The sequence below is a fragment of the Nitrospirillum bahiense genome (assembly GCF_007828025.1).
Classification (GTDB): Bacteria; Pseudomonadota; Alphaproteobacteria; order Azospirillales; family Azospirillaceae; genus Nitrospirillum; species Nitrospirillum amazonense.
This window is the reverse complement of the sequence record NZ_VITO01000024.1, coordinates 1-56709: the sequence shown is the minus strand read 5'-3', so window position 1 is coordinate 56709 and position 56709 is coordinate 1. Positions and strand designations below refer to the sequence as shown.

The 56709-nt window shown below is 68.4% G+C and carries 51 protein-coding genes and 1 tRNA gene (1 of these 52 only partly in view); 26 read left to right on the top strand and 26 right to left on the bottom strand.

The genetic code is table 11. The annotated features are described in order from the left end of the window. The 6 genes from FBZ88_RS25535 to FBZ88_RS25510 form a co-directional block, all read right to left on the bottom strand. A protein-coding gene (locus FBZ88_RS25535) for a HesA/MoeB/ThiF family protein (protein ID WP_145619853.1) crosses the window boundary here: on the bottom strand, window positions 1-104 show its 5' end (the start). It extends 700 nt beyond the left edge of the window; the window shows 104 of its 804 coding nt (coding positions 1-104); it begins with the start codon at window positions 102-104; the stop codon falls past the left edge of the window. Window positions 105-304: 200 nt separating this feature from the next. Further along, window positions 305-1276, bottom strand: a complete 972-nt coding sequence (gene cysK / locus FBZ88_RS25530) for a cysteine synthase A (protein ID WP_145619852.1) — start codon at window positions 1274-1276, stop codon at window positions 305-307. Between the two features lie 15 nt (window positions 1277-1291). Beyond that, window positions 1292-1747, bottom strand: a complete 456-nt coding sequence (locus tag FBZ88_RS25525; protein WP_004273531.1) for an RrF2 family transcriptional regulator — start codon at window positions 1745-1747, stop codon at window positions 1292-1294. A gap of 17 nt (window positions 1748-1764) precedes the next feature. Beyond that, entirely contained in the window at window positions 1765-2244 is a 480-nt protein-coding gene (gene dut, locus FBZ88_RS25520; RefSeq protein ID WP_186464597.1) for a dUTP diphosphatase, read from the bottom strand. Further along, window positions 2244-3554, bottom strand: a complete 1311-nt coding sequence (gene coaBC / locus FBZ88_RS25515) for a bifunctional phosphopantothenoylcysteine decarboxylase/phosphopantothenate--cysteine ligase CoaBC (protein ID WP_145619850.1) — start codon at window positions 3552-3554, stop codon at window positions 2244-2246. The genes dut and coaBC overlap by 1 nt, the downstream gene beginning before the upstream one ends. A gap of 368 nt (window positions 3555-3922) precedes the next feature. Further along, window positions 3923-8782, bottom strand: coding sequence for an NAD-glutamate dehydrogenase (locus FBZ88_RS25510; RefSeq protein WP_145619849.1), 4860 nt, complete (start codon window positions 8780-8782; stop codon window positions 3923-3925). 282 nt (window positions 8783-9064) lie between these two features. Between FBZ88_RS25510 and FBZ88_RS25505 the strand changes: the two genes are divergently transcribed. Then, window positions 9065-10165 carry an NUDIX hydrolase gene (locus FBZ88_RS25505; protein WP_411861202.1) on the top strand — a complete coding sequence of 367 codons (1101 nt, stop codon included), beginning with the start codon at window positions 9065-9067 and terminating at the stop codon, window positions 10163-10165. Between the two features lie 184 nt (window positions 10166-10349). On the opposite strand, the gene FBZ88_RS25500 is transcribed toward FBZ88_RS25505, so the two are convergent. The 3 genes from FBZ88_RS25500 to FBZ88_RS25490 all read right to left on the bottom strand — a co-directional run bounded on the left by FBZ88_RS25500 (window position 10350) and on the right by FBZ88_RS25490 (window position 12548). Beyond that, entirely contained in the window at window positions 10350-10541 is a 192-nt protein-coding gene (locus FBZ88_RS25500; protein ID WP_145619848.1) for a hypothetical protein, read from the bottom strand. A gap of 151 nt (window positions 10542-10692) precedes the next feature. Further along, entirely contained in the window at window positions 10693-12084 is a 1392-nt protein-coding gene (locus FBZ88_RS25495; RefSeq protein WP_145619847.1) for a class I SAM-dependent RNA methyltransferase, read from the bottom strand. Next, a complete protein-coding gene (locus tag FBZ88_RS25490; protein ID WP_246138855.1) occupies window positions 12081-12548 on the bottom strand; it encodes an acyl-CoA thioesterase in 468 nt (155 codons plus the stop codon). The genes FBZ88_RS25495 and FBZ88_RS25490 overlap by 4 nt, the downstream gene beginning before the upstream one ends. A gap of 157 nt (window positions 12549-12705) precedes the next feature. Here FBZ88_RS25490 and FBZ88_RS25485 point away from each other — a divergent pair, with 157 nt between their 5' ends. Both FBZ88_RS25485 and FBZ88_RS25480 read left to right on the top strand, forming a co-directional pair. Then, a complete protein-coding gene (locus FBZ88_RS25485; RefSeq protein ID WP_040843696.1) occupies window positions 12706-12945 on the top strand; it encodes a hypothetical protein in 240 nt (79 codons plus the stop codon). 515 nt (window positions 12946-13460) lie between these two features. After that, the gene (locus FBZ88_RS25480; protein WP_281290159.1) at window positions 13461-14855 is read left to right on the top strand and encodes an ammonium transporter; all 1395 of its coding nucleotides are present in this window, start codon (window positions 13461-13463) and stop codon (window positions 14853-14855) included. Between the two features lie 83 nt (window positions 14856-14938). On the opposite strand, the gene FBZ88_RS25475 is transcribed toward FBZ88_RS25480, so the two are convergent. Then, window positions 14939-16078, bottom strand: a complete 1140-nt coding sequence (locus FBZ88_RS25475) for an asparaginase (RefSeq protein WP_145619846.1) — start codon at window positions 16076-16078, stop codon at window positions 14939-14941. 92 nt (window positions 16079-16170) lie between these two features. On the opposite strand from FBZ88_RS25475, the gene FBZ88_RS25470 reads away from it, so the two are divergent. Further along, the gene (locus tag FBZ88_RS25470) at window positions 16171-16773 is read left to right on the top strand and encodes a TrmH family RNA methyltransferase (protein ID WP_425465800.1); all 603 of its coding nucleotides are present in this window, start codon (window positions 16171-16173) and stop codon (window positions 16771-16773) included. Window positions 16774-16950: 177 nt separating this feature from the next. Beyond that, window positions 16951-17400, top strand: coding sequence for a hypothetical protein (locus FBZ88_RS25465; RefSeq protein ID WP_145619845.1), 450 nt, complete (start codon window positions 16951-16953; stop codon window positions 17398-17400). A gap of 212 nt (window positions 17401-17612) precedes the next feature. Here the strand turns inward: FBZ88_RS25465 and gpt are convergent, their stop codons facing one another. After that, window positions 17613-18101 (bottom strand): xanthine phosphoribosyltransferase, encoded by a 489-nt coding sequence (gpt, locus tag FBZ88_RS25460; RefSeq protein ID WP_040845989.1) that lies wholly within the window; start codon window positions 18099-18101, stop codon window positions 17613-17615. A gap of 235 nt (window positions 18102-18336) precedes the next feature. Here gpt and FBZ88_RS25455 point away from each other — a divergent pair. Together FBZ88_RS25455 and FBZ88_RS25450 are read left to right on the top strand one after the other, a co-directional pair. Continuing rightward, window positions 18337-18413 (top strand) — tRNA-Arg (locus tag FBZ88_RS25455). A gap of 588 nt (window positions 18414-19001) precedes the next feature. Then, window positions 19002-20909, top strand: a complete 1908-nt coding sequence (locus tag FBZ88_RS25450) for a glycosyltransferase family 9 protein (protein WP_145619844.1) — start codon at window positions 19002-19004, stop codon at window positions 20907-20909. Here FBZ88_RS25450 and FBZ88_RS25445 read toward each other — a convergent pair. The 3 genes from FBZ88_RS25445 to FBZ88_RS25435 all read right to left on the bottom strand — a co-directional run bounded on the left by FBZ88_RS25445 (window position 20906) and on the right by FBZ88_RS25435 (window position 23948). After that, the gene (locus FBZ88_RS25445) at window positions 20906-22102 is read right to left on the bottom strand and encodes a sulfotransferase family protein (protein ID WP_145619843.1); all 1197 of its coding nucleotides are present in this window, start codon (window positions 22100-22102) and stop codon (window positions 20906-20908) included. The two genes, FBZ88_RS25450 and FBZ88_RS25445, sit on opposite strands and share 4 nt — an antisense overlap. A 77-nt stretch (window positions 22103-22179) precedes the next feature. Continuing rightward, window positions 22180-22929, bottom strand: coding sequence for an SDR family oxidoreductase (locus tag FBZ88_RS25440; RefSeq protein ID WP_145619842.1), 750 nt, complete (start codon window positions 22927-22929; stop codon window positions 22180-22182). Window positions 22930-23048: 119 nt separating this feature from the next. After that, the gene (locus FBZ88_RS25435; protein WP_186464596.1) at window positions 23049-23948 is read right to left on the bottom strand and encodes a LysR family transcriptional regulator; all 900 of its coding nucleotides are present in this window, start codon (window positions 23946-23948) and stop codon (window positions 23049-23051) included. 107 nt (window positions 23949-24055) lie between these two features. Between FBZ88_RS25435 and FBZ88_RS25430 the strand changes: the two genes are divergently transcribed. Genes FBZ88_RS25430 through FBZ88_RS25420 form a run of 3 tightly spaced genes read left to right on the top strand, consistent with a single transcriptional unit; the run spans window position 24056 to window position 26024 of the window. Continuing rightward, window positions 24056-24595 (top strand): ester cyclase, encoded by a 540-nt coding sequence (locus FBZ88_RS25430; protein WP_211102800.1) that lies wholly within the window; start codon window positions 24056-24058, stop codon window positions 24593-24595. Between the two features lie 15 nt (window positions 24596-24610). Then, window positions 24611-25621 carry a polysaccharide deacetylase family protein gene (locus FBZ88_RS25425; RefSeq protein ID WP_145619841.1) on the top strand — a complete coding sequence of 337 codons (1011 nt, stop codon included), beginning with the start codon at window positions 24611-24613 and terminating at the stop codon, window positions 25619-25621. A gap of 13 nt (window positions 25622-25634) precedes the next feature. Continuing rightward, the gene (locus FBZ88_RS25420; protein ID WP_145619840.1) at window positions 25635-26024 is read left to right on the top strand and encodes a VOC family protein; all 390 of its coding nucleotides are present in this window, start codon (window positions 25635-25637) and stop codon (window positions 26022-26024) included. Window positions 26025-26073: 49 nt separating this feature from the next. Here FBZ88_RS25420 and FBZ88_RS25415 read toward each other — a convergent pair whose 3' ends face one another. Then, the gene (locus FBZ88_RS25415; RefSeq protein WP_145619839.1) at window positions 26074-27873 is read right to left on the bottom strand and encodes a multicopper oxidase domain-containing protein; all 1800 of its coding nucleotides are present in this window, start codon (window positions 27871-27873) and stop codon (window positions 26074-26076) included. A gap of 65 nt (window positions 27874-27938) precedes the next feature. Then, entirely contained in the window at window positions 27939-28697 is a 759-nt protein-coding gene (locus tag FBZ88_RS25410) for a glutathione S-transferase family protein (protein ID WP_145619838.1), read from the bottom strand. Between the two features lie 111 nt (window positions 28698-28808). Between FBZ88_RS25410 and FBZ88_RS25405 the strand changes: the two genes are divergently transcribed. After that, window positions 28809-29543 carry a helix-turn-helix transcriptional regulator gene (locus FBZ88_RS25405; RefSeq protein ID WP_145619837.1) on the top strand — a complete coding sequence of 245 codons (735 nt, stop codon included), beginning with the start codon at window positions 28809-28811 and terminating at the stop codon, window positions 29541-29543. On the opposite strand, the gene FBZ88_RS25400 is transcribed toward FBZ88_RS25405, so the two are convergent. Then, complete coding sequence (locus FBZ88_RS25400) at window positions 29534-30307, bottom strand: class I SAM-dependent methyltransferase (protein ID WP_186464595.1); 774 nt, start codon at window positions 30305-30307, stop codon at window positions 29534-29536. The genes FBZ88_RS25405 and FBZ88_RS25400 overlap by 10 nt on opposite strands. Before the next feature lie 449 nt (window positions 30308-30756). On the opposite strand from FBZ88_RS25400, the gene FBZ88_RS25395 reads away from it, so the two are divergent. Together FBZ88_RS25395 and FBZ88_RS25390 are read left to right on the top strand one after the other, a co-directional pair. Next, window positions 30757-31245: a MarR family winged helix-turn-helix transcriptional regulator gene (locus FBZ88_RS25395; RefSeq protein ID WP_145619835.1), complete on the top strand. Its 489-nt coding sequence runs from the start codon at window positions 30757-30759 to the stop codon at window positions 31243-31245. Next, window positions 31245-32498 carry a serine hydrolase domain-containing protein gene (locus FBZ88_RS25390; protein ID WP_145619834.1) on the top strand — a complete coding sequence of 418 codons (1254 nt, stop codon included), beginning with the start codon at window positions 31245-31247 and terminating at the stop codon, window positions 32496-32498. The genes FBZ88_RS25395 and FBZ88_RS25390 overlap by 1 nt, the downstream gene beginning before the upstream one ends. On the opposite strand, the gene FBZ88_RS25385 is transcribed toward FBZ88_RS25390, so the two are convergent. Together FBZ88_RS25385 and FBZ88_RS25380 are read right to left on the bottom strand one after the other, a co-directional pair. Further along, a complete protein-coding gene (locus FBZ88_RS25385) occupies window positions 32499-34217 on the bottom strand; it encodes a Na/Pi cotransporter family protein (protein ID WP_246138854.1) in 1719 nt (572 codons plus the stop codon). Window positions 34218-34231: 14 nt separating this feature from the next. Continuing rightward, on the bottom strand, window positions 34232-35347 hold the full coding sequence (locus tag FBZ88_RS25380; protein ID WP_211102799.1) for a winged helix DNA-binding domain-containing protein: 1116 nt from the start codon (window positions 35345-35347) through the stop codon (window positions 34232-34234). Between the two features lie 174 nt (window positions 35348-35521). On the opposite strand from FBZ88_RS25380, the gene FBZ88_RS25375 reads away from it, so the two are divergent. From FBZ88_RS25375 to FBZ88_RS25365, 3 genes are all read left to right on the top strand, one after another. Continuing rightward, window positions 35522-36073 (top strand): thioredoxin family protein, encoded by a 552-nt coding sequence (locus tag FBZ88_RS25375; protein WP_004273132.1) that lies wholly within the window; start codon window positions 35522-35524, stop codon window positions 36071-36073. A 150-nt stretch (window positions 36074-36223) separates the two neighbouring features. After that, window positions 36224-38194, top strand: a complete 1971-nt coding sequence (locus FBZ88_RS25370; protein ID WP_145619833.1) for an ATP-binding protein — start codon at window positions 36224-36226, stop codon at window positions 38192-38194. Then, complete coding sequence (locus FBZ88_RS25365; RefSeq protein WP_145619832.1) at window positions 38181-38789, top strand: response regulator transcription factor; 609 nt, start codon at window positions 38181-38183, stop codon at window positions 38787-38789. The genes FBZ88_RS25370 and FBZ88_RS25365 overlap by 14 nt, the downstream gene beginning before the upstream one ends. A 47-nt stretch (window positions 38790-38836) precedes the next feature. On the opposite strand, the gene FBZ88_RS25360 is transcribed toward FBZ88_RS25365, so the two are convergent. Then, window positions 38837-39505, bottom strand: coding sequence for a winged helix-turn-helix domain-containing protein (locus FBZ88_RS25360; protein ID WP_145619831.1), 669 nt, complete (start codon window positions 39503-39505; stop codon window positions 38837-38839). A gap of 71 nt (window positions 39506-39576) precedes the next feature. Further along, the gene (locus tag FBZ88_RS25355; protein ID WP_145619830.1) at window positions 39577-40221 is read right to left on the bottom strand and encodes a winged helix-turn-helix domain-containing protein; all 645 of its coding nucleotides are present in this window, start codon (window positions 40219-40221) and stop codon (window positions 39577-39579) included. Window positions 40222-40419: 198 nt separating this feature from the next. On the opposite strand from FBZ88_RS25355, the gene FBZ88_RS25350 reads away from it, so the two are divergent. Further along, on the top strand, window positions 40420-42672 hold the full coding sequence (locus tag FBZ88_RS25350; protein WP_246138853.1) for a TonB-dependent receptor: 2253 nt from the start codon (window positions 40420-40422) through the stop codon (window positions 42670-42672). A gap of 143 nt (window positions 42673-42815) precedes the next feature. Beyond that, on the top strand, window positions 42816-44108 hold the full coding sequence (locus tag FBZ88_RS25345) for a histidine-type phosphatase (RefSeq protein ID WP_186464594.1): 1293 nt from the start codon (window positions 42816-42818) through the stop codon (window positions 44106-44108). Window positions 44109-44277: 169 nt separating this feature from the next. On the opposite strand, the gene FBZ88_RS25340 is transcribed toward FBZ88_RS25345, so the two are convergent. After that, window positions 44278-45297: an RICIN domain-containing protein gene (locus tag FBZ88_RS25340; RefSeq protein ID WP_145619828.1), complete on the bottom strand. Its 1020-nt coding sequence runs from the start codon at window positions 45295-45297 to the stop codon at window positions 44278-44280. A gap of 994 nt (window positions 45298-46291) precedes the next feature. Between FBZ88_RS25340 and FBZ88_RS25335 the strand changes: the two genes are divergently transcribed. The 6 genes from FBZ88_RS25335 (at window position 46292) to FBZ88_RS25310 (ending at window position 50940) form a co-directional block, all read left to right on the top strand. Beyond that, window positions 46292-47224: a replication protein RepA gene (locus FBZ88_RS25335; RefSeq protein ID WP_145610909.1), complete on the top strand. Its 933-nt coding sequence runs from the start codon at window positions 46292-46294 to the stop codon at window positions 47222-47224. Window positions 47225-47396: 172 nt separating this feature from the next. Continuing rightward, on the top strand, window positions 47397-48218 hold the full coding sequence (locus tag FBZ88_RS25330) for a hypothetical protein (protein ID WP_088872327.1): 822 nt from the start codon (window positions 47397-47399) through the stop codon (window positions 48216-48218). An 80-nt stretch (window positions 48219-48298) separates the two neighbouring features. After that, window positions 48299-49825, top strand: a complete 1527-nt coding sequence (locus FBZ88_RS25325) for a YifB family Mg chelatase-like AAA ATPase (protein WP_145619827.1) — start codon at window positions 48299-48301, stop codon at window positions 49823-49825. 66 nt (window positions 49826-49891) lie between these two features. Then, window positions 49892-50134, top strand: coding sequence for a DUF4160 domain-containing protein (locus FBZ88_RS25320; protein WP_145619826.1), 243 nt, complete (start codon window positions 49892-49894; stop codon window positions 50132-50134). Next, complete coding sequence (locus tag FBZ88_RS25315) at window positions 50118-50372, top strand: DUF2442 domain-containing protein (RefSeq protein ID WP_145619825.1); 255 nt, start codon at window positions 50118-50120, stop codon at window positions 50370-50372. Before FBZ88_RS25320 ends, FBZ88_RS25315 begins: the two co-directional genes overlap by 17 nt. Before the next feature lie 16 nt (window positions 50373-50388). Then, the gene (locus FBZ88_RS25310) at window positions 50389-50940 is read left to right on the top strand and encodes a cysteine hydrolase family protein (RefSeq protein ID WP_246138852.1); all 552 of its coding nucleotides are present in this window, start codon (window positions 50389-50391) and stop codon (window positions 50938-50940) included. 96 nt (window positions 50941-51036) lie between these two features. Here FBZ88_RS25310 and FBZ88_RS25305 read toward each other — a convergent pair whose 3' ends face one another. The 4 genes from FBZ88_RS25305 to rph all read right to left on the bottom strand — a co-directional run bounded on the left by FBZ88_RS25305 (window position 51037) and on the right by rph (window position 54558). Then, window positions 51037-51624 (bottom strand): hypothetical protein, encoded by a 588-nt coding sequence (locus FBZ88_RS25305; protein ID WP_145619823.1) that lies wholly within the window; start codon window positions 51622-51624, stop codon window positions 51037-51039. Window positions 51625-51909: 285 nt separating this feature from the next. Further along, window positions 51910-53079: a radical SAM family heme chaperone HemW gene (gene hemW, locus FBZ88_RS25300; RefSeq protein ID WP_145619822.1), complete on the bottom strand. Its 1170-nt coding sequence runs from the start codon at window positions 53077-53079 to the stop codon at window positions 51910-51912. Further along, window positions 53067-53663: an RdgB/HAM1 family non-canonical purine NTP pyrophosphatase gene (rdgB, locus tag FBZ88_RS25295; RefSeq protein ID WP_145619821.1), complete on the bottom strand. Its 597-nt coding sequence runs from the start codon at window positions 53661-53663 to the stop codon at window positions 53067-53069. The genes hemW and rdgB overlap by 13 nt, the downstream gene beginning before the upstream one ends. Before the next feature lie 175 nt (window positions 53664-53838). After that, the gene (gene rph, locus FBZ88_RS25290) at window positions 53839-54558 is read right to left on the bottom strand and encodes a ribonuclease PH (protein WP_145619820.1); all 720 of its coding nucleotides are present in this window, start codon (window positions 54556-54558) and stop codon (window positions 53839-53841) included. 175 nt (window positions 54559-54733) lie between these two features. Between rph and hrcA the strand changes: the two genes are divergently transcribed. Both hrcA and grpE read left to right on the top strand, forming a co-directional pair. Next, window positions 54734-55768 carry a heat-inducible transcriptional repressor HrcA gene (hrcA, locus tag FBZ88_RS25285; protein ID WP_145610898.1) on the top strand — a complete coding sequence of 345 codons (1035 nt, stop codon included), beginning with the start codon at window positions 54734-54736 and terminating at the stop codon, window positions 55766-55768. A gap of 162 nt (window positions 55769-55930) precedes the next feature. Further along, on the top strand, window positions 55931-56503 hold the full coding sequence (gene grpE / locus FBZ88_RS25280; RefSeq protein WP_145619819.1) for a nucleotide exchange factor GrpE: 573 nt from the start codon (window positions 55931-55933) through the stop codon (window positions 56501-56503). Window positions 56504-56709: the final 206 nt, after the last annotated feature.

Sequence of the window (56709 nt, the reverse complement as noted above, 5' to 3'; positions counted from 1 at the left end):
ACCAGGGCGGAACTGGCCAGCAGCCTGGCCTGCCCCTCCCCGCCCACCTCCTTCAGGATGATGTGGCGGGAGTAGCGCTCGATCTGTGAGTCATTAAAGTCCATGTGCGGAGTCGTGAGTTGCCTCAAACGCCGGCGGGGCATCCGCCCCTTGGCTTGTCCTCGATTTTCAGTCCGCCTTCGGCTCCCCGAAAATCTCCGGCGGCCGCAGTCGCGGCCTAGGTAAAACTAAAGCCGTGGGACAGGATGTGCAGGAAAAAGGGGCCGGCGCTGTGACGGCCCCCCTTAGCGCCGATCCAGGCCTGTCAATCCAGCCCGTCGAACAGGCCGGTGGACAGGTAGCGCTCGGCGAAGCTGGGCAGGATCACGACGATCTGCTTGCCCTCGTTCCCCGGGCGGGCGCCCAGTTCCAAGGCGGCGGCCAGGGCGGCGCCGGAGCTGATGCCGACGGCGACACCTTCCAGCTTGGCCACCTCGCGCGCCGTCTCGAAGGCGCGCTGGTTGGAGATGCGCAGCACCTCATCGATCAGGTGGGTGTCCAGGATGTCGGGCACGAAGCCGGCGCCGATGCCCTGGATCTTGTGCGGGCCCGGCAGGCCGCCGGACAGGACGGGGCTGTCCTCCGGTTCCACGGCCACGGCCTTGAAGCTGGGCTTGCGCTCTTTGATCACGCTGGCCACACCGGTCAGCGTGCCGCCGGTGCCCACGCCGGAGATCAGGAAATCAACGCCGCCGGCGGTGTCGGTCCAGATTTCCTCGGCCGTGGTACGGCGGTGGATTTCCGGGTTCGCCGGGTTCTTGAACTGCTGCAGGATATAGGCGTCACCGGCCTCGGCGGCCAACTCCTCCGCCTTGGCGATGGCACCCTTCATGCCCTGGGCCGGCGGGGTCAGCACGATCTCGGCCCCCAGAAGCTTCAGCATGCGGCGACGTTCCACCGACATGCTTTCCGGCATGGTCAGGATCAGGCGGTAGCCCTTGGCCGCGGCCACGAAGGCCAGCGCGATGCCGGTGTTGCCCGAGGTGGGCTCGATCAGCAGGGTGCGGTCGGGGGAGATGCGGCCGTCGGCCTCGGCGGCCTCGATCATGGCCAGGCCGATGCGGTCCTTAACGCTGGACAGCGGATTGAAGAACTCGCACTTGCCGATGATGTCGGCCTTCACGCCGTGGGCGGCGGCCAGGCGCTTCAGGCGCACCAGGGGGGTGGCGCCCACGGTTTCCAGGATGCTGTCGTAAACGCGGCCGCGGAAGGCGGCGGTGGGGGCGGTGTCAGCCATGGTTCGATCCATTCCTTAGATGCTGAAGTCCAGCTTGTGGGTCGCTTCGCTTTCGATGCCGGCGCGGTGGGCGCGCAGGCACAGATCCTCGATGGTGGTCTGGTCCAGGCGGCGCATGCAGTCGTCCTGCAGCTCGGCCCACAGCGGGCGCACAACCTGCCGGCCCAGCTCGGCCCCCACCGCCTCTTCCATGGGATCGGTGGCCTGTTCCAGGGCCCGGACGATGCGCACGATCTCACCCACCGTGATGCGGCGGCGTTCACGCGCCAGACGGTAGCCGCCCCGGGGGCCGCGCACGCCGGCCAGTATGCCCGCCCGGACCAGGGCCTGCAGCACCTGTTCCAGGTAACGCTTGGGGATGCCCTGCCGCGCCGTGATCTCACCCGACTGCACGGGCTCGGAGCCGGCGTTGTAGGCGATGTCCAGCACCACCTCGATGGCGAACATCAGCTTCTTGGAAATCCGCAGCATCCCTTCCCCCATTTTTATCAGCCCGCCCGGCCGGTGGCGGTCGCGGCGACGCCGGTGGAGCCGAAGCCGCCGGCGCCCCGGGCGGTCTCATCCAGGCTGTCCACCTCTTTCCACTGAGCGCGCTCGTGGCGGGCGATCACCATCTGGGCGATGCGCATGCCGCGCTCGACGGTGAAGGGCTGGTCCCCCAGGTTCACCAGGATGACGCCCACCTCGCCCCGGTAATCGGCGTCCACCGTGCCCGGGGCGTTCAGCACCGTGACGCCGGTCTTCAGCGCCAAGCCCGACCGCGGGCGCACCTGCGCCTCGAAGCCCACCGGCAGGGAAATGGCCAGGCCCGTGGGCACCAGCGCGCGGCCCAGGGGCGGGATCACCACCGGGGCCGACACGGCCGCCATCAGGTCCAGGCCGGCGGCCTGGGCGGTGGCATAGGCCGGCAGGTCCAGGTCCCGGCCATGGGGCAGACGGGTGACGGCGACGGTAACGGCTTCGGTCATCAAACGGGTTCCGGACTGTTGTTGCTTGTTGAAAGGGCGATATGGGGCGACAGGGTAGACAGGGTATCGGCGATGGCCTGGGCCAGGCGCACCGCCACCTCGGTCTTGGACAGACGCGGCCAGGTTTCGATCAGAGGGGCCTCGGGTTCCGCGCCCCGGCGCAGCAGATGCACCTGGTTGTCGTCACCACCGAAGGTGCCGGTTCCGGTCGCCACGTCATTGGCGACGATCCAGTCGCAGCCCTTCTTGGCCAGCTTGGCGGCAGCGTAGGTCAGCACGTCGCGCGTCTCGGCGGCGAAGCCCACCACCAGGCGGGGTCGCGCCGGGCCGGGCTGGGACAGGGTGGCCAGGATGTCGGGGTTTTCCGCCAGGGTCAGGGTGGGCGGGCCATCCGGGCCCTTCTTCACCTTGTCACCCGCGGTCGCCGCCACGCGCCAATCGGCCACGGCGGCGGCGCAGACGGCGATGTCGGCCGGCCCGTCGGGTGTTTGAAGGGCGGACTGGCTGGCGGCCAGCATCTCGGCCGCCGTCTCCACCCGCACCACGCGCACGCCGGGCGGGTCGGCCAGGGTGACGGGGCCGCTGACCAGGGTCACGTCGGCGCCCAGCGCCGCGAGGGCCGCCGCCACGGCGTGGCCCTGCTTGCCCGACGAGCGGTTGGCGATATAGCGCACGGGGTCGATAGGCTCGTGGGTGGGCCCGCTGGTCACCACCGCGCGACGGCCGGTCAAGGGTTTCGGCCCCTGCCGTTCCGCGAAGAAGGCCGCGATGCCGGCCACGATCTCCATCGGTTCCACCATGCGGCCGGAGCCGACCTCGCCGCAGGCCATGTCGCCGGCGGCGGGCCCCAGGCGGCGGATGCCGCGCCCCTCCAGCGTACGGACATTGGCCTGGGTGGCCGGGTTGGTCCACATCATGACGTTCATGGCCGGCACCACCAGGACCGGCTTGTCAGTGGCCAGCAGCGCCGTGGTCGCCAGGTCATTGGCCATGCCGGCGGCCATGCGCGCCAGGATATCGGCACTGGCCGGGGCCACCACCACCAAGTCGGCCTCGCGCGACAGGCGGATGTGCCCCATCTCCGACTCGTCGGTCAGAGAGAACAGGTCGGTGTAGACCTTCTCCTCAGACAGGGCGGCCACCGATAGAGGTGTTACGAATTGCTGCGCGCCCTCGGTCAAAACGGCGCGGACGCGAACGCCGCGTTCCTTCAGCCGGCGGATCAGTTCCAGGCATTTGTACGCCGCGATGCCGCCGGAAATCACCAGCAGCAGGCGCTTGCCCTCAAGGACTCTGTAATCCGACGTCACGGACAAAGGTCACCTATGGAAGCGGTTCCCCCAAGGGATATCGGGGAAACGAAACCACGAGCCGGACAATCTTATCAATGCACGGACAGGTGGTGTGAAATCAATAGATATGGGGTCGCCACGCTTTGCGCAAGCGACAGTTCATCACCGCCGCCCACAGTGCAGGCGACGGAGAATCAGGGTTGAAATTCACGAAAAAAGTTCCCCGGTGGGGAGTCTTATTCCCTCAATCGCCGGGCGCGGCCATCCGGCCGCTTGGCTTCCTCCCTTTCCAGTCCGCTGACGCTTCCCGGAAAGGTCCGGCGCTCGCACTTGCGAGCTACAGCGGCATGGGGACCAGCCCCATGCCGCTGATAACCGCGAGCCGATCAGCCGGCCGTCAGGCCGCGCAGCTGGCGGGTGGCCACGGCCAGCATGGCCACGTCCAGGTGCGCCACGCCGCGCAGTTCGGCCAGCAGGGACTGGATACGGTCCAGCGGACCGGACTTGGCGGCCAGCCAGCCGTCGATCAGGGCGGTCGCATCGTCGCCCTCGCCCGCCAGCACCCGGGCCGCCAAGCGGCCCTGCAAGCCGTAGAGGTCGTCGATGATGGCGCCCAGGGCCTGGCGCTGCCAGTGGGTGGTGGTCTTCACCGCCTCCGCCCGGCCACGCAGCCAGTCGAAGCCCAGCCGTTCGCCCAGCGCGAAGTGGACGGCCGCGACCGTCTCCACCCCCCGGTTGGTTTCCACCGCGATCTGGCTGATGTCGGTGGCGGCCCCCAGGGCGGACAGGGCCGCCACGTGATGGGCCAGCTCAGCCGGCACGCCGGCCTGCTCCAGCTCCTCCTTCTTGGCGGTCAGGTCAGCGGCGGCGTCGGGCGACAGGATGTCGGCCAACGCCTTGGACAGCACCTTCACCGCCGGCCCCAGGCGGGCGATGCCGGCCGCCATGTCCAGGGGGTGGGCGTTGTTGAGCAGAGTCCAGGGCACGGCGCGGCGCAGCAGGCGGCGCGTGGCCAGGCCCATGGCCGCCTGGGTGGCCGCCGGGACCTGGTTGTCCAGGGCGTCGATGGCCTTCCACACCGCCGGCAGGCCATAGGCGTCGCGGGCGATGTGATAGGCGCGGGCGACATCCGCCTCACCCAGGCCGGTCTGCTCCACCATCTCGGCCACGAAGCTGGGACCGACGCGGTTCACCATGCTGTTGGTGGCCACGGTGGCGATGATCTCGCGGCGCAGCTGGTGGCCGGCCACAGCCTGCGGATACTGCCGCTGCAGGCTTTCCGGGAAGTACTCCACCAGGTCGGCTGCCATCTTGGCATCGTCCGGCAGGTCGGAGTTCAGCAGCTTGTCGTACAGGTCGATCTTGGCATAGGCCAGCAGCACCGCCGTTTCCGGCCGCGTCAGACCGCGGCGGGCCTGGGCGCGCAGCGACACCTCCTCATCCGTCGGCAGGAACTCGATGGCGCGGTTCAGCTTGCCCGCCTTTTCCATGAGCCGCATGAAGCGGGCCAGGTCGTCCAGCGTGTCCGGAGCCACCGCCTCATCAATGGAGAGGGCCTGGGTCTGCTGGTAGTTGTCGGCCAGCACCAGCTCCGCCACGTCGTCGGTCATGGTGGCCAGCAGCGCATCGCGCTGGGGCAGGGTCATGCTGCCCTTGTCCATCACGTCGCGCAGCAGGATCTTGATGTTGACCTCATGGTCCGAGGTGTCGACGCCGGCTGAGTTGTCGATGGCGTCGGTGTTGAGCCGCACGCCGGCCTGCGCCGCCTCGATGCGGCCGCGCTGGGTGAAGCCCAGGTTGGCGCCCTCGCCCACCACCTTGGCACGGACCTGGCGGCCGTCGATGCGCAGGGCGTCGTTGGCCTTGTCGCCCACCTCGGCGTTGCTCTCGCCCCCGGCCTTCACATAGGTGCCGATGCCGCCCAGCCACAGCAGGTCGACATCCGCCTTCAGGATGGCCTGCATCAGCTCGGCCGGGGTCAGGCGCTCCGCCGTGATCCCCAGGGCCGCCCGCACTTCGGGCGACAGCGGGACGGATTTGGCCCCGCGCTCGAAGATGCCGCCCCCCTGGGACAGCTTGGACTTGTCATAGTCCGCCCAGGAGGAGCGCGGCAGGTCGAACATGCGCTTGCGCTCTTCCCAGCTGCTGGCCGCATCCGGGTTGGGGTCCAGGAAGATGTGGCGGTGGTCGAAGGCGGCCACCAGACGGATGTGCTTGGACAGCAGCATGCCGTTGCCGAACACGTCGCCCGACATGTCGCCCACGCCCACGACGGTGAAGTCCTGGGTCTGGCAGTCGCGGCCCAGCTCACGGAAGTGGCGCTTCACCGCTTCCCACGCGCCGCGCGCGGTGATGCCCATCTTCTTGTGGTCGTACCCGGCGGAGCCGCCGGAGGCGAAGGCGTCGTCCAGCCAGAAGCCGTAGTCGCGGCTGACCCCGTTGGCGATGTCGGAGAAGGTGGCCGTGCCCTTGTCGGCAGCCACCACCAGATAGGGGTCGTCGCCGTCCAGGCGCACCACATCCTGGGGCGGCACCACCTGGCCCTTCACCAGATTGTCGGTGATGTCCAGCAGGCCGCGCATCATGGTCTTGTAGCACTCGATGCCTTCGGCCAGCGCCGCCTCGCGGCCGGCGGAGGCCGGCGGCGGGTTCTTCACCACGAAGCCGCCCTTGGAGCCCATGGGCACGATGACGGCGTTCTTCACCATCTGCGCCTTGATCAGGCCCAGGATCTCGGTGCGGAAATCCTCCTTGCGGTCAGACCAGCGGATGCCGCCGCGCGCCACCTTGCCACCGCGCAGGTGCACGGCCTCGACCCGGGGGCTGTAGACCCAGATTTCCACCATGGGCCGGGGCAGCGGCAGGTCGTCGATGGATCGGCTGTCCAGCTTGAACGACAGATAGCTCTTGGGCTGGCCGTCGGCGCCCTTCTGGAAGAAGTTGGTGCGCAGCGTGGCGCGGATGAGGTTCAGCATCCGGCGCAGGATGCGGTCCTCATCCAGGTTGGTGACCTGGTCCAGGGCATGGTCGATCTCCACCACCAGGCCCATGCGCTGGCTGTCCACCTCTTCCCGGCCCAGCTTGGCCAGGATGGCCGGGTCATGGGCCAGGTGGAACAGGCGCACCAGCAGCTTGGTGATGCCCACATGGGCCGCCAGCGTGTCCTCGATGTAGGACTGGGAGAAGTCGAAGCGGGCCTGGCGCAGGTACTTGGCGTAGGCGCGCACCATGGTGACGTCGCGCCAGGCCAAGCCGGCCCCCAGCACCAGCTTGTTGAAGCCGTCGGTCTGGGCCTCGCCGGTCCAGACGCGCATGAAGGCGTCCTCGAACGCCTCCTTCACCGCGTCCAGCTCGACGGCCTGGCCGTTGGCCATCTTCATCTCGAAGTCCTGGATCCAGATGGACTTCTCGCGGCCGGGGATGCGCACCTCGTGCGGGCCGCCTTCCGCCAGGATCTTCAGGCCCAGATCCTCCAGCATGGGCAGGGCCTGGGACAGCTGCACCGGCGTGTCGTCGTGGTAGACCTTGAAGAACAGCTCGTGCGGCTCGGCCTCCACCGGGCGGTGCAGGTTCAGCGCGATCTGGCCCGTGGCCGCCACCGTCTCCAGCCGTTCGATGTCCATCACGGCGGCTTCGGGGCTGTAGGTCTCGCGGTAGCCCTCGGCCAGGGTGCCGCGGCGGTAGCGGCGGGCCAGCCGCAGGCCGATCTCCTCGCCCTTGGCGTCGATCAGGGCCTGCTGCAGGCGCTCGCCCCAGCCGCGCGCCGCCTCGATCAGGGTCTCCTCGACGTCGCGGACGTCGTAGTCCGGCACCTTGCCGGGGGTGGTCTGGATGATGATGTGGGCGCGGGCCAGCGCGCTTTCCGACAGCATCACATGGTATTGCGTCGTCTTGCCCTCGAACGCCGTCTCCAGGATGCCCTGCAGCTTCAGCCGCAGGTCGGTGTCGTAGCGGTCGCGCGGGACGTAGATCAGGGCGCTGACGAAGCGTTCGAACGGGTCCTTGCGCACGAACAGGGCCACGCGCTGACGGTCCTGCAGGTGCAGTACGCCCATGGCGATGTCGAACAGCTCGTCATCGCTGGTCTGGAACAGCTCATCCCGGGGATAGGTCTCCAGGATGTGCAGCAGGGCCTTGCCGTCGTGGCTGGACTTGTCGAAGCCCGCCCGCTCCAGCGCCCGGTTCACCTTTTGGCGCAGGTAGGGGATCTCGCGCGCCGTGCGGTTGTAGGCGACCGAGGTGAAGAGGCCGACGAACAGCCGCTCGCCGATCTCGACGCCCTGGTCGTCGAACAGCTTCACCATCACGGCATCCAGCGGCGCCGGGCGGTGGACGGTCGAATCCTTGTTGGCCTTGGTCACCATGATGGCGCGCGGCTGGCGCACGAAGGCGCGCACGTCCGGCGGCAGCTGGGCGAAGTAGCGCAGGCCGTCGAAGACCGAGACCTCGTCATCGCGCAGGATGCCCAGGCCGGCACCGGCCAGGATGTCCAGCGTGTCCTGGCCGTCCTCCTTGCCGAAGCGGTATTCGCGGACGCCTAAGAAGATGAAGTGGTCGTCATCGATCCAGCGCAGGAAGTCCACGCCCTCCGCCACCTCGGCGGCGTCCAGGGCCTGGCTGCTCTTCCGCGACTCGTCGATGGTTTCGGCCACGCGGCTGCGCATGGCCTCGAAATCCTCCACGGCGGCGCGCACGTCCGCCAGGATGTGCACCAGGCCGGCGCGGACCTTTTCCAGCAGCTCGGGGGAGGTCTGCTGGTCGACCTCCACATGCATGAAGCTTTCGGCCTTGGCATCGGCGGGGGCGGCGTGCGGCTCATACAGCTCGACCAGGCGGCCCTCGGCGTCGCGCTTCACCTTCACCACCGGGTGGATCACCAGGTGCACTGTCAGGCCATGGCGGTTCAGTTCCGCCGAAACGCTGTCCACCAGGAAGGGCATGTCGTCATTGACGATCTCCACCACCGTGTGGGGGGCATGCCAGCCGTCCTGCTCCACCTTGGGATTGCAGACGCGCACCTGGGCGGTGCCGGCCTTGCGCACGGCGCCAAACTGCCACATGGCGACGGCGGCGCCGTACAGCTCGTCACTGCTGCTGCGCAGGATGTCGTCAGGGGGCACGTTGGCGTAGAACTGCCGGACGAAACGCTCCGCCGGGGCGGCCTTTTCCCGAGACAGGCGATCCCGCACCTTGGCGGCGATCTGCTCGGTCAGTTCGGATTTGCGCTGTTCTGCTTTGAGCGCCATGGGTCTCTCTCCCGAAGTCGGACCTTCTCCCACGACATGTGGTTGCCACACGGCGGCCGGCCCGTTAATTCGCGGGGCCTACCATAGGCAAATCATGGTGGGGAAACGAAGCGGCATCCTGCGGCCTAGGACAATAAGCAGATTGTCGTCTTTTAACAGGTGCCCGTGAACTTTCTCTTGCTGTCAAAAGCGTCTCGGACAACACATTCTGTCGCGCCCCGGGACGGGCCTCCGCCCCGGGTCCGGAAAAGGTGCCCCGAAAACAGATTTGGCGGGAGACTCGTGACCAGCGCCCAGGCCCCTCAGCCCCAGCCCGGCCAGCCCATCCCACAGCCCATCGGCGAGCGCGCCTCCATCGGCCTGACCGCCGTGATCGTGGCGGTGACGCGGGAGGTGCCGCGCGTGCTGGTGGTGCGCCGCCTGACCCATGACCTGGCGACGCCGCAGCAACAGGCCAGCGGCGACTGGGACGCCCTGCCCTTCGGCCCCTTCGCACCGGAGCGTCACCGCACCCTGGAACAGGGCCTGCGCCGCTGGGTGACGGAGCTGACGGGCCTGCCCCTGGGCTATGTCGAGCAGCTCTACACCTTCGGCGACCGCTATCGCGACCTGCGCGAGGTGGACGGCGACGCCCGTGTCGTCTCCGTCGGCTACATCGCCCTGACGCGCGAGGCGCCGCTGTCGGGTTCGGGTGCCGCCGAATGGCACGACTGGTACAGCTATTTCCCGTGGGAGGATTGGCGCGACGGCCGGCCGGCCATGATCGCCCGCACCCTGCTGCCGGCGCTGGAGCGCTGGGCCGAGCATGACCCGGATTTGGCGGCCGCACGCCGCGACCGGGTGCACACCACCTTCAGCCGCGACGACGACGCCTGGGACTATGAACGGGTGCTGGAGCGGTATGAGCTGCTGTATGAGGCGGGCCTGGTGGCGGAGGCGCCGCGCGACCGCGCCGTGCTGGCCCGCCTGGCGCAGAACGGCAAGCTGCCGGCCGACGTGGCTGGCCTGTGGTCCGGCCCGGTGCAGCCTGAGGCGCTGGCTGCCACCGGCATCCCCATGGCCCAGGACAATCGCCGCATCCTGGCGGCCGCCCTGGGCCGGGTGCGGGGCAAGCTGAAATACCGGCCGGTGGTGTTCGACCTGCTGCCGCCGCAGTTCACCCTATTCCAGCTGCAGCGCCTAGTGGAGGCGCTGTCCGGCGTGCGCCTGCACAAGCAGAACTTCCGCCGCCTGCTGATCGCCGGTGGCCTGGTGGAACCCACGGGCGCCCTGGAGGTGCGCACCGGCGGCCGCCCGGCGGAACTCTACCGCTTCCGCCGCGAAATCCTGCGGGAACGCGCCGCCGCCGGGGTTGGTCTGCCCACCATACGCATTACCGAGTAAAGTCGCGTCCTAGCCCAGTTCCAGGCGGAACTGGGCCCCATGCGCCATGCTCCTTCACAAGCGGAGCGCCACGGAGCGCAGCGACAAGGCCACGACCGTGGCCGCCGCAGATTTCCGGGGAGCGGAGCGGACTGGAAATCGAGGACAGCCAAAGGCCCGGATGGGCCTGCCGGCGCCTGAGGAACTATTCCAGATAAGCATCCACCTCGGCGGCGGCGCGGTCCAGCGGCCAGTCCAAACGGTCGATGATCTGTTCGACGGCGGCGTCGGCGTCCAGCGTCCGGCGGCCCAGCCGGTCCAGGATGTCATTCAGCACGTTTTCCTCCGCCACCGTGGCCGGGGCGTAGGACTTCAGGATCTCAAGCGCCTTGCTCATGGGACTGACGGACTCGCTTCTGGATTGTGCCAACGGGGGTGCGGTTATAGCACGTCATCGCCGCCCCCGCACCGCTGCACCGGCCGGCCACGTCACCTTTGGCGCCACTGCGGCAGACGGGTAACGCTGCCCCCATTCCTCACGGCATCCATCATGGCCGGCGGAAGCGGGCCGCGACCTCCAGGTGGGGGGACCACAGGAACTGGTCCACCGGCACCAGGCGCTCCAGGACGTAACCGCCGCCCAGCAGCAGGGCGGCGTCGCGGGCGAAGCTGACCGGGTTGCAGGAGATGGCGACCACCACCGGCACGGTGGATGCGGCCAGGGCCGCCGCCTGGGACGCGGCGCCAGCGCGCGGCGGATCGAAGACCACCGCCTGGTAGGCCGACAATTCCGCCGGGGATAAGGGTTCCTTGAAGAGGTCGCGGCGTTCCACCGTCACAGGATGGCCGCCGCCCGCCACGCGGGCCGCCGCCTCCAGCGCCGTGATGGCGACACCATCGCCCTCGACCGCGTGCACGGGCGCCAGGGTGGACAGGGGGAAGGTCAGGGTGCCACTGCCGGCGAACAGGTCGGCCACCCTGGCAGCACCCTTCGCCCCCGCCAGGGCCTCCGCCACCAGCGCGGTCTCGCCCTCGGCGCTGGCCTGCAGGAAGGACCCGGCGGCGGGCGACACCGCCACCGGGCCGAAGCGCACCACGCCGGTGCGGCGCAGGGCGATGGGCTCCGCCGGCGCGCCCGGCCGCTTGGACCAGGTGAGGCGGGCCAAGTCATGAGCCTCGGCAAAGGCGCCCAGCTTTTCCAGGGCGTTCAGGTCGGGCTGCGGCAGCCCCACCAGCAGGACGTCCGGCCCGTCGTCCAGCAGGGTCAGCGCCACGTCCAGCGTATGCTCGTCCGGCAGCAGTTCCAGCAGCAGGGCGCGCAGGGGTGCCACCAGCGCCATCAGGCGCGGCGCCAGCACGACGCATTCCTCGATATCCACCAGGCGATGGCTGGCGCGCTCATTGAAGCCCAGCCACAGGCGGCGGCCCCGGCGGGCGGCCGCCAGCACGGCGCGCCGTCGGGCATGGGGCGGCGTGCGCACCAGGGGCGCCATGGGCAAATCGGTAACGCCGGCGCGCGACAAGGCGTGGCGCAGCTGTTCCACCTTCCAGGCGCCGTAGGTCTCGGCATCCATATGCTGCAGGGTGCAGCCGCCACAGGTGCCGAAATGGCGGCAGGCAGGGTCGGCGCGGCCCGGCCCCTCGGCCAGCAGCGACACCGGCTCCACCAGCCAGCCCTCGCCGCGCTGCTGGGCGAAGCGCACCATCAGCCGGTCGCCCACCAGGGTCTGGGGCACGAACAGGCGGTGGTTCGGTCCATAAGCCTCCTGCCAGTGGGCGACACCGTCGCCCAGGGCGCCCACGCTTTCCACCGTAATCTCGATGGGGCCGCTGGTGGGCGGCTCAACCGGCGGACGGGCGGCAGGGCGGCGGGCCTGGTGGCGGCCGGCGGAGGGCTTGCCGCGCGCGGGGGTGGGCCCGGGGGAGGAACGGCGGCTCACAGCAGGGTCTCCATGACGGGGCGCAGGTCATCGGAGATGGGTGTGGGGCGGTGGCTGTCGACATCCACCAGAACGGAAACGGACAGGGCGGTGGCATGGCAATGGCCGCCAACGAACAGGCCGCTGCCCGTCGTCCACGACGTGCGGCCCAGGCGCACCAGGCGGGTGCCGATGCGCACGGAGTTGGGGTAGGTGATCTCCACCAGGTAATCGATGGTGATCTTGCGCATCACGATGGCATGGCGGTCGAAACCCACCCGGCCGCGCAGGGCCTGGTGCAGCGCCACGCGGCCCGATTCGAAATACACCCCGAAGGCGTTGTTGTTGGCGTGGCCCACCGGGTCCAGGTCATTGAAACGCACATGCTCATCCGTCCAGAAACGATAGCTGCCGGCGTCGGCCAGGTCGAAGGGCGGGTCAGCCGCGTCGCTGGAGGCAGACGGAAACGGGGTCGGGACGGACACGGGCGTTAAGTTCCTGTGACGGGGCGGGGTTAGCCCCAGGGATTAGGGGTATGGAACCGGTTTTGGCAAGCAGGGCGGCGTGACGACACCCGGCAAGGGTGCTATAGCTGCCCATCATCTGATCCATACACCCCTATTATCACAGTGAAGGTCTGCCATGAGCGACACCAACAACTCCACCGCGGAAGCCCTGTTCGAAAAGGCGCTGAGCGTCGCGGAAAAGCATCTTGAGGCGGCGCTCAAGGAGGCGGGCCCCCTGGCCGCCTATGTGGCGGTCGCCATGATCGAAGTGGCCGTCAACCAGGCGGTGGAAGAGACCACCCACCAGGACGTGGTGGACATGCTGCACGACCTGGCCAACCAGATCGAGCAGGACGCCGACGAGGAAGAGGAATAACCCTCGCCTTCCTCACGGCCGATTGAGAGTTTCCTGGCGACGCCGGCGCCCGCCCCTTTCCCCCCTGTCCCGGGGGAGGCAAGGGGTGGCGCCGGCGTTGTTGCTTTTGAGGCACCCCTTTCGGTAACGCTCAGATTCAAGCCTAAAAATTAGGCAATTCCAGCATAGTTTGGCGCCAGTGGCGCCGATATTTGATAAAGCCCTGCTCTAATGCCTTGATCCTGCTATCAGTGCATTGCGAATTTTGATGCAGTTTCGCCCATCGTTTGAGCAGAAGGCCACCGGTATGCGGCTTCCGCCGCCAATCCCGCCCATAATTTAATCATTCACCCCCATCCAATAGCCCGGACCGCTTTCGGATGTATCGCGGCACGAAGTTTGAAAGAGGGGGCCGCGCGCTTTTCAGGGTGCGGGTTCGCGGATGGCCGGCCGACCGGGCCGGTGACGGCTTTCGACCGCCGGCGGTGATTGATAACGCGGTGACTGACAACGCGGTGACTGGGATGGGGTATGGCATGAGCGGTTTGGGTAAGCGTTTCCTGGGACTGGGCGCATGCGCGCTGGCGGCGGGCCTGCCCGCGCTGGCCGTGGCGCAGGATGCGGCGGCGCCCGCCGCGGCCGCGGCGGCCCCCACCATCAGCGGCGGCGACACGGCGTGGATGCTGATGTCCACGGCCCTGGTGCTGATGATGACCATTCCCGGCTTGGCGCTGTTCTACGGCGGCATGGTGCGCAAGTTCAACGTGCTGGCCATGGTGATGCAGAGCTTCACCATCACCTGCCTGGTCACGGTCATCTGGGCGCTGGTGGGCTACAGCCTGTCCTTCACCGCGGCCAGCGACGCCGCCGACGCCAAGGAATTCATCGGTGGCTTCAGCCGCGTGCTGCTGGCGGGCATGGACCCGACCGGCACCCACGCCCTGGCCCCGACGATCCCGGAGCCGGTGTTCATGATGTACCAGATGACCTTCGCGATCATCACGCCGGCGCTGATCACCGGCGCTTTCGCCGATCGCATGAAGTTCTCCTCCATGCTGGTGTTCATCACCCTGTGGTCGCTGCTGGTCTACGCCCCGGTGGCCCACACCGTCTGGCATCCCAACGGCTTCATGGCCAAGCTGGGCGTGCTGGACTTCGCCGGCGGCACGGTGGTGCATATAAACGCCGGCATCGCCGGCCTGGTGGCCTGCCTGGTGATCGGCAAGCGCAAGGGCTACCCCAACGCCGACTTCAGCCCGCACAACCTGGTGCTGAGCCTCATCGGCGCCTCGCTGCTGTGGGTGGGCTGGTTCGGTTTCAACGCCGGTTCGGCCCTGACGGCCGGTCCGCGCGCCGGCATGGCTATGACCGTGACCCAGGTGGCGACGGGTGCTGCGGCGCTGGCCTGGGTGTTCGTGGAATGGGCCCTGAAGGGCAAGCCCTCGGTCCTGGGCATCATCTCGGGCGCCGTCGCCGGCCTGGTGGCCATCACGCCGGCCGCCGGCTTCGTCGATACCGTCGGCGCCTTCGCCATCGGCATTGCAGCCGGCGTCATCTGCTTCTTCACCGCCACGTCCATGAAGCGCGCCCTGGGATATGACGACAGCCTGGACGCCTTCGGCGTGCACGGCATCGGCGGCATCGTCGGCGCCATCCTGACCGGCGTCTTCGCCAAGATGTCCATCGCCAACAGCGAGGGCGCCTTCGCCGCCACGCTGAAGGATGCGCCGGACACGAAGCTGGGCCTGATCGAGGGCAATGTCGGTCAGGTGCTGACCCAGCTGGAGGGTGTGGCCTTCACCGTCGTGTGGTGCGCCGTCATCACCTTCATCCTGCTGAAGATCATCGACCTGGTGATCGGCCTGCGTGTCGATGAGGACATCGAGCGCGACGGCCTGGACATCGCCCTGCACGGCGAATCGATCCACTAAAAAGGGCGGGGCAGCCCAAAACGGAAACCGCCGCCGGGGGCGACCTCGGCGGCGGTTTTCATTTGCGCATCATCGGGAAAGGGTCAGCCCACCGCCACGGCGGTGGGCCGGATTTCACCGACGATCTCGCCCTTGCGGCTGGTGACCGGGGCGACGGCCAAGGTGGCGACGCCGTCCCACACCGTGTCGGGCAGCACGCCCAGACGCTTCAGCACCGCCGCCATGGCCGGGCCGGCGGCACGGGGCGCCCCGTCCTCGATCTTCAGCGCGATGCCCAGCCCGTGTTCCGGCAGCACGGCGCAGCACACGCCCTCCGCCCCCGACTTCAGCAGCACGGCCGAGTTGGCGGCGCGCATGACCTCGGTGTCGAAATTGCCGGTGCCACCCACCAGCTCGGGATGCTTGCCCCAGGCGCGGCGCAGGCGCATCACCGCCTCCGCCCGCCGATCGGGCAGGCTGTCGGGGTCGGCCAGCCGGGCCATGCCCAGGGCCAGGGCGCCCAGGGGCAGGCCGATGGTGGGGATGGAGCAGCCGTCGACGCCCCAGGGCGCGCGGCTGAGATCATGGCCGGTCACCTGCTCGATGACACCCAAAATGCGCTGCTGCACCGGGTGCTGGTACCGGACATAGCCCGCCAGCTTCTCGCCTTTATGCTTGGCCACGGCCAGGAAGCCGGTGTGCTTGCCGGAGCAGTTGTTGTGCAGGGCGGTCGGCTTCTGCCCCGCCGCCAGCAGGGCGGACGCAGTCGGCTCATGCGTCGGTAGATGGGCGCCGCATTCCAGGTCATCCACCGACAGGCCCAGCCGGTCCAGCCAGGCGGCCACGCGTTCGGTGTGCATGGCCTCCCCCTGATGGGAGGCGCAGGCGAGCGCCAGTTCCTCGTCCGTCACGGCGTAGGCATCGGCCGCCCCGCTTTCGATCAGGGGGATGGCCTGCAAGGCCTTGTTGGAGGAGCGGGGATAAATCAACCCATCTACGTCGCCCCAGTGGGCCACCACACGGGCGCCGGCGTCGACCACCACCACCCGGCCGCGATGGCGGGATTCCACCATGGACCCGCGCGTCACCTCCACCAGGATGGGCGCGTCGGACCGGTCGGGAATGTCCACCTGGCGCACGGTCGCGTGGGCTTGGGGCGCCTGGGCCTGGGGGGCGGGCTGATGGTCGTGCCCACCGCAGCAGCCGTCGCCGTGGTGATGCTCATGATCGTCGTGGTCGTGCATGACCAGGCGCTCCGCCCTTGGGGTTCGTTGATGCCCGCGTTCTCCCCCGGCCGGGGCATGACTGCAATCCTGTTTCCCGGGGGGCTGGAACCTTGCCCAAGCGGCTTGCCTTGTGCAAGGTGCGCGACATGCGTGGATATTTCGCCCTGGGCGCCGAGGGGATCAGCAAGTCGGGCAACATCGGGACCATCATGCGCTCCGGCCATGCGTTCGGGGCGAGCTTTGTGTTCACCGTGAACGCCGCCCTGGACCTGGACGAGATGAACCGGGTCGACACCTCGGGCGGCCAGGATCACGTCCCGCTCTACACCTATCCCAGCGTCTCGGCCATGGCCCTGCCGGAAGGCTGCACCCTGGTGGGTGTGGAGCTGACGGACGACGCCGTGGACCTGCCCAGCTTCCGCCACCCCCTGCGGGCGGCCTACGTCCTGGGGCCGGAGCGCGGCAGTTTGTCGCCGGCCATGCAGGCGCGCTGCGACCACGTCATCAAGATCCCCATCAAGTTCTGCGTCAACGTGGCCGTGGCCGCCGCCATCGTCATGTACGACCGCATGATTTCGCTGGGCCGTTTCGCCGAGCGGCCGGTACGCGCGGGCGGTCCGGTCGAGCCCGCGCCCACCCATGTCCATGGCCGGCAGAAGATCCGCAACGTAGACAGCAAGCGCATGCGCCCCCTGCTAGGCGGTTGGGAATAAGCGCCCTGGCGGTCTGGGAATAAGTTCCGGGCTTCCCTATATTAACGGTCTCAAGTGGCTTACCCGCCGCCGCCCTCCCGCGACCCGCCCAGGGTCCCGGGCGGCCTTTCCTTCGCGGTCGCGGATTCCTTCACCGTCCGGCCTTACGCGAGGCCGGCATCAGAGGAGACCGATGCCATGCCGACCCGCCCTGCCTACCTCCCAACCGTGACCGCCGCGCTGCTGACTTCCGTGCTGCTGACTGGCGCGCTGCTGACTGGCGCGCTGCTGGCCGCGCCCGCCGGGGCGCAGCAGACCACCACCGCCCAGCCCACCGCCACCACCCAGACGGTGACCGTGCCGGCGCCGGGCCCGCGCCGCGGGGCCGAGACGGCGACGCGGCAGGAAGACATCATCATCACCCCGCGCGCCTACCCCAGCTATGAGGAGGACGATGCCTTCCACCGCGCGGAATACGACCGGCTGAACGCCATCTACGGCAAGCCCGTGCCCATCAGCACCCGCGCCGACACCCTGATGGACGTGCCTCTGGGCAAGCTGCCGCAGGACCGCTCGGCCCTGCGCGCCATCATCGCCGACCCGGACACACCGCACCTGAGCGACGTGGTGGCGCCGGAGAGTAAGTAGGTTCCCTGCGGGCGCGGGGTTTTTAGTTCGCTTCAGGCGCCAGCGGGCCATCCGGCCCTCGGCTGTCCTCGCTGCGCCCTGCGGTGCTCCCTCCGGCGGACGCGGTCGCGTCCTAGGAAAAAGGCAAACGGGTGCACGCTTCCTTTGAAACGCGAACGGCCCCGCCGGGCGTACCCGGCGGGGCCGTTCGTCTGGCCGGAGGCCACAAGCGCTCAGTCGTTGCGGATCTGCATGTAGGCGATGGGGTTCAAGTCCCAGGGGAAATGGATCCAGGTGTCCTGCGACACCTCGGTGATGAAGGTGTCGACCAGAGGGCGGCCGGCGGGCTTGGCGTAGATGGTGGCGAAGTGCGCCTTGGGCATCATGTTGCGCACGATGGCGGCGGTCTTGCCGGTGTCGACCAGATCGTCGACGATCAGCCAGCCCTCGCCCTCACCCTCCACCGCCACCGGCGCCTTCAGGTTCTGGGCGGTGCGCTGGTTCTGGTGGTCGTAGCTGCTGATGCAGATGGTGTCGATCAGGCGGATGTTCAGCTCGCGCGCCAGGATGGCGGCCGGCACCAAGCCGCCGCGGGTGATGGCGACGATGCCCTTCCACGGCCCCTTGTCGCTGATGCGCCAGGCCAGCGCCTTGGCATGACGGTGCAACTCTTCCCAGGTGACGGGGAAGTTCTTGGCGGTATCGGCGTGATGGGACGACATGGGGGCGGCGCTCCGCGAAACGGTCAAAAATGTTCACAAAGGTGGAGAATTGGGTAGATAGCCCATCCCCGCCGTCTGGACAATGCATCGCGACGCACCGGCGTCCCGCTCGGCTTGCGGGGTGGGAGAGGCCATCGAAAAGAAAATGCAACGGGACCCAAAAAAGCTATTGCGTCCCCCCGGATCATCCTCTACAAGCACCCACCTCACCGGCCAACACCGGTGAGACGAAAAAGCGCCCGTAGCTCAATTGGATAGAGCACCAGACTACGAATCTGGGGGTTGGAGGTTCGAGTCCTTCCGGGCGCGCCATTCGTCTCAAGTAACAGACGAATAGCCAGATCAGGCCGTTGAGTTTTCCGGCCACTTATCCCAAACAAATTGGCTGTTGCCTGGACTGAAGTCTTCGCGAATAGCGCGAGGCCGCCTCCTGGCCCTTACCATTTCCTAAAATCCTTTCCAGCCCCTGCCCACGCCGGCCCCGGCGAAGGGCCCGCCGCATCCGCTTGATGGGCTCAGGGCTGACCATGATCTTTTGGCCCGCCGTGGATTCCCTAAGAAAGCCGTCGTTTTGTTTCACCATCTCACCACCTTTGGGAAGCCGTGCCAGGATCACCGATTAATGGCCCTACAAAGTCAAAAACAGTTGTAAAATTGCTAATATTATTACTAATTTAATATGCTCAAAGACTATATAATATCTGCTATATTTATTTCAGAGTTGTATGCCTATTACCAATTTAGTAAACGTAAAGCGCGCATTTTGTCGCACTAATTATTGCGACTCTACCACCGGGTAAATACGCTCCCCCTCGTATCAATTGATTGATCCGCGAACGGATCCGGCCGAGGCCCAGCTGCCTCCGGCTGAAGTGACAATGGTCCATGGGGGAATGGGGGTTGACGCGTTCTTACGGCGTCGTGCTGCGCGTGGGCCGCCTGGGCCCGCGCGTCGTGCACCACCTGCTGCGACGCATTCCAGCCGGCGTGCCGGTCACCCTCCTGCGGGTGCCTGGCCACCCGCTGGTTGTTCCGGATGGGCGGTGCCGCGTCCTGGAGGGTGACACCATCGACGCCGCCGGTCTGGCGGCCCTGGCGCGGGACATGGCGGTACCGGCCCTGCTGCTGTGCGGTGACGATGGCCTGATCGCCCTGCCCGCCGCCCTGCCGACGGCGTCGACCGGCGTCGGGGTCGTCCGCCTGCTGCCGGTGATCGGCCCGCTGTACCGCCTGGACCGGGCCGACCGGCTGGACCGGCCGGAGCATTATTTCGGCCCCGTGCTGCTGCCCGTGGGCGCCTTGCCCACCTGCATCGGCGGCGCCCCCGTTCCACTGGACCGTTGGATCGGCCATCATGCCGTGCTGCGCGCCGTCGCGGCCGGCCTGCCCGTCGCCAACCTGACAGCGGGCGGGCTGGTCCTGCCCTCGCTGGCCCAGGCCAGCGGCGCCGACCAGCACCGGGGCCGGATGGCCGCGCGTGATCTGCTGGCGCTGGCCGGCGACGCCCAGACGGACGCCTTCGCTGTCCTGGATAAGGCACCCGACGATGGCGAAGACCCGACGCGTGCGGCCAAGCGCGCCATCGACGCCGCCCTGTCCCGCCTGACCAACCGCCTGGCCGCCGCCCTCGCCCCCTTCATCCCGCCCGATCAGCGGGCCCGTCCCCTGCCGCCGCAGGGCCGGCTGGGCATCCTGAAGCTGGACTCGATCGGCGATAGCGTTCTGCTGACATCTTTCCTGCGCACCCTGCGGCCCTGGTTCAGCGGCGAGATCAGGTTGATGGCGGGGGCCCGCGTGCGCGACCTGGTGACCCGCGACCCGCGCATCGACCGCACGCTGCTGGTGCCGGTGCGGCTGCCCTGGCTGGCCCCCGACGAAGCCACGGCCTGGTTGGAGGCCACGATCGACCAGGCCGTGGCCTTCCTGCAGGGGGTGGACGCCACCATCATCCCCCGGCTGATGCCCGACTATTACCTGGCCAACCACATCGCGGTGCTGGCTGGGGTGCCGCGCCGCTATGGCCTGACCAGCCCGCGCATGCCCGACCTCACGCGTTTCAACGCCGCCTTCACCGCCATGATGACGGACGTGGTGACCATTCCAGCCCCCTGCCACGAGGTCGAGGTGATGGGCGCGCTGATGCGGGCGGTCAGCGGCGGTGGGGCGATCCCGACATCATCGGAGCCGCGCTGCGACATCCACCTGGACGAGATCGACCGCGCCACGGCCTGGACGACGGTGCCGCCCGTGGCCGGCCGCACCCTGGTGGCGCTGGGCCTGGGCGCCTCGACCGGGCGCCGGCGCTGGCCGGTGGATCAGGTGGTCACGGCGGCGCGGACGCTGGCGGGACGCCACAACCTGATGTTCGCACTGCTGGGCGGCACGGACGTGGCCGGCGACGCCGCCGCCATTGCGCAGGCCCTGGGCAGCCGCGCACACAACCTGGCGGGCCGGCTGGACCTGCGTAAATCGGCCGCCGTGCTGGAGCGCGCGGCCCTGTACATCGGCAACGATTCCGGCCTGATGCACATGGCGGCGGCCGTGGCCGTGCCGGTGGTCGAAATCTCCTGCCATCCGCTGACGGCGCCGGACAGCCATGAGAACGCGCCCCGCCGCTTCGGGCCCGTGGGCGTGCCGCACCGCATCGTGCGCCCCGCCACCCCCGCCGACCCGGCCTGCGCCCAGGGCTGCGTGTCACGGCACACCGCGCATTGCATAATCGGGGTCAGCCCCGCCGAGGTGGTCGCCGCCGCCGAAACCCTGCTGGCGTCCATCACGCCGTCCGCCAGCCTGGTTGAGTACAGCTAGACGCCGTACTCCACAGCCAAGCGGCGGATGCCGACGGCCAGCTTACGGTCATCATGGGACAGGCCCAGCGCAGCGGCGCTCCCGGCGTTTCTGGTGCGGAACACCAGCTCCAGATTCCCGTCGGCCGGTACCTCATCCCGCTCCAGCGCGAAGCTCAACCGCACCCCGTCCTCGCCCGTCGAACCCGACCGCAACACCGCAATCATCCGCCCGCAGATCTCGACGGCCACCTCGACCTCACCGGTCCCATGCCGGAAGGCGGGCGCGAAAGCCAGATCGACCGTGCCCCGTGCCCAGCTGGCGGCGCCGGCCAGGGGATAATCGACGGTAGCCGTCGCCGTGCGCGCCCACATGACCCCGGCGCCGCCTGAGATTTCCGGACGGAAGAAGCCGTGCGCCACGCTGCGGTTCACGCACCCGGACGGGCCGAAGTCGATGGCGTAGCCGGAGGGCAGGCCACTGGTCAGGGGGACGTAACCGAACCGTTCCATGAAGTCCCGGCCGGCGATCTCGACGGCCATGATCTGGTCGGCGGTCAGCTTCTTCGCGTACTTTCCCACCAGGCCGTCACCGACATGGTTGGGATGCCAGTGGGACGCCGCGTCGAACTGCAGGCGCGGGTTGTCGTCGCCCATGCGGCCTTCCTGGATGAAGCGGCCAATCCGCTGCACCACCTCGCCCTTGGCGTGAGCCTGGAAGATCGCATCGGCAACCTGGTCGCTTATTTCCACGCCGACATGGGTGGCGATCTTGGAAACGGTGGCCGCCGTCTCCATGAAGTCGTCTTCATAGCGCAGCACCCAGACCGGGCAGTCCGCCACCAGGCGCATCAGATAGCGGGCGCTGTTGCGCACCTCGTCCGCCGCCTCCTGGAACGAATGGCCGAACCGTTCCATGAGGGAGACAACGGCATCGCGCGGGTCCCGGACGGTGACGATGACTGGCGCGCCCGCGAACAGGCAGATGGCCAGCAGGGCCGCCGACGGCTCGTGCGCCTTCACGAGGACGACGTCGGCGCCCCGGATCCGGAGGATGTTCTCGTGCGTCAGGTCGTTGGCGAAGAAGCGGGCGATGCGGACGCCCGTCGTCTCCAGCACCGCGTGAATGACGTTGTAGACCCAGGTGGAACCGCTGCCCTGCAAGCCGAACGAGCCGATGAGACGGGGAGGACGGCGGGGCGCGGACGGGGTCATACGGGTCTTCTCGCAAGCCACGAAATGGGACGGGGCCGGGCGACCTTATCAAGGCCGCCCGGCCCCGTCCTTCGGCCTTACAGCGTACTCATGCCGCCATCGATGACCAGTTCGCTGCCCACGGTGAAGCGGGATTCGTCGGAGGCCAGGAAGACCACATACTTGGCGACTTCCGCCGGGTCGCCGAAGCGGCCGGCCGGGATTTGCGCCAGGATGCCGGCGGCCATGGCCTTAAGGTCGGCCTCGGCCAGTCCCAGCTTACCGTACAGCGGGGTGGAGATGGGGCCCGGGCTGACGGCGTTCACCCGCACGCCCCGGCCGATCAGTTCCCCCGACAGGGTGCGCGCCATGGAGATCAGCGCGGCCTTGGTGGCGGCGTAGACGCTGGAGTTGGGCATGCCGATGTGGGCGTTGATCGAGGTGTTCAGGATGATGGAAGTCGGGTTGGCCAACAGGGGCAGCAGGGCCTGGATCAGGAAGTAAGGGCCCTTCACGTTCACCGCGAAGGAGCGGTCGAAACCCGCCTCGTCCCAGGCCTCCACCGGGCGGAAGTCGGCCACGCCGGCGTTGATGAAAACCGCGTCCAGCGTGCCGAAGGCCTGGCGCACCTGGGCCGCGATGGCCTGCTGACCGGCCACGTCGCCGGCGTCGGCCTGGATGACCAGGGCCTGGTCGCCCAGCGCCTCACGGGCGTGGGCCACGCTGGCGGCACTGCTGCCGGTAACGGCGACGCGGGCGCCCTCATTGATGAACTGGCGGGCCGTTTCCAGGCCGATGCCACTGGTGCCGCCGGTGATCAGGGCGGTCTTGTTCGCTAAACGGGCCATGATGCGCATCCTTTCCTTTGAGAGGAGGGCCTTGGCGTCATCGCCGGCCCGACATCCATAGAAATACGCCTCAGGGTTCCTGACAAAAATGGCCATGAACTGGCTATATCATTCCGTTTTTATGAATGATTGGCCGCATTGGGAGTCATCCGCCGCAGCCGGTCAGCCAGGAAATCCACGCACAGCCGCACCTTGGCCGCGGCGTGGCGGCTATGGGGATAGACGGCGTGCAGCGGGGCGGCCGGCAGCGGCAGATGGGGCAGCACCACCTCCAGCCGGCCGGCGGCGATATCCTCATGCACGTCCCAGATGGATTTCAGCACCAGGCCGGCCCCGGCCCGTGCCCAGGCATGGGCCCGTTCGCCGTCATTGCTGCTGAGAGGGCCGCGCACGCGGACGCTGCGCCCGTCGGCGAAGGTCCATTGATCAGGTGGCGGGTCACCGAACAGCAGGCAGTCATGGACCAGCAGCTCCTCCACCCCCTGCGGCCGGCCCCGGCGGTCGAGGTAGGATGGGGCGCCACAGATGACCCGCCGGTTGGGCGCCAGCTGGCGGGCGATCAGGCTGCTGTCCGCCAGCGCGCCGAAACGGATGGCGAGGTCGAAACCGTTGTCGATGATGTTGAACAGCGTGTCGGCGGCATGCAGGTGGACCTGCAGGCCGGGGTGCAACGCCTGGAATTCCTGCAGCAGGGGGGCCAGGTGGCGGCTGAAGGCCACGGTGGAAGTCAGGCGCAGCAGGCCGCTGGCGGTGTGGCGGCCCTTGGTCGCCTCCATCTCCGCCTCCTCCACCTCCGCCAGGATGCGGACGCAACGGGCATGGTAGGCCGCCCCCTCCTCCGTCAGGGCCAGGGTGCGGGTGGTGCGGTTCAGCAGGCGCACGCCCAACCGTTCCTCCAGCCCGCTGACGCGGCGGCTGATGACGGCCAGCGATTGTCCCAGTTCACGCGCTGCGGCGGACAGGCTGCCGGCCTCAACCACGCGGACGAAGGTCGCCATATCGGAAAAGGTGTCGGCCATATTCTTGCATATAACACAACAGACCTTGCTGACCATGGCGTATTCTTGCGGACATCCAAAGCGCGTACCGTCAGGCCATCGAATTCACCCCCTGATGGAGCACGCAAATGTCCCCCTCCCTGGTCCGCGGCACCGTCCTGGCCCTGATGCTGTCCGCCGCCACCCCGGTAGCCTTCGCCGCCGACACCCTGGTCCAGCCCAAACACCTGACCGTCGACGCCAGCCTGCCCAAGGCGCAGGCCGACGCGGAGATCCTGGCGGCCCGCCGCTACGCCACCTTCTGGTCCACCGGCGACGAGGCCATGGCCCGCGCCGCCCTGGCACCGGACTTCACCGATCGCACCCTGCCGCCGGGCCGCGCCCAGGGCGTGCCGGGGCCGCTGGCCGCCTCCGCCTTCGTGCGGGCCGCCATCCCGGACCTGACCGCCAGCGTCGAACAGCTGGTGGTGGCCGGTGACCGGGTGACCGTGCACTTCCGCTTCCAAGGTCATTTCACCGGCCATTTTGGCGAGGTGCGGGGCAAGGGCCAGACGGTGGATTTCATCGCCACCGACCTCTACCGCGTCCAGGACGGCCGTATCGCCGAGAACTGGCACATCGAAGACAACCTGACCCTGCTGCGCCAGTTGGGCGTGGTGGCCCAGTAAGAGGAGCAACCCGCCATGACCATCGACATCACCGCCAGCCGCCGCAGCTTCCTGACCCATGCCGGCGCCGGTGCCGGCCTGCTGGCCGCCGGCATGGCCCTAGGCGGGTCCGCCGCTGGCGCCGCCGAGTCCAAGACCACCGCCACCAAGCCAGCGCCCCTTAAATCCCAAGGCGGCTTCTGGCCCGGCGACACCCGCCTAGTCATCAGCGTCTCCATGCAGTTCGAGGCGGGCGGCCAGCCGCTGAAGGGTACCGACAGCCCCTTCCCCAAGGTGGACTTCCCCGACAGCGTGCCCAGCGACGCCGTCGCCAACACCTGGTTCGCCTACGGCTATCGCGAGGGCGTGCCGCGCATGCTGGACCTGTGGGACAAGCACGGCGTCAAGGTCACCTCGCACATGATCGGCGAGGCGGTGCGCAAGAACCCGGACCTGGCGCGCGAGATCGTGAAGCGCGGCCATGAGGCCGCCGGCCACGGCCCGCGCTGGAGTTCCGAATACGCCATGAGCCGGGAGGAGGAGCGCCAGTTCCTGACCGATGCCCGCACCATGGTGGCGGAGGTCACCGGCCAGACGCCCGTCGGCTACAACGCGAACTGGTTGCGCCGCGGGCCCCATACCCTGCCGCTGCTGCAGGAGCTGGGCTATCTCTACCACATCGATGACGTCAGCCGGGATGAGCCCTTCATCGAGCAGGTGAACGGCCATGACTTCGTGGTCGTGCCCTACACCCTACGCAACAACGACATCGTCCTGATCGAGGGCCGCAATTACACCCCCACCCAGTTCCTGGAGCAGGTCACGCTGGACTTCGACCAGCTGTATGAGGAGGCGGGCCACCGCCGCCGCATGATGTCCATCAGCGCGCATGACCGCATCAGCGGCACGCCGCAGATGGTGCGGGTGTGGGACAAGTTCCTGACCTACGCCAAGAGCCACCCCGGCGTGACCTTCCTGCGCAAGGATGAGATTGCTCGCTTCGCCGCCGGCAGCCCGCTGACCGTGCGCGAAACCGAAACGATCTGAGGCGGGGGCGGCCATGCACCTGGACCACGCCACCCTGCGCACCGCCGACCTGGAAGCCACGCGCGGCTTCCTGGAGGCAGTGCTGAACCTGAAGCCCGGGTACCGACCACCCTTCGATTTCCCTGGCTATTGGCTGTACGCCGGGGACGCCCCCATCATGCACCTGATCCCGGGATCGGGCGCCCCGGTGGGCCGGGCGGGGGAGATGCTGGACCACGTGGCCTTCCGCATGGATGGCCAGTCGGAACGTTACTGGGCCCTGCGGGCCAGGCTGGAGGGCCTGGCCATCCCCTATTCCACCATGGACCTTCCCGACCTGGGGGAACGGCGGCTGTTCATCCGCACGCCCCCCAGCGCGGGCGGCGGCGCCATCCTTCTGGAACTGGTGTTCCGCGAGGAATAGGCAAACGGCGGGCGCCCGTTTCCGTCCTGCACATCACGGAAACCGGATCTCAGGGCTGAACGTCGATCACCACCATCAAGCCGCCGCCGCCCCGCGATTCGGTATTGTTGTTAGTGGTGTGATGGGGAATATGACAATGGATCAGCCATTTCCCCGGCAGGCGCGCCGTCCAGATGACGTCGTAGCGCTGGCCTGGCCCCACATTCACGGTGTCCGCCTCATACCGCGCGGGCGGCGGCAGCGTCTGTCCATCGCGGGCCACGACCAGGAAGGGCCCGCCATGGATGTGCATGGGATGGATGAAGCCGGTGTTGGTGCCGATGAAGCGCACCTTCAGCGTTTCACCCACCTTCATGCGCACCGTTTCCGTCGCGGGATAGGCACGACCGTTGATGGTGAAATAATTGGGATGGCCGCCGTCCATGGGCATGGCGGGGAAGGTCAGCCCATCGCGCAGCAGCCATTCCTGCAGCTGGATCACATAGTCATGGTCGGCCGGCACCTCGTCCTTGGGGTCGGCGGGGTCGATGATCAGCGCGCCGTACAGCCCCAGGGCCTGCGTGCGGTCTGGGTTGGCGTGCGGGTGGTAGAAATAGGTGCCGTGCTGGCCAGCCGTGAATTCGTAGCTGAACCGCCCGCCGGGCGGGATGGGCGGCTGCGCCACCCAGGCAGGTCCATCCATGGCGTTGGGAACCGTCAGGCCATGCCAATGGACGGTGGTGGGTTCCGGCAGCGCGTTGGTAACGTTGATGCGCACCCGGTCACCCTGCCGGATATGGATGCGCGGCCCGGGGACCTGGCCGTTATAGGCATAGGCGTCAACGGTGACGCCGGGAAGGATGGTCCAGCGGATGACGGACGCGCGCAGGTCGAAGACCTTCACCCCGTCCTCCAGCCGGTAGGGCAACGCACGGTCGCCCATGGCGTCGATACCAAAAGCCGCCGTCACCCGGCGCGGATCCACGGCGGCCATGTCGCGCATCGCTTCGGCCGGGGTATCGCGGTCCATGACCATGCCGGGCGGCATTATGGCCCCACCCACGTCGCGCGCCGACACGTCCAGATTCAGCCAGTTGGCCGGCGCCGCCATGCCGGTGACCAGCGCCAGCAGCGACACGCCACCCAGCGCGGCCACCTGGGAAGCAGTGGCGTCGGATTTCATCTCATGACGATGGTGGCTTCCTTCCCGCTGGGTCATCAACCCATGCTTCATCCCCCGGGCCACCATCCAGACATTGGCGGGGTAGGCCGTGACGAACCCCGCGCCGACGCCCAGCGCCATGGTGCCCCAGAACAGCAGTTCCGCCGGTTCCATGGCGCGCATGTCGCGCCCCATCATCAGGAAGCACATGACCGGTGCCATGCCGGCCATCATGAAGTTCATGCTGATGAATTCCGGCAGGAAGCTGCCACGCACGTTCTGCCAATAGCCGCCGCCCATGGCCGACCGCATGAACAGCGACTGGAAGATGAACAGCCCCATGGCGAACCCGGACAGATATTCCACGATCAGGTCCAGCCACATGGGCAGGCCGAACGCCGCCGTCACCACGGCCGCCAGTACGATGCCGGTAGCGTCCCCCGCCACGCAGTGGATGGTGGAGCCGGCCCCCTGCTTCCACAGAGGCCGGATGAACGCCTCATGCGCGCCAGGCCGGGGTTCCTTGTCGACCAGCACGTACAGCAAAAGGCCGAGAGGTCCGAGATAGAGGGTGATGAGGATGAAGCCCCACTTCATCACCGGCGGTTCCGGGTTGTGGCGATATTGGTCGATACCGACATACACGGCCGACGCCAGCGCCAGGACAAACCAGGCGGCCAGGAAATAATCCACCGGCTGAACCAGCATGGGCGCCCTGCTTCCTTGGGGTTATGGAGGCAGGGCCCTAACAGGCGAAGCTGACGGCGGTTCCTTTACGCCGCCGCGACCGCCGGTTCCCAGGCGAAATCAGGATAGAATTCCGCCATCAGCCGGTCGGTGTAGGCCAGCAGGTTGGGATACTTCAGCACCCGGCGACGCACCTCCGTATCGAAGTAGGGCGTCAGCAGGCTGGCCAGCACGCCCAGCGCCGTGGCGTCCACCGCCGTGGTCCGGTCGCCCAGGAAGTAGGGCTGGTCGCCCAGCAGCAGGGACAGGGCGGACAGGGAGCGGTCGCAGAGATCCGCGATCTCCGCATCCGAATGACGCCCGGGACCGGCGGCGCGCACATTGTTGGTCACCCGCTCCAGCACCTGCTGACGCAGGGTTTCCCGCATGGCTTCCGGCACGCGGTTAAAGAACTGGGCCGGGCCCTTGGCGAAGTTCTCCGGAATCAGCCAACGGCTGTACACCACGGTCCAGTACAGCTGATTTTCCAGCAGACGCTCGATGGTCCAGGACAGCGCCCGCTGCTGGGGCGTGAGGCCGGCGTCCAGATCCACGCCGTAGGTCTTCTCGATATGGGCGCGGATGAAGGTGCTGTCGCCCAGACGGGTGCCGTCATCCTCGATATACGGGATCTGTCCCTTGGGACCCTGGTCGGGCATGCCCTGGGCCTTCACATAGGGCACCCCGGCCATCTTCAGCTGCACCTCCGCCTTGATGCAGAAGGGGCTGGCGTCGGGCAGGCCGAACAAGGCGCCGCCGGTGTAGAGGGTGATGGGCTGGCTGGGGTTGCTCTGGGTGGCGGTCATGGCGGTTTTCCTCGGGGGAGTGGCTTGGGGGATGGTGGCTTGTGGATGCCCACGTTCTACTGCCATCCTGCTGCCAACATGCTGTCAGCAGCGTGACACCAGGATGCCCCCATGAGACGCGCCGACCGCCTGTTCCAGATCATCCAGATCCTGCGCCGCACGCGCCGTCCCCTGACGGCCGACGCCATCGCGGCGGAGCTGGAGACGTCCAAGCGCACCGTCTATCGCGACATCGCCGACCTCATGGCCCAGCGGGTGCCCATCCGGGGGGAGGCGGGCATCGGCTATGTGCTGGACGAGGGGTACGACCTGCCGCCCCTGATGCTGACCCCGGATGAGATCGAGGCCGCCGTGCTGGGCGCGCAATGGGTCAGTACCCAGGCCGACCCCACCCTGGTGCGGGCGGCCCAGGACCTGATCGCCAAGATCGCCGCCGCCGTGCCCGACCGCCTGCGCCCCTATGTGCTGGAGCCGGCGACGCGCATGCCGCCCCGGCGGCCGGCCAGCATGCCGGACAGCCTGGACATGGCCCGCACCCGCACGTGGATCCATGCTGGGCGCAAGATTCGCCTGAGTTACGCCGACGAACTGGGCCGGCCCAGCGACCGCATCGTCTGGCCCGTCACCGTCGCCTATTTCCAGACCGTGCGCCTGCTGGTGGCGTGGTGCGAGCTGCGCCAGGACTTTCGCCATTTCCGCACCGACCGGGTGACGGCCGCCGACTTCTTGGACGAGCGCTATCCCGATCGTCCCACCATCCTGCGCGACCGCTGGCTGCGTGGAATGCAGAGCCAGATTCAGCGGCAGCAGGCCGAAGGCGCGGCCGGGCCATCCGCTCAGGGCTGATGGTCCAGCAGGCTGACCAGATAGAAGGGGCGGCGGCTTTCCCGCACCAGATGGAAGCGCGGCGACCAGGCGAAGGCCTCATGGATACGCCGGGACAGCCGCGACTCCGGATCGGCGGCGAAGAAGTAGTGGTTGGCCAGCAGGCAGACGCCCCCGGGGGCCAGCAAGTCGGCCACCCGCGCCGCCACCCCCTTCAATAGGGCGGGCGTGATGGGCGGCGGCAGGTAGTAGAGCGTGTCCGCGATCACCACCAGGTCGAACTGGCCATCCAGGTCGCGCGGCAGGTCCAGGACATCGCCCTGGCGGAAACTGACATGGGCGTGGGCGGCGGCACGCGCGGCCGCCCGGTCCACCGCCGCCTGGGCGATATCCATCCCGACCACGGCGTCGGCACGGGCCGCCAGCCTGGTGCTGAGCAACCCCAGCCCGCAGCCCAGATCCAGCGCGCGGCTGAACCGGCGCCCAGGAGGCAGGCAGTCGATGATGCGGTCATACTTCCAGCCCTGGTAGCGGTAGCGGTCGCTGCCCGATGCCCACGGATCGCCGAAGGTGCCGTAGGCGTTCTCGAACGCGGCGCGCTGGCCGACCTCACTCCGCCAGCGGCCGATGGCGCCGTCCGTCTTGGCGCTGCGCAGGAACAGGCCGATGTCGGCCGGCGCCATGAAGCGGGCGCGGCGCCACCGGGCGCGCAACCCACGCTCTCCCGGCTGGGGATCCGCCCTGTCGGTGACGGTGCCGTTGGCGGTTTCGGGAAGCGCCACCATGGTCGTTTCTCCAAGGCGGCCAGAAGGAAGCCGGGCGCCATTTTGAATGGAAGGGTCCACGGGTACGACCCACATGACGCTATCAGGGAATTCCAAGCCGAGTCTTAGGATGGGAATACCAGGATATGCGATCCCGGGCCCCGTGCCGGGGCGTTCTTACGCTTATGTTGTATGCAAAAAGGCATATTTGGCCCAGCCAATCAATAGCTGCTCACAGTCGCGACCAATTGCCACGGCAGCGATCCTATCCCACCTTCAATCACACCAAAAATTCGCCGCACCGCAGCGGAATCATAATCTTATGTTTTACTTGGCCGTTTCAGGATGGGGTTTTCCATCGGTTGAAACCGCCGGCCCGGTCGTTGAGAAGGACGGCTTATCACAAATGTCGCCGATCCCTGGGAAAACTCCCGTTGATCTCGACAATATACTAAGCCATAGCTTGGTATATGAACGAACACGACGATATCTTCGCGGCGGCGCTGGAAACGGCGCGGCGGCTGCACCGCAGCACCGCCGCCCTGTCCCGCCGCCTACTGGCCAACCGGCCTGCGGAGGGTATGAGCACGACCAAGCTGGGCGTACTGGGCCAGCTGCACCGGGAGGGGCCGGCCACGGCCACGGCGCTGGCCGCCTATCTGCGCATCCAGCCGCAGTCGCTGACCCGCCTGCTGGCTGATCTGGAGGGCCTGGGCCACATCGCCCGCCGGCCGGACTCGGCCGACCGCCGCCAGGTGCGTATCGAGATCACCGATACCGGCCGCCGGGCCCTGTTCGGCGACGTGCACGGCCGGCGCACCGCCCTGGCCCGCGCCATGATCACCACCCTGACCCCGACCGAGCGCGAGCTGCTGCGCCTGGCGGCCGGCCTGATGGACAGGCTGGCCGACGCCGATCCGGGGTCCGACAACCCGATATCCGAAGAGGGGGACGCCTGATGCGCCGTACCGGACCAATCACCGCCGCGCTGGCGGCATCGCTGTTGGCCACCGTCGCCGGCGCCCAGACCTTCGAGCCCGGCGGTCCGGACGCCGCCGCCTATGGCCAGGCCCAGGGTTATCCCGCCGGTACCTGGGACAATTGGTATGAGAAGCCCCACATGGTCTGGGGCTTCAGCCATTACGACAGCCTGGTGAAGACCCACACCCTGCCGGCGGCGGCCAAGCCCTGGACCTTCAAGCGGGCGGCGGCGGAGCCGGAACTGCACTACGTGCCCGACATCCTGCACCTGAAGGACGGGCCGGTGCTGGGCCTGGCGGACTATATGGCGCGGGTGCCGGCCACCGGCCTGCTGATCCTGAAGGACGACACCATCCTGGTGGAACGTTACCAGTACGGCCGCACGGACAAGGACCGCTTCACCTCGCAATCCATGGCCAAGACCCTGGTCAGCCTGCTGCTGGGGGCCGCCATCGCCGACGGACGCGTCAAGGGTATCGGCGACCTGGCCGAGGCCTATGTCCCCACCCTGAAGGGCAGCGCCTATGGCCAGACGCCGCTGAAGGCGCTGCTGCAGATGTCGTCCGGCGTGGCCTTTGAGGATGCGGAGCCGCGCGGCCTGTACCAGGACATCCACAGCGGGGTGGATGAGGGAACGGCGCTGGCCAAGTACGCCCGCACCACCCCCGCCGGCAGCCGTTTCCAATATTCCTGTGGTGATAGCGAAACCCTGACCACCGTGGTGCGTCACGCCACCGGCCAGTCCCTGTCCGATTATCTGACCGCCAAGGTCTGGCAGCCCATGGGGGCGGAGGCGGAGGCGCGGTGGGAGGTGGACGCCAGCGGGCAGGAGATCGGCTGTTCCGGCTTCAACGCCACCCTGCGCGATTATGGCCGCCTGGGCCGCCTGCTGGCCCACGACGGCGCCTGGGAGGGCAAGCAGCTGATCCCCAAGGACTGGCTGTTGGCCGCCACCACCCTGGACCCGGCCGATGCGCAGGTGGCGTCGGGCACGGCGGCGCACCTTTACGGCTATGGCTACCAGGTCTGGGTGCCGCCCCCCAAGGTCAGCCCCGACGGCCGCCGGCTGTTCGCGCTTCTAGGTGCCGAGGGCCAATACATCTTCATCGACCCCAAGACCAAGCTGGTCATGGTCCAGACCTCGGTCAAAACCGACAACCTGCCCTTGACCAGCCCGCATTCGGAGACGCTGGCCCTGTGGCTGGCGGTAATCCGCGAACTGGAAAAGTGATCAGTCCCCATCCTCCCGCGTATCCGCCGGCTGATGACCCTTCAGCCGGCTGGGCAGCAGGTCGCCGGAGCGTTCCAGGACGGGATAGGCCGCCGCTTCCACCAGATGGGTGTTCACCCGTTTCAGGTCGCGCAGCAGGTCCAAATGCAGGGCGCTGGTTTCCGCGCTGTCCACCCGGCCGGCGCTGAGGCGGGCGAAGTGGGCGGTGGTGGCCTCGTTCTCGCGCCGGCGGAACGCCTCTTTCTCGCCGGCCAGCAGCCGGGCGGCGCGGGCATCGCCGGTCATGAACAGCGAGCCCGCCGTGCGCAGGTTGACGATCAGGCTGTCGACCAGGGCCAGCAGATCCCGTTGCCCCTCGGCCGAGAAAGCCAGCCCGCGCTTCAGCCGCTTGCGCGCCAGCCCCATCAGGTTGCGGTCCACCACATCGCCCGCGTGTTCCATATTCATGGCGAAGGTCAGGATTTCCAGCGCCCGCCGCTGGTCCGCGTCCGACAGGGCGTCGCTGTCCAGGGCGGAGAGATAGGCCTTGATGGCAGTGTTCAGCCGATCCAGCACGTCGTCCATGCGCTTGGTCTCGGCGATGCGCCGCCGATCACCGTCGTCCAGCGCGTCGCGCAGGCCCTGCAGCATGGCCTCCAGCACGTCCACCAGGCGCAGGGCCTCCCGCGCGGCGTTGCCCAGGGCCACCACCGGCGTGTCCTGGGCCGATGGGTCGAGGTAGAGCGGACGGCCCGGATCGGCTGCATCCATCCTGGCCGGCAGCAGGCGGACCAGCAGCCGGGCGTAGAACGGCAGCAAGGGGAAGCACAGCAGTGCCACCGCCGCATTGAACAGCGTGTGGAAATCGGCCACCGCCCGGGTCACGTCCGGCTCCAGCCCCACCATCAGGGGACCGAGGTGCCCGAGCGCCGCCAGCCCCAGCAGCACCGCCGCCGCCCGGTTCAACAGGTTGCCCAAGGGCAGGCGCCGGGCGGCGGGGTCGTTGCCGGCGGCCCCTTCCAGCACCGGGTTGATGGCGGTGCCCAGGTTGGCGCCCAATACCAGGGCGAAGGCGGCGTGCGGCGGCACGGCCCCCTGCGCCGCCAGCGACATGGTCAGCAGCACCACCGCCACGCTGGAATGGGCGGCCCAGGTCAGCGCCGCCGCCAGGATGACATCCACCACCGGTTCGGTGGCGATGGCACCCAGGATCAGGCGCAGGCTGGGCGCGTCCTCATAGGGCGCGATGATCGCCAGCAACTGGTGCAGGGCCATGAGCATGAGGCCCAGGCCGATGAAGGCGCGGCCCATGTCGCGCGACGGGCTGACGCCCCGGCGGAACAGCAGGAAACCCACCAGGATCAGCACCGGAGCGATGGAGGCGACGTTGAAGGACAGGGCCTGGACGATCAGGGTGGTGCCCACGTTGGCGCCCAGCATGACGGCCAGAGCCGGCACCAGATCCACCAGCCCGCCGGCCACGAAGCCTGAAACCATCAGGCCGGTGGCCGTACTGCTCTGCAGCAGCGCCGTGACGCCCATGCCCACCAGGAAGGCCTGGAACCGGTTGGCCAGCGCCCGGCCCAGGACCGCGCGCAGACGGGCACCGAAGGCGCGCTGCACACCGGTTTGCACCATATGCACGCCCCACAGCAGCAGGGCGACGGCGCCCGCCAGCTCGGCGATGGCGAAGGTGAAGTCCATGACGGCCAGGGTCCGCCCCAGGGCGCCCCGACGCAACACGGATCATGGGACTAGGAAGATGGGGGCACCACCTTCACCTCCACCGCCGGCGCGTCCGGTTCCAGGAAGCGCAGCAGCGCCTCCCCCTCCTCCCGCAAGGCCGCCTCGTGCGCGGTGGCCAGGGGAAGGAAGGGCTCCAGCGTCAGGGTGGCCAGCTTGGCCTTGCGCACCGTTTTCCAGATGCCGGCGACAAAGCCGTCCACCAGGAAGGTGGCGGCCACCTGAAGGTTCTTGGACACGATGCGCGGGCGCCAGGCCTCGTCCACGATGCGGGTGCGATCGGCGTGGGCCAGGATGAGGTTGTCGAAGGCGGGCACGTAGCGCACGGGCGCCGGCGTCTCCGGCGGCGGTCGGGGGGCGTCCGGCAGGTCCCACAGCGCCCTTCCCTTCTCATCCCGCAGCACCACCAGTTCCGCCGCCATGGACTCCAGCACCGGCTTCAGCCCCTTCAGCCCGCACCAGGCCTGCATGTCGGCAGCGGTGGCGGGGCCGAAGGCGGCAAGATAGCGGCGCACCAGCCCCTGCAGGTCGCCCTGCAAATCCACCGGCCGCTCCAGCCATTCCTCCGCCGCCACGTACAGCGGGTCGTTGGCGATGCCCCAGGGGCCGTCATCCGGCGCCGTCACCAGCGGCAGATGGCAGCGCACCGCGTGCCCCATGGCGCGGTCGTCCGCCTCATCCGGGAAGGCCTGGACCAGATGGGCGCGCAGGTCGGTGAAGGTGCGGGGCAGGGACATGAAGGGCCGGGCCACGGCGGCGATGGGCAGGGGGTCGATATGGCGGGTGCGGTCGCCCAGGCCGAAGAAGGCGGCGGTCAGCATCGGCTGCATCAGGCCGCGCCAGGCGGCGTAGTCGGCGGCGCTGACCAGATGCTGGGTGCCGCGCAGCAGGGTGGCGCGCACCACGTGGCGTTCGCGCAAAGCCGCCAGCAGGTCGTCGCGCCGGAAGCCCAGCAGGCGGGACCACAGGCCGATGAAGGGCGGGCGCGGTTCCTGCGCCTGCAGGCCCGCCGTCGCCTCCACCGCCGCGACCACGCCGGCGGCATGGCGCGACAGCAGCATCTGGCGGGCCAGCAGGGCACGGTTCAGGGCCGCGCGGCTCATGACCTTGTTATCTACATTGGTCATTGTGGTAATCCTTCCGAACCAGATGCCCATTATTCGTCAAATGCCGGGCGGTCATGCGGCCGGCGGTGGGAATAGGTCCCTGGCGGGGCTTTCCCTGGTGCCCATATCAGGCATAATGACCTGAATTCGCGCTTGGAAAAGTGCGACCGTCCCCTTGTAGCCCAGGAGCCTGCGATGACCGCCCGCACCACCCTCTCCGCCCTGGGCGTCGCCGCCCTGCTGGCCCTGCCCCTGTTGGCCCCCGCCGCGGCCACCGCCCAGGTCGCCGCCCCGCAGGTGGGCAATGTGGAACTGAAACAGCCCCTGCCCTACCCTTATGACGAGGCCATCGACAACGCCGCCGTGAACGCCCAGGTGGACGCCGCCCTGGCCAAGGCGAAGAAGGAGCACAAGCGCGTGCTGCTGGACTTCGGCGGCAACTGGTGCGGCGATTGCCGCGTGCTGGCCGGCCTGGTGGAACTGCCGCAGGTCCACAGCTTCCTGGACAAGAATTACGTCATGGTGACGGTGGACGTGGGCCGCTACACCAAGAACATGGACGTGCCCGCGCGCTTCGGCGTGCCGAAGTTCAAGGGCGTGCCCACCGTGCTGGTGGTGGAGGCCGACGGCACCCTGGTGAACGGCGACGCCAGCTTCGACCTGACCGACGCCCGCCACATGGACCCGCAGGCCGTGGTCGACTGGCTGGCCAAGTGGGCCCCGCCGTCGAAGACGGCGTCCCGTTAAAGGCAGCGTCGAAGGCGGCGTCCCGATGAGGCACGGCGTCACAAGACCGTAACGCAAGGGCCCTATCACAGGCAGATGAAGGAACCGCCTTCATCCTGTCCGTGATGGGGCCTTTTGCTGTCGACTTCAAATTCCCCTTGGCCTTGGGCCTTGCTGGCGTTGTACCCGCTGGCCGGCCTGCTGGACCCGCTGCTGGTCTCGGCCGTGCCCGGCTGGGCGCCATGGAACGTGCGCGCCGGCATCGGCCTGGCCCTGGTCATGGCCTGGGGCCCCCGGCGCCTGCCCCTAGTGATGGCGGCGGCCGTCGCCGGCTTGGCCCTGCGCGCCGTCCTGGTGCCGGCCAGCCACCCCCTGGCCGCGAGCATGGCCATCCCCTCCCTGGCCGAACCGCTGGTCTTCGCCTTGCCCGCCCTGCTACTGGCCCGCCGCCTGCGCCAGGATGGCGAGGGCTTCGTGCTGGAGGATGTGGACGGCGTCATGCGCCTGGCCGGCCTGACCATGGCCGGGGCGCTGGGGCAAAGCCTGCTGCTGCTGGCCCTGGCCTGGGTCCTGCCGGCCTGGCCCCTGGCGGGATGGACGTTGACCGGCTGGGACGGGCGCGCCATGACCGCCGACCCGCTGACCGTGGCCCTGCAGCATTGGGTGGGCGACGTGGCCGGCGTCACCGTGGTGGCGCCCCTGGCCCTGATGGTGCCGCGTCTGACGCGCCATCTGCACCCGGCCCGCCTGTTGCGTGCCCAGATCCTGGGCCAGGTCGCCGGCATCTGCCTGTCGGTGGCGGTGATCTTCCCCCGGGTAGTGGGGTCGCGCTTCTACCCCGTGTTCATCCCCCTGGTCTGGGTGGCGGCCGGCAGCGGCCTGCCCGGCGCCGTGTTGGCCTTGGCCGGGCTGGAGGCCGCACTCAGCCTGGGCATCGCCGTTTGCGACATCCAGCCCTATCAGGCGCTGAAGCTGCAAATCCTGATGCTGTCGCTGGCCATGACCGGCCTGCTGCTGGGCGCCGTCATCTCGGAACGCGAGCGGGTGCGGGCCGCCGCCGCCAAGGGCGAGGCGCGACTGAAGACCCTGATCGAGCTGGCGCCCGACGGCATCGTCATCCTGGACGCCGACGGCCGGGTGGAGGAGGTCAACCGCCTGGTGGCCGACCTGACGGGCCGGACGCCCGATAGCCTGCGCGGCCGTCCCCTGGCCGACCTGCTGCACCGTGAGAGTGGCGAAGAATGGCTGGTCGCCGCCGACGGCCGCCCCCTGCCGGTGGAATCGTCCCTGGCCATGGTCGAGGAGACGGGCGGGGTCATGGGCGTACTGACCATTCGCGACATCTCCGCCCGCAAGCGCGCCGCCGCGGCCCTGGGCCAGCACCGCGCCGCCGCCGAGCAGGCCAGCCGCAGCCACCTGACGGAGGAACTGGCGGCCGCCCTGGCGCACGAGCTGAACCAGCCCCTGTCAGCCATCGTCAGCTACACCGGCGCCTGCCGCCGCATCCTGGAATCCGAAAGCCAGTCCAAGGCGCTGGAGCTGATGGGCAAGGCCGCCGCCCAGGCGGAGCGGGCCGGCGCCATCATCCGCCACCTGCGCGAATTCTACCGCACCGGCCAGGTGGACAGCGCCCCGGTACCCGCCGGCGACCTGGTGGCCGGCGTCGCCCGCCTGCTGGCGGATGAGGTGGCCAACGCCGGCGCACGGCTGGACGTGGTGGTCGGGGATGGCTTGATCCTGTCCATCGACCGGGTGCAGGTGGAACAGGTGCTGATCAACCTGGTGCGCAACGCCCTGGACGCCCTGGCCGACGGGGCCACCACCGACCGCCGCATCCTGATCGACATGCGGGCGGCGGAAGACGGGGCGGCCCCCCCGACCCGGGCCGACATCCGCGTGGCCGACACCGGCCCCGGCATCGCGGAGGAGGTGGCGGGCCGCCTGTTCGCGCCCTTCACCACCACCCGGCCCACGGGCATGGGCCTGGGCCTGAGCATCAGCCGCGGCATCGTCGAGGCCCACGGCGGCCGCCTGCGGGCCGGCACCGGCACGCTGGGCGGTGCCGCTTTCTCGTTTTCCCTGCCTTTGGTGCTGCCCGCCGAGGAAGCGCCCACCCAGGAGGCACCCAATGCCGCAGCCTGAACTGACCCTGGCCATCGTCGATGATGACGAGGCGGTGCGCGACGCGTTGAGCGCCCTGTTCCAGGCCGAAGGCTACCCCGTGGCGACATACCCCTCGGCCATCGGCTTTCTGGAGGCCGGGGCCGACGGTGAGCCCGGCTGCGTCATCGCCGACATCAACATGCCGGGCATGACGGGCCTGGAGCTGCAAGCGGAGCTGGCGCGGCGCGGTTGTCCCCTGCCCATGATCATCCTGACCGGCCAGGGTGACGTGCCCAAGGCGGTGACGGCCCTGAAGGCCGGGGCGGTGGATTTCATCGAGAAGCCCTTCGCCATCGACGCCCTGGTGCGGGCGGTGGAGACGGCCATGGCGCGCTTTGGCCACACCCTGCGCCACCAGGCGGAATCCCAGGCGGCGCAAAGCCGGCTGGAGACCTTGAGCACCCGTGAGCGCGAGGTCATGGACCTGCTGGTGGCCGGCCATCCCAACAAGGTCATCGCCTGGAAGCTGGGCATCAGCGCCCGCACGGTGGAAAACCATCGCGCGCGGGTCATGGAAAAGACGGGCTGCGACAACGTACCCGCCCTGATCCACCTGAGCATGGCCGCGACATGACGGCCCCGACATGACGACCCCTACATGATGGACAGCCGGCGGCGGCATCAGGCGGCGGCCCGGGTCTCCATCACGGCGGACAGCAGGCAGTAGCCAACACCGCGCAGGGTGTGCAGCAGGCGGGGCTGGCCCGGCCCATCCAGCCGGCGGCGCAGGCGGGAGGCCAGGGCGTCCACGGCATTGTCGGCCACGTCCAGGTCGCCGGCCCACAGCCGGTCGAGGATGGCGCTGCGCGGCACCACCGCCCCTTCCGCCTGCAGCAGCAGGACCAGCAACTGGAACTCGCGCGAGGACAGCAGGATGTCGCGGCCGGCGCGGCGCACCCGGCGCTGGCGCACATCCACGGTCAGGTCATCCAGAACATAGGCCAGACGCGGCCCCTGGCGCTTTAGGCGCAGCAGGGCCAGCAGGCGGTCCACCACCAGGTCGCCGGTCAGGGCGGCGTCCATCTGGTCATCGGCGCCCAGCGCCAGGGCGCCGGCGCGGTCCGCCTGCTCCGCCGCCAGCGTCACCACCAGGGCGTCGGCGAAGATCCGCCGTGCGCGGCTCAGGCGCTCGCGCAATTGACGGGTATCCTCGGATAGCACCACGACGTCGGTCATACGGGGCGCCGGCGGCAGGGCCGCCAGGATGTCGACCTGCCAGCCGCGTTCCCGCAGCAGCCGCGACAGCCGCGCGACGCAGGGCGAAGCCTTGCCGATGATAAGGGCGCGCATGGGAATCACCCGCCTGGTGGAACCATGCCGGCTACCCTAGGCGGCGGCCGCCAGCGCCGATATCCGGTATACTACCTAACGCTCCCGCCTATCGTTTCGGAGCCTGCCGTTTCGGGGCCGGCGCCGCCCAGCACATAGCCCTGGTGGCCACGGGTGTGCAGCGGCACGACCGGCCCCAGGGCACGGCGCAGGCTATGGATGTGCGCCGTCAGGCGGCCGGCGCTGTCCGTCGCATCGGGCCACAGCCGGGCCCGCAGTTCCGCCGCCGGCACCACCTGCCCGGGCCGTTCGGCCAGCAGCACCAACAGATCGAAATCCAGGGGCGCCAGCGCCAGCGGCCGCCCCCGGCACCAGGCCAGCCGGCGGTCGACGTGCAGGGCGAGATCGCCCACCCGCAGGGCGCGGTCGCCGGGCGCCGCCAGCCGGGCCAGCGCCGACAGGGCCGCCGCCACCGCCGTCGCCGCCGTATCCAAAGGCAGCACCATGTGCGCGCCGGCCCGCAGCAGGGCGGACTCGGCCTCCGTTCCCACAGTGGCCAGGCACAGGGTGGGCCATCCTTCCCTGAGATGACGCGGCAGCGCCCCGGCATCGGCGGCGATCAGCAGGCGGACATCGGGCGTGCCGTCCGCCATGACGTCCCAGCCCAAGGTCGCCAGTTCCCGGATCAGTCCCCCGGCGTCGCAGTCCAGCGCGGTCAAGGCAAGGCGGCCCGTCATCGTCCCGTCATGTATCGGTCAAATGAAATTCACAAGAAAATGGGCAGTGCCTAAGGCCTTATGCCGCCACAGCGATCGGCGATACCTGAAATTTCCGTCAGGCTGCCGTCAAGATCCGCATCCCGTCCCGACTGTACCAGCGCGGCACGCGATTTTGCAAAGCGCCGTCCAAGGTGCCGCGATCAACGAAGGGGGACGATGATGACGACGAAGCCGGAGACCCGCCCGAACCGGGCCAGACTGATGATGGGCGCCGCCGCCGTGGCCATGGCGCTGGGCGCCCTCGCCCCGCCTGCCCGCGCGGCAGACCCTGCCCCCTCTGGCGCAGCCGACGCCGATGCGCCCATGACCGAGATCGACGTGGTGGCCAAGGTCATGCGCGTCTCGCCCTCCAACGTGCCGCTGGAGGCGACGGAGCCCACGTCCATCGTTCCGGAAGGCTTCCTGCGCGACAACATCGTCCCGCTGTCCAGTTTCGACGACATGGTGAAGTTCCAGCCCAGCGTCTATGCCCAGAGCCCCAACGGCCCCGGCCTGGGCAAGGCGGAAACGCTGAGCCTGCGCGGCTTCCAGGACAGCCAGTTCAACATCACCTTCGATGGCATCCCCTTCGGCGACGCCACCGACCTGCACCACACCAGCTCCGCCCTGTTCGTCGCCCACGACATGGGCCAGGCGGAAGTGGACCGGGGCCCCGGCACCGCCTCCACCATCGGCAAGGCCACCTTCGGCGGCACCCTGGGCTTCCTGTCCAAGACCCCGTCGGAGGATCCGGGCGTCACCGCCTACGGCACCTATGGCAGCTGGAACACCAAGGGCATCGGCGGGGAGGTCGACACCGGCCGTACCGTGCTGGGCCGCATGTTCTTCGACGTGCAACGCACCACCTCGGACGGCTACCTGACCGGGGCGGAAGAACAGCGCACCAACTATTTCTTCAAGGATGTGCTGGACATCGGGGAGCGCACGACGGTGACGCTGGTGGCCAGCAAGAACCATTCGTTCGAGTACACCACCCAGGGCGTCACCCTGGCCGACCTGGCCAAGTACGGCGACAACTGGGGCCTGGGCGACAACCCCAAGGCCCAGTCCTATTACAAGTACCAGCCCAGCCGCTACACCTCGGACTTCGACTACATCCGGGTCCAGTCGGAACTGACGGACAGCCTCAAGCTGGACAACACCGCCTATACCAACGGCTTCGGCCATCATTACAAGGAATCGTCGGACGCCAGCGACAGCAACCCCAAGGATGTGGGCGTCACCGTCTACAACGCCGCCGGCAAGAAGGTGGCCACCTATGCCGGCGACATCCCGGGCAAGGAGGCCAACGCCAACTACCGCACCTTCGGCGACACCCTCCGCCTGACCGACAGCCTGTCCTTCGGCGACATCAAGGCCGGCGTCTGGTACGACCGCCAGCTGGACCACCGCCATTCCGAATCCTATGACTGGACCCAGAACATCCTGGTCACGGGCAAGTACGGCACGCCCTACACCTATCGGTACCGCGACCTGAACACCACCTGGCAGCCCTATGCCGAGTTCGACTGGAAGGTCACGCCGGACCTGACCCTGATCCCGGGCGTGAAGGTCACCAGCTTCACCCGCGACGTCGACGCCCTGTACAACAAGACCAAGCCGCCGGCGCCGCTGAACTACAGCGAGACCTATACCGAGGCCCAGCCCTCCATCGCCGCGCACTACACCATCCAGGAAGGGTGGACCGCCTACGCCCAGGTGGCCAAGGGCTTCCTGGCGCCGCCCATCGATGTCTTCCAAGTGGCCAAGATCGCCTCGATCAAGCCGGAAGAGACCATGAACTACCAGATCGGCACCGCCGTGCAGCACGGCCGCTGGATGGTGGGCGCCGACGCCTATTACATCGACTTCAGCAATTACATCTCCACCAGCCAGGTGCCCGGCACGACGGAGACCACCTTCGTCAACGGCGCCGGCGCCATCTACAAGGGCCTGGAGATGGAGGCGCAGTACGCCCTGACGGACGCCCTGTCGCTGTACGCCAACGCCAGCCTGAACCACGCCCAGTACAAGGACAATTACGTCTGGGTGGCGAACACGCCGCAATGGATGGCCACCACCGGCGTCATGTACGACAGCCCCGAGGGCCTGTACTTCTCCGCCATCGGCAAGGTGGTGGGCCCGTTCTACGGCCAGGACAACACCACCGACGCCAAGACCGGCCAGCCGGACTTCGCCAACGCCTATCGCATCCACCCGGTGTTCACCGCCGACGTCTCGGTGGGCTGGCGCCTGAAGGACCTGGGCTATCACCTGGTGGACGTCACCCCCAGCCTGAAGATCGGCAACCTGTTCGATACCCACCGCATCAACGGCTTCGCCGGCACGCAGTCCGCCACCGGCGACGCGCTGTATTGGACCACGCCGGGCCGCAGCGTGTTCTTCAACCTGTCGGTGACGGGGTGGTGATGAGGATGGGTTTACGCATGTTCCCTCAAGCGCCGGGCGCCGCCATCCGGCGGCTTGGCTGTCCTCGATTTCCAGTCCACTCCGTTCCCCGGAAATCTCCGGCGGCTGCAGTCGCAGCCTACACCGGCATGAGGCGGCGCCTCATGCCGGTGGTCCTGGCGGCCGGCCTAATGACGGGCCCCGCCTGGGCCGAAGCACCGGCCACGCCCCAGGACGGGATGGTGCTGGAACGGGTGGTGATGCTATCCCGCCACGGCGTGCGCAGTCCCACCAAGGGCCTGGCGGAACTGCGCCGCCTGTCGGACCAGGACTGGCCGGCGTGGCCCGTGGACCGGGGCATCCTGACCCCCCATGGCGCCGACGCCATCCGCCAGCTGGGCCTGTACCTGGGCGCCCAGTACCGGCAGCGCGGCCTGCTGGCTGCCGACCGCTGTCCCGCCGAGAACAGTATATTCGTCTGGGGCGACAGCGGCGACCAGCGCACCCGCGCCAGCGCCCAGGCCCTGGCCGAGGGTCTGGCCCCCGGCTGCGGCCTGAAGGCCCATGGCCTGGCGCCGGACAGCCCCGATGTGCTGTTCGACGCCGCGTCGGGCGGCGCCTGCCCCATGGACGCGGATGAGGCCACCAAGGCGATGGTCGCGGCCAACGGCGGCGACATTGCCACCGTGCCGGCCAACGTCGCGCCCGCCCTGGCGGCCCTGGTGCAGGTGGTGGCACCCAAGGCCTGCGCGCCGCGCGGCCCCTCCGATTCCCCCGCCGGCGCCTGCTTCGCCACCGGCCCCGCCAAGGTGGTGGACAAGGGCGGCGAGGTGAAGGTGGACGGGCCCCTGGCGCGGGGCGCCATGCTGGCCGAAAGCGTCTTCCTGGAATATGTGCAGGGCATGCCCGCCGACCAGGTGGGCTGGGGCCGCGCCGGCACGCCGCAGGCCCTGGCCGCCATCCTGCCGGTGCATGACTACCAGGCCGACCTGACCCGCCGCACGCCTTATATCGCCAGCCACAACGGCGCGCTGCTGGCCCGCCAGATAGTGGCCGGGGTGACGGGGGAGGCGCCGGCCGCACCCCTGGCGCCCCCCTTGGCGCCCGTGCCGGCGGGGGCCAGGCTTATCTCCATCCTGGGGCATGACACCAACCTGTCCAACGTGGCCGGCCTGCTGGGCCTGGACTGGACCCTGCCCAGCCAGCCGGACAAGACGGCACCCGATACCACCCTGGCGTTCGAGGTCAGCCGCGACACCGCCACGGGCAAGCGCTATGTCCGGGTGGCGCTGTACTACCAGACGCTGGAGGATCTGCGGCAAGCCGCCGCCCTGACGCCGGCCCATCCGGCGGGTAAGGTTGACCTGCCCCTGCCCGCCTGTGGCGGCGACCGCTGCACGGTGGAGGACTTTGCCACCCTGGTGCGCAAGGCGGTGCCGGCGGCCTGCTGGCGCTGAGGGGCGAAACCGACGGGCGGCCTTCCCATCATCCGCCGCCCGTGAGGGAGAGGCGGGGCGGTCTGCGGAACCGCCCCGCCTTCCGTCTTTTGGGGGCCGGCAAGATCCGAATCGCCGCTTTTGAAGCAACGGGCGGGACAGCCTGGCCGTCCCGCCCGCCGGTCAGTGGTCAGTGATGGCCGTTGGCCCGGGCGGCGACGCCGGCCTTTTCCTGGGCCTGGGCCCAGACCTCGGCGACGGCCGCCGCCGCCGGCCGGTCACGCTCCGCCTCTCCATCGGCCTGGATGGCCTCACCCGTCCACAGGATGCTGGCCGCGCGGGCCTGCGTGGCGGGCACCACCGTCTGCCAGATCTCATTGGCCTGGCCGTGGCCCCAGCTCCAGGTTCCCATGGCCAGCGGGCCCTTGGGGATGGGATGCGGGTTGCCGAAGACGTTCCAGTTCTGGCCCGAGTCGATCCAGGGCCGGATGGCCTGGAAGGCGCCGCCGCCGCCATAGGTCCACAGGGAATCGACGTTCATCTGGCTGGGCGGCCGCTGCAGCAGGGACGAACCGTTGCCGTCGCCGCTGACATAGGCCAGCAGGCCCGACGCCTTGTTGACGATGGAGAAGCCGCTGGTCCACTGGGTGGCGGTGAAGACGAAGGCGGCGGGCGCCTGCGTGGCGTAATTGTCGTCCACCACCAGGGCGCCGGCCGTGTTCTTGGGATCGACGGACAGCTGCAAATAGGGCGCCATGCCCGAAATGAAGGAGAAGGTCTGGGTGGGCCGCGGCCACACGGCGCTGACGGTCTGGACCTGCCAGATCTCGTTGCCGGCGCCCCCGCCCCATGTCCACGTGCCGACGACGGTGCCCACCACCGGGTGGCCGCCCAGGGCGTTCAGGTTTTGGGACGTCCGCAGGGCCAATCGGATGGCGGTGAAATCCTGGTTGGGTCCGGTCTTCTGCCAGACGTCGCCATGGCCGGACAGGCCGACCGGCTTGTCATCGCCGCCGAAGGCCAAATACGTGCCGGTAGCCACGTTCTTGAGGTAGAAGCCGTTCAGCGCCGGCTCCTCCACCCATTGCTGGTTGGCGTCGGTGCCGTCCAACCATCGCATGATGATACGGCCGGGGTTGGCGGGGTCGTTGGAGACGACCAGATCAGGCAGGGCACCGACTTGGATGACAAGGTTCGAGTTGACGCTCATGTCGTTTTCTCCCGTTGTCTGCGGCGGCCCATTCCTGCCTCGCGGGACAGGTGCGTCGTTCATGGAGGCATGGGACGGCCGCCCAGGGGCGGACACCGGCGGCGCCTGCACCCCTTATGGTCCGGACCTGAGGGCATAGGACCGGAGGGACTTTTGCGATACTCGACAGGGGCAACCGCCCCGGGCCCATCCGGCGGCCTTACAATGTCACCACCACCGTTTAAATAGTAGAGTATCTGAGTCAGTAAACCTTAAGGGGATATTTTGGTTAACGGCGTATTGATAGGGTGTCGCCACTTCATTATTGCCATCTTTAATGTTTAGGATTTGTGACCTTCGTTTCCTGCCCCCCTATCCGCGATCGCCGGTAAAGTCCGTGCCCCGCCCGGGCAGGGCCGGTAAAGTCCGAGTCCAGGAAAAAGCGCCAGAGCAGAACAGCCCCGTCCCAAGGTCGGGGCCGGTAAAGTCCGAGTGGACCGGGCGCCCCTGGGCCTGAGCGGCGGCCCGCGGCCATGCCGCCTCCCTCCCTCAACCATCCTGCCCGCCGGAAAGGCCCGGACTCCCACCGGAAAGGCCGGTAAAGTCCGAACCCAAGGGCGAGTCGGAACCGCTTTCGAGTCCGCCGGAGTCGATCCCGCGCGCCCGGACGGGGTGATTCGTCACGATTCGGCTCGGACTTTACCGGCCAGGATAGAGTTATCCACAGACTCGGGCGTGTCTCCCCCGGACTTTACCGGCCACAGGATGCGCCGGCGCCCATGGGGCGCATGGGAAGAACAGTTTTCCCCCGGACCTTGCCGGCCGGATGCCGGACTCTACCGGCCCGACTCGGGTTTATTTCCCGGACTTAACCGGCACCTCAAATAACAGACTCCAAATACCCCACAAATAGCGGGGGCCGGTAAAGTCCGACCTAGATTTAGTGATTTGGCTTTGAAACACTCCGGCCATCAACCGACATCGACCGACCGACTGGCAGGGAGCGAAGGGCGCCATGGCCGACATTCACCGTCTCATCCTGGAACATGGCGTGGACCGGGCGCGCGAGATGGCGACCAGCAAGAGCGGCCGGGCCCTGGTGGACGTGGCCGCCGCCATGCTGGCCCAGGAAGAGGACAGCATGGGCATCACCCATGCCGGCTTCGCCCTGACCAGCCTGCCCCACCGTTCCATCGACAAGGCGGCGGAGCCGGAATACCACCGCAAGGAAACGGGGCGCTGCACCCTGATCGTGCAGAGCGGCCGGCACGCCGACGGCAGCCTGGTGGGCGTGCCCTATGGCGCCAAGGCGCGCATGATCCTGCTGTACCTGCAGACGGAGGCGCTGAAGACCAACTCCCGTCAGGTGGAGCTGGGTAAGAGCTGGCATTCCTGGCTGAAGGCTATGGGGGAGAGCCCCGGCGGCAAGACCTATCGCCTGGTGATGGAACAGGCGCAGCGCATCACCGCCTGCAGCCTGCAGTTCCTGTGGGAGACGGACGCCTCGGTCACCCGGCAGAACGCCGGCTTCGTCAATAATTCCATCCTGTTCAAATCCAACCCCGACCAGCGCCAGGTGGCCCTGTTCCAGGACGTGATCGAGCTGAACGAAAGCTTCTACGACAGCCTGAAGCAGCACGCCGTGCCCGTCTCCGAAGCCGCCTTGCGCCACATCAGCGCCAGCAGCACCGCCATCGACGTCTACATCTGGCTGGCCTACCGCCTGCATGTGCTGAACCAGGCGACGCCGGTGCGCTGGGCCGCCTTGCGCCGCCAGTTCGGCGAGCACTACGCCAAGCTCAGCCACTTCAAGCCGGTGTTCCTGGACGCGCTCGCCCTGGCCACCGCCGTCTATCCCGAGGCCAAGGTCGAGATCGCCGACGACGGGATTGTCCTGCACCCCTCGCGCCCGCCCATCGCGCGAAGGGAGGCGGCACTTATTGCGTAACAGCCAAGATGGAGGCTATACTTCTTTTGCGTGTATTTTGCGACTCGACAAAGCCATAGGTCGCAACCCTCACAGTTAACCTGCTTACCCGCCGAAGACTTGGGCGGGTGTCTCTCCTGCGCTTGGACATGGTCCCCGACCAGGGCTTTGACACGCTTCAAGGGGTGAAGGAATGGCAAATCCAGGCCGCGCGCCTCGCCGTATTCACGTCGCGCTTCTCGGCTTGGGTGCGGTGGCGGTCCTGCTCGCTGCCCTGTTCTTTTTCCGGCCCATGTCACTCCTGCAGCAAACCGAAGCCGTCGCCGACTTTTCCAGCCTTCAATCGAAGGCTCCCCATCCGGACCTTCCGCCGCCACCGGAATCCCCGGTCCCTCCGGCAACGCCGGCGGAACCCGCCCCGCCCGCCGACTTGCGCAAGGTCGATGATGTATTGAAGACGCTGGCCCCCGCCAATGTCGCGTTCAATACGCCGGATCGGGCCCGCCTTGGCCAAGCCTTGGTCATTACCGCCAAGATTTCCACCCGCCTTCCCACCAACGAACTCCAAGTGTTGATCGAGGGCCCGGGTTCGGTGGCCGTCGGTACGCTACAGGTCTCCAGCCGAATGTCGGCAACATTGAGTGGCGGCGCCTTCGACGTGACCCCTGCCGGCCCTCAGGAGCAGTGGATGTCGGACAATCAGGTGACAACTTGGACCTGGACGGTCACGCCCAAGGTGGCGGGGCCGCAGATGCTGATATTGTCATTCGATGCCCTGATCAGCATCGACGGGCAACAAGCGCCGCGCACCTTGAACACCTTCGCCCGTCAGGTAATGGTGGAGGTCGGCTGGCCGCGCACGGCGACTGAATGGCTGGAATTCATCAAGACCAAAGGCGGCGATATTTCCTGGATTTGGGCCTCGCTGCTCGTCCCCCTGGGTGGCGCGATCTGGGCGCTCATCAAGTGGCTGCGCAAGCCCCCCTCGGCCCCTCCCCCCGCCGACTATTCCTGACGCCTAGCCGATGACCCTGGCGCCAGTATCGCCCCGGCCCTACACTACCCGGGCGTGCAGAAGCGGATAGGGTGGGGCCGGTGGTAGCGCGGGTTTCGACGGTGGCCTTCCAGGGGGTGGACGTCCTGGACATCGACGTCCAGGTGCAGATGTCGGGCGGGCAGGTGGCCTTCACCGTGGTGGGTCTGCCGGACAAGGCGGTGGCCGAGAGCCGGGAGCGGGTGCGGGCGGCCTTGCATGCCCTGGGCCTGGCCCTGCCGCCCAAGCGCATCACCGTGAACCTGGCGCCGGCCGACGTGCAGAAGGAGGGCAGCCACTATGACCTGCCCATCGCCATCGCCCTGCTGACCGTCATGGGCATCCTGCCGGATGAGGACATCAAGGGCTTCTGCGCCCTGGGCGAACTGGCGCTGGACGGCGCGCTGACGGCCGTGGCCGGCACCCTGCCCGCCGCCATCCACGCCGTCGCCACCGACCGGGGCCTGATCTGCCCGGCGGCCTGCGGCGGGGAGGCCGCCTGGGCCGGGGAGCTGGAGGTGCTGGCCCCCCGCACCCTGCTGGAGCTGATCAACCACTTCAAGGGCACCCAGGTGCTGTCCCGCCCCCAGCCCAAGATGGAGGAGGATGAGCCGGGCGCCCTGCCGGATCTCGCCGACATCAAGGGGCAGGAGACGGCGAAGCGCGCGCTGGAGGTCGCGGCCAGCGGCGCGCACAACCTGCTGATGGTGGGGCCGCCGGGGTCGGGCAAGTCCATGCTGGCCGCCCGTCTACCGGGCCTGCTGCCGCCCCTGGAACCGGCGGAAGCGCTGGACCTGTCCATGATCCATTCCGTGGCCGGCAAGCTGGAGGGCGGGCGCCTGATGCGCCGCCGCCCCTTCCGCGACCCGCACCACAGCGCCAGCCTGCCGGCCCTGGTGGGCGGCGGGGTCCGGGCCAAGCCGGGGGAGATCAGCCTGGCCCACCAGGGCGTGCTGTTCCTGGATGAGCTGCCGGAATTCGCGCGGCCCACGCTGGAGGCCCTGCGCCAGCCGCTGGAGACGGGACGGGCCACGGTGGCGCGGGCCAACGGCCATGTCACCTATCCGGCGCGGGTGCAACTGGTGGCGGCCATGAACCCCTGCCGCTGCGGCCATCTGGACGACCCGGCCCAGGCCTGTGGCCGCGCCCCCAAATGCGCCGCCGACTACCAGTCCAAGATTTCCGGCCCGCTGTTCGACCGCATCGACCTGCATGTCGACGTGCCGGCGGTGAAGGCGTCCGACCTGTCCCTTCCGCCGCCGCGCGAGACCAGCACCATCGTGGCCGCCCGCGTGTCCCGCGCCCGGGCCATCCAGGCGGCGCGCTACGCCGCGCTGGTGAAGCCGGGCCACCCCACCATTCGCACCAATGCCGAGGCCGATGGCGAGCTGCTGGAGAAGGTGGCCGCCCCCGATGCCCCCGGCCGCGCCCTGCTGACCGAGGCCGCCGACCGCCTGCGCCTGTCCGCCCGCGGCTATCACCGCGTCCTGCGCGTGGCCCGCACCCTGGCCGACATGGAAGGCAGCGACACCGTGCGCCGCGTCCACATCGCCGAAGCGCTGAGCTACCGCCGGGTGGTGGTGCGGTGAACACAGCGAAGGCTGACGTACCTATGATATGCTTCGCAGCCAACGAACTGTTGGAGAGTTAGCCTTATGCCGACTGTGTTTCGTTGGAATGGCTTCAGGTTCTATTTCTTTTCCAACGAAGGCAGCCCGCGCGAACCGGTCCATATCCATGTCGAGCGGGACGGTGGCGAGGCCAAACTGTGGCTTTATCCCGAGGTGCGCATAGCCGATTGCGTGGGCTTCAGCCGATCAGCCCAGGCCGATCTGGTCCGAATCGTAGAAGCCCGGCGGCAGGAGATCGAAAGGGCGTGGAATGAGCATTTCCGCTAAGACGCTGCGCTTTGATGAACACACCCTTTGGGTGGATCTGACCGACGGCCGCACCATCGGCGTGCCCCTGGCTTGGTTCCCCCGCTTGCTGCGGGCGACGCCGGAACAGCGGCAGCGTTACCGCATCAGCGCCACGGGTCGAGGCCTGCACTGGGATGACCTGGACGAAGACATCTCCGTCGCCGGCCTGCTGGAGGGCCGGGGCGATATGACCCAACCTGCCCCCAATGCGGCCTGAAACCCACCCACCCGCCTTGCTCCTCATCGACCTGCAACGCGCCATCGACGACCCGCGCTGGGCGGCGGAAGGGCCGCGCAACAACCCCGACGCCGAGGCCAATGTGGCCCGGCTGCTGGCCGCCTGGCGCGCGGCCGGGCACCCGGTCATCCATGTGCGGCATGATTCGGTGGAGCCCAATTCCACCTACCGTCCCGGCACGCCCGGCCATGCCTTCAAGGAGGAGGCGATGCCTGCGGCCGGGGAGATCGTGGTCGCCAAGCGCACCAACAGCGCCTTCATTGGCACCGGCCTGGACGATCTGCTGCGCGGGCACGGCATCACCGCCCTGGTGGTGGCCGGCGTCATCACCAACAACTCGGTGGAGGCCACGGTGCGCATGGCGGGCAACCTGGGCTACGCCACCACGGTGGTCAGCGACGCGACCTACACTTACGCCAAGCGGGACGGCCGGGGCCGGGTGTGGAGTGCCGAGGACGTGCATGCCCTGTCGCTAGCCAATATGGACGGCGAGTACGCCACTGTGGCGACAACGGAGGCGGTGCTGGCGGCTCTCCTTCCCGGCTAAGCCAGGCCATAGCTAAGGATCGTCGGCAATGACGCCGGGGGCGTGGCGCCCTCAAGGAAAATGACCATGATGGTCATAATTCCGGAAGGCGCTTCGCTACTCCGGCCGGAACGCCGCCTGGATGACAGGCCCCAGGTCCGCCATCTCCGGCGGCAGCCGCATGACCACCTCGCGCAAGGCCATGTCTTGGTCCGGAAACAGCAAGGCGCTGCCGATGATGGGCAGGGGCCCTGGGATGAGATGGCTGTCCGTGCCCAGGCCCTTCTGTCCGGCCGGCGTTACAAAATCCACCGAGGTGGGGCTGTGGCGCACGACGGTGTCCGTCGGATAGGGCCCCCAGACGAACTCCGACTTGTTCGCCAACCCTTCGTCCATCACGCCCTGGACGTAATCCTTGGCGACGGGGAACAGGCGGGCGGCGATCTTCGCCACCTCGAACCGGCCCGACGTGTCACCGTCCAGCCAGACCAGCTGCAGGGCCGGGCCCTGGATATGCTCGGCCGCCTTGATCAGGTCGCGGCTGGTGAGGGGGTTGGCCGTCACCAGCAGTTGGGAGCCGTTGGAGCCATAGAGGGCCAAGCAGTGCCAGCCCTTGGGGGCGAAGCTGCCGATGCCACCGGCGTCATCCGGTCCCGCATAATAGGCCAGACGCCCCGCCGCCTTGGCGGCCAGCGCGGGGGGCAAGGACGGAACGGTCCCTTTCCTGGGCGCGGCCTGCGGCCCCATCTGGCCATCGGCGGGGCAACCGACAAAGGGGATACCAGCGGCTGCGGCGGGTTCCAGGGCGAACGCCGACGCCATGATCAGGGCAGAGCAAAGGATCCGACGCGGGGGGACGGCAGGCAGGCGGAACGACGCGGGCATGAGGGGGGATGGCCTGATTTCAAAGGGTCCGGCACAGCCAAGCATGGCACCGGCCAATCCTCCCCTCAAGCTCAGCCGATGGCGCGCGATGACGCAGGGGGTGTCTTATCCCAGCAGCGCCGCCAGCACGCCGTTCAGCCGCTGACGGCCATCCGCCGTGGCGGTCAGGCGGTCGCCGTCCACGGTCAGCAGGCCGTGGCGGGACAGGCGGCCTACCGCTGCCATATCCACCGGGCTCACACCACCCGCCTCGGCCGTGAGGCGGGAGAGGCTGACGCCCTCGGCCAGGCGCAGGCCCATCATCAGAGCTTCGCGGCCGCGCTGCTCCGGCGTCACCCTCTCATCGGCGTGGGCGCCGGTGCCGCCCTCCTCCACCCGCTGCAGCCAGATTTCCGGGGCGCGGTGGGTGCGGGTGGCGATCTTCTCACCCTTCAGCGTCAGGCGGCCGTGGGCGCCGGGGCCGATGCCGACATAGTCGCCATAGCGCCAATAGACCAGGTTGTGCCGGCTCTCCTGGCCGGGACGGGCGTGGTTGGAGACCTCGTAGGCGGGCATGCCGGCCTGGTTCAGCAGAACCTGCGTCGCCTCATACAAATCGCCCGCCAGATCCTCATCCGGCACCACCAGGTCGCCGCGCTGGTGCAGGGTGTGGAACTGGGTGCCTTCCTCGATGGTCAACTGGTAGAGCGACAGGTGCCCCACCGCCATGTCCAGCGCCTGGGACAGCTCATCCTGCCATGCCGCCACGGTCTGGCCTGGGCGCGCATAGATCAGATCGAAACTGAAACGATCGAAGATACCCTTGGCCATGGCGATTGCGGCCATCGCCTCGGACGCGGAATGCTTGCGACCCAGCACCTTGAGGTCGGCATCGTTCAGGGCCTGGATGCCCATGGACAGGCGGTTGACGCCGGCGGCGCGGAACCCGGCGAAGCGCGCCGCCTCGGACGAGGTCGGGTTGGCCTCCAGCGTCACCTCGACGCCGTCGGTGATACCCCAATGATGGTCGGCCCGTTCCAGGATGGCCGCCACCGTTTCCGGCGGCATGAGCGAGGGGGTGCCGCCACCGAAGAAGACGCTGCTGAGGCGGCGCCCCGCTGGCACGCGGGCGGCGAAATGGTCCATCTCCCGCAGCATCGCCGCGCGCCAGCGGGCCTGGTCCACGCCCTCGCGGACATGGCTGTTGAAGTCGCAATAGGGGCATTTGCTGGCGCAGAACGGCCAGTGCACGTAGAGGCCGAAGCCGCCCGGTACCGTATCGGTCAGCGGAAGCATCGCTCCACCAACTGGCGGAAGGCCTGGGCCCGGTGGCTGATAGCATGCTTCTCGTGCGGCTCCATCTCGCCATAGGTCACGCTGTGGCCGTCTTGGACGAAGATGGGGTCGTAGCCGAAGCCGCGGTCACCGCGCGGCGGGTTGACCAGCTGGCCATGCACCTCACCCTGTACCGTCTCCATATGGCCGTCCGGCCAGGCGATGGTCAGGGCGCAGATGAAGCTGGCGTCACGCGGGGCGCCGGGGGGCAGCTCCCGCTCCACCCGGGCCATGGCGGCGGCGAAGTCCTTCTCCGGCCCGGCCCAGCGGGCGGAGTAGATGCCTGGGGCGCCATCCAGCGCCGCGACCGCCATGCCGCTGTCGTCCGCCAGCGCCGGCTTGCCCGCCGCCTTGGCCGCCGCCAGGGCCTTCAGCTCCGCGTTCTCGCGGAAGGTCAGGCCGGTCTCCTCAGGCTCCGGCAGGCCCAGCTCCCCCGCCGTGGGGAAGTGGGCGACGTGGTCGCCCAGCAGGGCCGCGATTTCCTTCACCTTGCCCTTGTTGTGGGTGGCGATGATCAGGGTGTCGCCGGTGAATTGTCTTGTCATTGTTGGTTCCCTCAGGCGCCGGGCGCGGCCATCCGGCCGCTTGGCTTGTCCTCGATTTCCAGTCCGCTGCGCTCCCCGGAAATCTCCGGCGCCCGCGGTCGCGGGCTAGGGGCTTGGGAAATCCAAGCCCCTTCGCGGGTAATGCCCCATCGCAGGTAATGTAGGAACGGCAGCGTCAGAGGCCCAGGGCCGTCTTCTGCAGGGCGGTCAGCTGGGTGATGCCGTGGCGGGCCAGGCGCAGCAGCTCGTTGAACTGCGCCTCGTCGAAGGGGCGCTCCTCGGCCGTGCCCTGGATTTCCACGATGCCGCCGGCGCCGGTCAGGACGAAGTTGGCGTCGGCCTGGGCGTTGCTGTCCTCGGCATAGTCCAGGTCCAGCACGGCCTGGCCGTTGTAGATGCCGCAGGAGATGGCGGCCACGCTGTCGATCAGGGGGATCTGCTTCAGCACGCCGATGCGCATCAGGTGGGTGAAGGCCTGGTGCAGGGCGACATAGCTGCCGGTGATGGCGGCGGTGCGGGTGCCGCCGTCGGCCTGCAGCACGTCGCAGTCGATCTTCACCTGGATTTCGCCCATGGCCTTGCGATCGGTGACGGCGCGCAGCGCGCGGCCGATCAGGCGCTGGATTTCCTGGGTGCGGCCGGACTGCTTGCCCTTTGCGGCCTCACGGTCGGTGCGGCTGTGGGTGGCGCGGGGCAGCATGCCGTATTCCGCCGTCACCCAGCCCAGGCCCTGGCCGCGCAGGAAGGGCGGCACCTTTTCCTCGACACTGGCCGTGCACAGCACGTGGGTGTCGCCGAAGCGCACGAGGCAGGAGCCTTCAGCGTACTTGGCGAAGCCGGTCTCAAGCGAGACGGCGCGGAGCTGATCGGCGGCACGGCCGGAGGGGCGGGTCATGGCGGGGCGGTCCCGTAGCTGTCATAGGGTGTTTTCGAGGCCCTACCTAGCGACGGAACCATCGCCCTGTCCACCCCGGATGTGGCGGGGCGGTCCCGGCGATGATTGATAACACCGCCGTCCATCATTAGATTTAAGGGCATTCTTCCCCATCCATCAGGCCCCGCCCCCAGGCATGATCACCGAGCTGAACCAGCGCTCCCGCGACATCTTCCGCCAGATCGTGGAAGCCTATGTCGAAACCGGGGAGCCTGTGGGCAGCCGCACCCTGTCGCGCCGCCTGGGCATCGCGCTGTCGCCCGCCACCATCCGCAACGTCATGGCGGACCTGGAGGAACTGGGCCTGCTGAAGGCGCCGCACACCTCCGCCGGGCGCGTGCCCACCGATGTGGGCCTGCGCCTGTTCGTCAACGGCCTGCTGGAGGTGGGCGACCTGTCGGATGACGAGCGGGAGAGCATCGACGCCCAGTGCGCCGCCTCCGGCCGATCCTTGCCCGAGGCGCTGGAGGAGGCGACGACCATGCTGTCGGGCCTGTCGTCCTGCGCCGGGCTGGTCATGGCGCCCAAGACCGACCGGCCGCTGAAACATATCGAGTTCGTGAACCTGCAGCCCGGCCGCGCCCTGGTGGTCCTGGTGACGGAAGACGGCCTGGTGGAGAACCGGGTGGTGGAGGTGCCCATGGGCATCCCCTCCTCCGTCCTGCAGATGGCCAGCAACTATTTGAACGCCCGGGTGGTGGGCCGCACCCTGGCCGAGGCCCGCACCCGCCTGCAGGCCGAGGCGGAGGAGCAGCGCACCCAGCTGGACGAACTGACCCGCCGGGTGGTGGACACCGGCATGGCCACCTGGGCCGGCAGCCGCAACAGCGGCGTGCTGATCGTGCGCGGCCAGGCCAAGCTGTTGGACGACGTCAGCGCCCTGTCGGACCTGGAACGCATCCGCAGCCTGTTCGAGGCGCTGGAGACCCGCGACGCCATGATGCGGCTGCTGGAGGCCACCGGCCAGGCGGAGGGCGTGCAGATCTTCATCGGGGCCGAAAACAACCTGTTCAGCCATGCCGGCTGTTCCCTGATCGTCTCGCCCTACACCAACGGCAAGGACCAGATCGTGGGCGCCATCGGCGTGATCGGGCCCACGCGCATCAACTATGCCCGTATCATCCCCATGGTGGACTACACCGCCAAGGTCATCAGCCGGATGATCGGGTAGACCGGTCGACCGTCGGCCGAACAATTCGGCCCACCCGCGCTTTATTCCTGGCCGGATCCCCGCATCGCCTCTGGCGCGGCGCGCGCGGGATGCCTATCTTCTGCCCGTTCCGGCGGTGTCGAGCCGCCGTTGTTCCGCACCCTTTTAGAGACTGCCGCTAAGATGACCGATAGCAACGAGACGACCACCGCCCCCGAAACCGACGCCGCCCCGCAGCAGCAAGCGCCGGCATCCTCGGACGCCGTCGCCACGCTGGAAGCCGAGGTCGCGTCCCTGAAGGACCAGCTGCTGCGCAGCATGGCCGAGGCGGAGAATACCCGCCGCCGCGCCCAGAAGGAGCGTGAGGACACCGCCAAGTACGCCGTGTCCGGCTTCGCCAAGGAACTGCTGGCCGTGGCCGACAACCTGCGCCGCGCCATCGAGGCCGTCCCGGCCGAGACCCGGGCCGGCAACGATCAGGTCAACACCCTGCTGACCGGTGTGGAGGCGACGGAACGCCAGCTGATCGCCGCCTTCGACCGCGCCGGCATCGTGAAGCTGGAGCCCATGGGCCAGCCCTTCGACCCCAACTTCCACCAGGTGGTGGCCGAGGTCGATGGCACGGACAAGCCCGCCGGCACCGTCGTCACCATCCTGCAGCCCGGCTACACCATCCAGGGCCGCCTGCTGCGCGAGGCCATGGTCTGCGTCGCCAAGGCCGGCGCCAACCCTGGTAAGGTGGACACCAGCGCGTAATTCCGGAAAATCGCGTCTTAAAGCACCACAAGCCTGGCCCAGAAGGGCCAGGCTTTAGGACGCGACCGCGTCCGCCGCAGGTTTTTGGGGAGCGACAGCGGACTGAAAACCGAGCGACTGTCTTTGCGGTCAAGCGGTTTTGGGGTCCCATGGCTTTTGATCCCGGATGATGGCATTGAGGATGGTGAGCAGCTTTCTGGCGACGG

Bases quoted from the DNA above. Each gene is read 5' to 3' on its own strand.
- rdgB (WP_145619821.1), bottom strand. From the start codon at position 53,663: ATGACAAGACAATTCACCGGCGACACCCTGATCATCGCCACCCACAAC.
- FBZ88_RS25360 (WP_145619831.1), bottom strand. From the start codon at position 39,505: ATGCGCGCCCTTATCATCGGCAAGGCTTCGCCCTGCGTCGCGCGGCTG.
- FBZ88_RS25480 (WP_281290159.1), top strand. From the start codon at position 13,461: ATGAGCGGTTTGGGTAAGCGTTTCCTGGGACTGGGCGCATGCGCGCTG.
- FBZ88_RS25350 (WP_246138853.1), top strand. From the start codon at position 40,420: ATGATGACGACGAAGCCGGAGACCCGCCCGAACCGGGCCAGACTGATG.
- FBZ88_RS25485 (WP_040843696.1), top strand. From the start codon at position 12,706: ATGAGCGACACCAACAACTCCACCGCGGAAGCCCTGTTCGAAAAGGCG.
- FBZ88_RS25435 (WP_186464596.1), bottom strand. From the start codon at position 23,948: ATGGCCGACACCTTTTCCGATATGGCGACCTTCGTCCGCGTGGTTGAG.
- FBZ88_RS25405 (WP_145619837.1), top strand. From the start codon at position 28,809: ATGAGACGCGCCGACCGCCTGTTCCAGATCATCCAGATCCTGCGCCGC.
- FBZ88_RS25315 (WP_145619825.1), top strand. From the start codon at position 50,118: ATGAGCATTTCCGCTAAGACGCTGCGCTTTGATGAACACACCCTTTGG.
- FBZ88_RS25500 (WP_145619848.1), bottom strand. From the start codon at position 10,541: ATGAGCAAGGCGCTTGAGATCCTGAAGTCCTACGCCCCGGCCACGGTG.
- FBZ88_RS25420 (WP_145619840.1), top strand. From the start codon at position 25,635: ATGCACCTGGACCACGCCACCCTGCGCACCGCCGACCTGGAAGCCACG.
- cysK (WP_145619852.1), bottom strand. From the start codon at position 1,276: ATGGCTGACACCGCCCCCACCGCCGCCTTCCGCGGCCGCGTTTACGAC.
- FBZ88_RS25440 (WP_145619842.1), bottom strand. From the start codon at position 22,929: ATGGCCCGTTTAGCGAACAAGACCGCCCTGATCACCGGCGGCACCAGT.
- FBZ88_RS25330 (WP_088872327.1), top strand. From the start codon at position 47,397: ATGGCAAATCCAGGCCGCGCGCCTCGCCGTATTCACGTCGCGCTTCTC.
- FBZ88_RS25395 (WP_145619835.1), top strand. From the start codon at position 30,757: ATGAACGAACACGACGATATCTTCGCGGCGGCGCTGGAAACGGCGCGG.
- FBZ88_RS25510 (WP_145619849.1), bottom strand. From the start codon at position 8,782: ATGGCGCTCAAAGCAGAACAGCGCAAATCCGAACTGACCGAGCAGATC.
- FBZ88_RS25355 (WP_145619830.1), bottom strand. From the start codon at position 40,221: ATGACGGGCCGCCTTGCCTTGACCGCGCTGGACTGCGACGCCGGGGGA.
- FBZ88_RS25380 (WP_211102799.1), bottom strand. From the start codon at position 35,347: ATGACCAATGTAGATAACAAGGTCATGAGCCGCGCGGCCCTGAACCGT.
- FBZ88_RS25525 (WP_004273531.1), bottom strand. From the start codon at position 1,747: ATGCTGCGGATTTCCAAGAAGCTGATGTTCGCCATCGAGGTGGTGCTG.
- FBZ88_RS25345 (WP_186464594.1), top strand. From the start codon at position 42,816: ATGCCGGTGGTCCTGGCGGCCGGCCTAATGACGGGCCCCGCCTGGGCC.
- FBZ88_RS25415 (WP_145619839.1), bottom strand. From the start codon at position 27,873: ATGCTGGTTCAGCCGGTGGATTATTTCCTGGCCGCCTGGTTTGTCCTG.
- FBZ88_RS25430 (WP_211102800.1), top strand. From the start codon at position 24,056: ATGTCCCCCTCCCTGGTCCGCGGCACCGTCCTGGCCCTGATGCTGTCC.
- hrcA (WP_145610898.1), top strand. From the start codon at position 54,734: ATGATCACCGAGCTGAACCAGCGCTCCCGCGACATCTTCCGCCAGATC.
- FBZ88_RS25475 (WP_145619846.1), bottom strand. From the start codon at position 16,078: ATGCACGACCACGACGATCATGAGCATCACCACGGCGACGGCTGCTGC.
- FBZ88_RS25390 (WP_145619834.1), top strand. From the start codon at position 31,245: ATGCGCCGTACCGGACCAATCACCGCCGCGCTGGCGGCATCGCTGTTG.
- FBZ88_RS25465 (WP_145619845.1), top strand. From the start codon at position 16,951: ATGCCGACCCGCCCTGCCTACCTCCCAACCGTGACCGCCGCGCTGCTG.
- dut (WP_186464597.1), bottom strand. From the start codon at position 2,244: ATGACCGAAGCCGTTACCGTCGCCGTCACCCGTCTGCCCCATGGCCGG.
- FBZ88_RS25320 (WP_145619826.1), top strand. From the start codon at position 49,892: ATGCCGACTGTGTTTCGTTGGAATGGCTTCAGGTTCTATTTCTTTTCC.
- FBZ88_RS25340 (WP_145619828.1), bottom strand. From the start codon at position 45,297: ATGAGCGTCAACTCGAACCTTGTCATCCAAGTCGGTGCCCTGCCTGAT.
- FBZ88_RS25425 (WP_145619841.1), top strand. From the start codon at position 24,611: ATGACCATCGACATCACCGCCAGCCGCCGCAGCTTCCTGACCCATGCC.
- FBZ88_RS25365 (WP_145619832.1), top strand. From the start codon at position 38,181: ATGCCGCAGCCTGAACTGACCCTGGCCATCGTCGATGATGACGAGGCG.
- FBZ88_RS25410 (WP_145619838.1), bottom strand. From the start codon at position 28,697: ATGACCGCCACCCAGAGCAACCCCAGCCAGCCCATCACCCTCTACACC.
- FBZ88_RS25445 (WP_145619843.1), bottom strand. From the start codon at position 22,102: ATGACCCCGTCCGCGCCCCGCCGTCCTCCCCGTCTCATCGGCTCGTTC.
- rph (WP_145619820.1), bottom strand. From the start codon at position 54,558: ATGACCCGCCCCTCCGGCCGTGCCGCCGATCAGCTCCGCGCCGTCTCG.
- gpt (WP_040845989.1), bottom strand. From the start codon at position 18,101: ATGTCGTCCCATCACGCCGATACCGCCAAGAACTTCCCCGTCACCTGG.
- grpE (WP_145619819.1), top strand. From the start codon at position 55,931: ATGACCGATAGCAACGAGACGACCACCGCCCCCGAAACCGACGCCGCC.
- FBZ88_RS25335 (WP_145610909.1), top strand. From the start codon at position 46,292: ATGGCCGACATTCACCGTCTCATCCTGGAACATGGCGTGGACCGGGCG.
- FBZ88_RS25375 (WP_004273132.1), top strand. From the start codon at position 35,522: ATGACCGCCCGCACCACCCTCTCCGCCCTGGGCGTCGCCGCCCTGCTG.
- FBZ88_RS25400 (WP_186464595.1), bottom strand. From the start codon at position 30,307: ATGGTGGCGCTTCCCGAAACCGCCAACGGCACCGTCACCGACAGGGCG.
- hemW (WP_145619822.1), bottom strand. From the start codon at position 53,079: ATGCTTCCGCTGACCGATACGGTACCGGGCGGCTTCGGCCTCTACGTG.